The 57671-nt window shown below is 67.1% G+C and carries 44 protein-coding genes and 1 pseudogene (1 of these 45 running past the window's edge); 34 read left to right on the top strand and 11 right to left on the bottom strand.

The genetic code is table 11. The features are described from left to right. From AC07WC_RS16505 to AC07WC_RS16495, 3 genes and pseudogenes are all read left to right on the top strand, one after another. Positions 1–599, top strand: partial view of an MBL fold metallo-hydrolase gene (locus tag AC07WC_RS16505; protein ID WP_495210959.1) — the 3' portion only. 448 nt of this gene lie to the left of the window's left edge; 599 of the gene's 1047 nt are visible here — the last part of the coding sequence; its start codon lies off the left edge, out of view; it ends in the stop codon at positions 597–599. A gap of 93 nt (positions 600–692) precedes the next feature. Next, a complete protein-coding gene (locus AC07WC_RS16500; RefSeq protein WP_495210958.1) occupies positions 693–1424 on the top strand; it encodes a hypothetical protein in 732 nt (243 codons plus the stop codon). A gap of 35 nt (positions 1425–1459) precedes the next feature. Then, positions 1460–2042, top strand: a pseudogene (locus AC07WC_RS16495) (HAD family hydrolase). A 218-nt stretch (positions 2043–2260) separates the two neighbouring features. On the opposite strand, the gene AC07WC_RS16490 reads toward AC07WC_RS16495, so the two are convergent. Then, positions 2261–3199 carry a carbohydrate kinase family protein gene (locus AC07WC_RS16490; protein WP_495210957.1) on the bottom strand — a complete coding sequence of 313 codons (939 nt, stop codon included), beginning with the start codon at positions 3197–3199 and terminating at the stop codon, positions 2261–2263. Between the two features lie 275 nt (positions 3200–3474). Here AC07WC_RS16490 and AC07WC_RS16485 point away from each other — a divergent pair, with 275 nt between their 5' ends. The 9 genes from AC07WC_RS16485 (at position 3475) to AC07WC_RS16445 (ending at position 14990) form a co-directional block, all read left to right on the top strand. Further along, the gene (locus AC07WC_RS16485) at positions 3475–4521 is read left to right on the top strand and encodes a rod shape-determining protein (protein WP_495210956.1); all 1047 of its coding nucleotides are present in this window, start codon (positions 3475–3477) and stop codon (positions 4519–4521) included. Between the two features lie 153 nt (positions 4522–4674). Then, on the top strand, positions 4675–5766 hold the full coding sequence (mreC, locus tag AC07WC_RS16480; RefSeq protein WP_495210955.1) for a rod shape-determining protein MreC: 1092 nt from the start codon (positions 4675–4677) through the stop codon (positions 5764–5766). Then, complete coding sequence (gene mreD, locus AC07WC_RS16475) at positions 5763–6248, top strand: rod shape-determining protein MreD (RefSeq protein WP_019186042.1); 486 nt, start codon at positions 5763–5765, stop codon at positions 6246–6248. The genes mreC and mreD overlap by 4 nt, the downstream gene beginning before the upstream one ends. Before the next feature lies 1 nt (position 6249). Next, positions 6250–8310, top strand: coding sequence for a penicillin-binding protein 2 (gene mrdA / locus AC07WC_RS16470; RefSeq protein ID WP_495210954.1), 2061 nt, complete (start codon positions 6250–6252; stop codon positions 8308–8310). Next, complete coding sequence (rodA, locus tag AC07WC_RS16465; protein WP_495210953.1) at positions 8307–9419, top strand: rod shape-determining protein RodA; 1113 nt, start codon at positions 8307–8309, stop codon at positions 9417–9419. Before mrdA ends, rodA (AC07WC_RS16465) begins: the two co-directional genes overlap by 4 nt. Positions 9420–9588: 169 nt before the next feature. Next, positions 9589–10689, top strand: a complete 1101-nt coding sequence (rodA, locus tag AC07WC_RS16460) for a rod shape-determining protein RodA (RefSeq protein WP_495210952.1) — start codon at positions 9589–9591, stop codon at positions 10687–10689. A 521-nt stretch (positions 10690–11210) separates the two neighbouring features. Continuing rightward, on the top strand, positions 11211–12359 hold the full coding sequence (gene mltB / locus AC07WC_RS16455; protein WP_495210951.1) for a lytic murein transglycosylase B: 1149 nt from the start codon (positions 11211–11213) through the stop codon (positions 12357–12359). Further along, complete coding sequence (locus AC07WC_RS16450) at positions 12356–13663, top strand: septal ring lytic transglycosylase RlpA family protein (protein ID WP_495210950.1); 1308 nt, start codon at positions 12356–12358, stop codon at positions 13661–13663. Before mltB ends, AC07WC_RS16450 begins: the two co-directional genes overlap by 4 nt. Positions 13664–13769: 106 nt before the next feature. Next, a complete protein-coding gene (locus AC07WC_RS16445; protein WP_495210949.1) occupies positions 13770–14990 on the top strand; it encodes a D-alanyl-D-alanine carboxypeptidase family protein in 1221 nt (406 codons plus the stop codon). 71 nt (positions 14991–15061) lie between these two features. Here AC07WC_RS16445 and AC07WC_RS16440 read toward each other — a convergent pair whose 3' ends face one another. Further along, positions 15062–16126, bottom strand: coding sequence for a lipid A deacylase LpxR family protein (locus AC07WC_RS16440; RefSeq protein WP_495210948.1), 1065 nt, complete (start codon positions 16124–16126; stop codon positions 15062–15064). Between the two features lie 193 nt (positions 16127–16319). On the opposite strand from AC07WC_RS16440, the gene AC07WC_RS16435 reads away from it, so the two are divergent. The 7 genes from AC07WC_RS16435 to gnd all read left to right on the top strand — a co-directional run bounded on the left by AC07WC_RS16435 (position 16320) and on the right by gnd (position 23716). After that, positions 16320–16598 carry a DUF493 family protein gene (locus tag AC07WC_RS16435; RefSeq protein ID WP_495210947.1) on the top strand — a complete coding sequence of 93 codons (279 nt, stop codon included), beginning with the start codon at positions 16320–16322 and terminating at the stop codon, positions 16596–16598. Then, on the top strand, positions 16586–17293 hold the full coding sequence (gene lipB / locus AC07WC_RS16430; protein WP_495210946.1) for a lipoyl(octanoyl) transferase LipB: 708 nt from the start codon (positions 16586–16588) through the stop codon (positions 17291–17293). Before AC07WC_RS16435 ends, lipB begins: the two co-directional genes overlap by 13 nt. Positions 17294–17311: 18 nt before the next feature. Further along, positions 17312–18325 carry a lipoyl synthase gene (lipA, locus tag AC07WC_RS16425; RefSeq protein WP_495210945.1) on the top strand — a complete coding sequence of 338 codons (1014 nt, stop codon included), beginning with the start codon at positions 17312–17314 and terminating at the stop codon, positions 18323–18325. A 238-nt stretch (positions 18326–18563) separates the two neighbouring features. Next, the gene (locus AC07WC_RS16420; RefSeq protein ID WP_495210944.1) at positions 18564–20741 is read left to right on the top strand and encodes a carboxy terminal-processing peptidase; all 2178 of its coding nucleotides are present in this window, start codon (positions 18564–18566) and stop codon (positions 20739–20741) included. Between the two features lie 130 nt (positions 20742–20871). After that, positions 20872–21498, top strand: coding sequence for a DUF2242 domain-containing protein (locus tag AC07WC_RS16415; RefSeq protein WP_495210943.1), 627 nt, complete (start codon positions 20872–20874; stop codon positions 21496–21498). A 22-nt stretch (positions 21499–21520) separates the two neighbouring features. Then, positions 21521–22810, top strand: a complete 1290-nt coding sequence (locus AC07WC_RS16410; protein ID WP_495210942.1) for a hypothetical protein — start codon at positions 21521–21523, stop codon at positions 22808–22810. 3 nt (positions 22811–22813) lie between these two features. Beyond that, on the top strand, positions 22814–23716 hold the full coding sequence (gene gnd, locus AC07WC_RS16405; protein ID WP_495210941.1) for a phosphogluconate dehydrogenase (NAD(+)-dependent, decarboxylating): 903 nt from the start codon (positions 22814–22816) through the stop codon (positions 23714–23716). Positions 23717–23812: 96 nt separating this feature from the next. Here the strand turns inward: gnd and AC07WC_RS16400 are convergent, their stop codons facing one another. Beyond that, on the bottom strand, positions 23813–24853 hold the full coding sequence (locus AC07WC_RS16400; RefSeq protein WP_495210940.1) for an oxidoreductase: 1041 nt from the start codon (positions 24851–24853) through the stop codon (positions 23813–23815). Between the two features lie 170 nt (positions 24854–25023). Here AC07WC_RS16400 and AC07WC_RS16395 point away from each other — a divergent pair, with 170 nt between their 5' ends. From AC07WC_RS16395 to AC07WC_RS16380, 4 genes are all read left to right on the top strand, one after another. Next, on the top strand, positions 25024–25401 hold the full coding sequence (locus AC07WC_RS16395) for a BON domain-containing protein (protein ID WP_495210939.1): 378 nt from the start codon (positions 25024–25026) through the stop codon (positions 25399–25401). Between the two features lie 207 nt (positions 25402–25608). Further along, complete coding sequence (locus AC07WC_RS16390; RefSeq protein ID WP_495210938.1) at positions 25609–27429, top strand: sensor histidine kinase; 1821 nt, start codon at positions 25609–25611, stop codon at positions 27427–27429. Further along, positions 27426–27866, top strand: coding sequence for a response regulator (locus AC07WC_RS16385; protein WP_019186024.1), 441 nt, complete (start codon positions 27426–27428; stop codon positions 27864–27866). Before AC07WC_RS16390 ends, AC07WC_RS16385 begins: the two co-directional genes overlap by 4 nt. Positions 27867–27870: 4 nt before the next feature. After that, the gene (locus tag AC07WC_RS16380; protein ID WP_495210937.1) at positions 27871–29385 is read left to right on the top strand and encodes an ATP-binding response regulator; all 1515 of its coding nucleotides are present in this window, start codon (positions 27871–27873) and stop codon (positions 29383–29385) included. Here the strand turns inward: AC07WC_RS16380 and AC07WC_RS16375 are convergent, their stop codons facing one another. Next, entirely contained in the window at positions 29386–30120 is a 735-nt protein-coding gene (locus AC07WC_RS16375; protein ID WP_046274261.1) for a proteasome-type protease, read from the bottom strand. A gap of 84 nt (positions 30121–30204) precedes the next feature. Here AC07WC_RS16375 and folK point away from each other — a divergent pair, with 84 nt between their 5' ends. Beyond that, on the top strand, positions 30205–30696 hold the full coding sequence (gene folK, locus AC07WC_RS16370) for a 2-amino-4-hydroxy-6-hydroxymethyldihydropteridine diphosphokinase (RefSeq protein WP_495210936.1): 492 nt from the start codon (positions 30205–30207) through the stop codon (positions 30694–30696). 27 nt (positions 30697–30723) lie between these two features. Here the strand turns inward: folK and AC07WC_RS16365 are convergent, their stop codons facing one another. Continuing rightward, on the bottom strand, positions 30724–31461 hold the full coding sequence (locus AC07WC_RS16365) for a pteridine reductase (protein ID WP_495210935.1): 738 nt from the start codon (positions 31459–31461) through the stop codon (positions 30724–30726). A gap of 56 nt (positions 31462–31517) precedes the next feature. Here AC07WC_RS16365 and AC07WC_RS16360 point away from each other — a divergent pair, with 56 nt between their 5' ends. Together AC07WC_RS16360 and AC07WC_RS16355 are read left to right on the top strand one after the other, a co-directional pair. Next, complete coding sequence (locus AC07WC_RS16360) at positions 31518–32702, top strand: class I SAM-dependent methyltransferase (RefSeq protein ID WP_495210934.1); 1185 nt, start codon at positions 31518–31520, stop codon at positions 32700–32702. A gap of 1 nt (position 32703) precedes the next feature. Beyond that, positions 32704–33093 carry a VanZ family protein gene (locus AC07WC_RS16355; protein WP_495210933.1) on the top strand — a complete coding sequence of 130 codons (390 nt, stop codon included), beginning with the start codon at positions 32704–32706 and terminating at the stop codon, positions 33091–33093. Positions 33094–33156: 63 nt separating this feature from the next. Here AC07WC_RS16355 and AC07WC_RS16350 read toward each other — a convergent pair whose 3' ends face one another. The 3 genes from AC07WC_RS16350 to AC07WC_RS16340 all read right to left on the bottom strand — a co-directional run bounded on the left by AC07WC_RS16350 (position 33157) and on the right by AC07WC_RS16340 (position 39413). Beyond that, positions 33157–35493 carry a family 20 glycosylhydrolase gene (locus tag AC07WC_RS16350; protein WP_495210932.1) on the bottom strand — a complete coding sequence of 779 codons (2337 nt, stop codon included), beginning with the start codon at positions 35491–35493 and terminating at the stop codon, positions 33157–33159. Positions 35494–35586: 93 nt separating this feature from the next. Next, positions 35587–38286: a TonB-dependent receptor gene (locus AC07WC_RS16345; RefSeq protein WP_495210931.1), complete on the bottom strand. Its 2700-nt coding sequence runs from the start codon at positions 38284–38286 to the stop codon at positions 35587–35589. Positions 38287–38441: 155 nt separating this feature from the next. Beyond that, positions 38442–39413: a glucokinase family protein gene (locus AC07WC_RS16340; RefSeq protein WP_495210970.1), complete on the bottom strand. Its 972-nt coding sequence runs from the start codon at positions 39411–39413 to the stop codon at positions 38442–38444. Positions 39414–39827: 414 nt separating this feature from the next. Between AC07WC_RS16340 and AC07WC_RS16335 the strand changes: the two genes are divergently transcribed. From AC07WC_RS16335 to AC07WC_RS16310, 6 genes are all read left to right on the top strand, one after another. Then, on the top strand, positions 39828–41120 hold the full coding sequence (locus tag AC07WC_RS16335) for a sugar MFS transporter (RefSeq protein ID WP_495210930.1): 1293 nt from the start codon (positions 39828–39830) through the stop codon (positions 41118–41120). A 42-nt stretch (positions 41121–41162) separates the two neighbouring features. Then, positions 41163–42230 carry a LacI family DNA-binding transcriptional regulator gene (locus AC07WC_RS16330; RefSeq protein ID WP_088432334.1) on the top strand — a complete coding sequence of 356 codons (1068 nt, stop codon included), beginning with the start codon at positions 41163–41165 and terminating at the stop codon, positions 42228–42230. A gap of 6 nt (positions 42231–42236) precedes the next feature. Continuing rightward, a complete protein-coding gene (locus AC07WC_RS16325) occupies positions 42237–43271 on the top strand; it encodes an SIS domain-containing protein (protein WP_495210929.1) in 1035 nt (344 codons plus the stop codon). Continuing rightward, the gene (gene nagA, locus AC07WC_RS16320) at positions 43271–44419 is read left to right on the top strand and encodes an N-acetylglucosamine-6-phosphate deacetylase (protein ID WP_495210928.1); all 1149 of its coding nucleotides are present in this window, start codon (positions 43271–43273) and stop codon (positions 44417–44419) included. The genes AC07WC_RS16325 and nagA overlap by 1 nt, the downstream gene beginning before the upstream one ends. Next, positions 44416–45483: an acyltransferase family protein gene (locus tag AC07WC_RS16315; RefSeq protein ID WP_495210927.1), complete on the top strand. Its 1068-nt coding sequence runs from the start codon at positions 44416–44418 to the stop codon at positions 45481–45483. Before nagA ends, AC07WC_RS16315 begins: the two co-directional genes overlap by 4 nt. 310 nt (positions 45484–45793) lie before the next feature. Then, on the top strand, positions 45794–49786 hold the full coding sequence (locus AC07WC_RS16310) for an autotransporter family protein (RefSeq protein WP_495210926.1): 3993 nt from the start codon (positions 45794–45796) through the stop codon (positions 49784–49786). Positions 49787–49862: 76 nt separating this feature from the next. On the opposite strand, the gene AC07WC_RS16305 is transcribed toward AC07WC_RS16310, so the two are convergent. Then, entirely contained in the window at positions 49863–51089 is a 1227-nt protein-coding gene (locus tag AC07WC_RS16305; RefSeq protein WP_495210925.1) for a multifunctional CCA addition/repair protein, read from the bottom strand. A gap of 55 nt (positions 51090–51144) precedes the next feature. Then, positions 51145–53121 carry a transglycosylase SLT domain-containing protein gene (locus tag AC07WC_RS16300; protein ID WP_495210924.1) on the bottom strand — a complete coding sequence of 659 codons (1977 nt, stop codon included), beginning with the start codon at positions 53119–53121 and terminating at the stop codon, positions 51145–51147. 421 nt (positions 53122–53542) lie between these two features. Here AC07WC_RS16300 and AC07WC_RS16295 point away from each other — a divergent pair, with 421 nt between their 5' ends. Beyond that, positions 53543–56416: a TonB-dependent receptor gene (locus tag AC07WC_RS16295; protein ID WP_495210923.1), complete on the top strand. Its 2874-nt coding sequence runs from the start codon at positions 53543–53545 to the stop codon at positions 56414–56416. Positions 56417–56599: 183 nt separating this feature from the next. Beyond that, positions 56600–57226: a LysE family translocator gene (locus AC07WC_RS16290; protein ID WP_495210922.1), complete on the top strand. Its 627-nt coding sequence runs from the start codon at positions 56600–56602 to the stop codon at positions 57224–57226. Positions 57227–57279: 53 nt separating this feature from the next. Here the strand turns inward: AC07WC_RS16290 and AC07WC_RS16285 are convergent, their stop codons facing one another. Further along, positions 57280–57507, bottom strand: a complete 228-nt coding sequence (locus AC07WC_RS16285) for a hypothetical protein (RefSeq protein WP_088432373.1) — start codon at positions 57505–57507, stop codon at positions 57280–57282. Positions 57508–57671: the final 164 nt, after the last annotated feature.

Here is a 57671-nt window from a genome sequence, read left to right as displayed (position 1 = left end):
AGGCGCTGGCGCCCAAGGTGCAGCACTTCGTCACTGCGCTGGGCGTGGGCGACCGCCTGATCGCCTGGGGCGTGCCGGCGGCGAAGGTCGTGCAGCTGGATTGGTGGCAGGACACCCGCGTGGAGGGCCTGAAGATCGTCGCGACGCCGGCCCAGCACTTCTCCGGCCGTACCCTGGCCGACGGCAACCGCACGCTGTGGGCGTCGTGGGTGATCGATACCGGCCATACCCGGATCTTCTTCAGCGGCGACACCGGCTACTTCGATGGCTTCGCCCGCATTGGCGAGCGCTACGGCCCGTTCGACCTGGCCATGATTGAAACCGGGGCCTACGGTGAGGACTGGCCGGACGTGCACATGCAGCCCGAGCAGAGCCTGCAGGCGCATCTGGACGTGCGTGGGAAGGTGTTGATGCCGATCCACAACGGCACCTTCGATCTGGCCCTGCACCCGTGGACCGAACCGTTCGAGCGCATCACCACCCTGGCGCAGGAACAGGGCGTGCCGCTGACTGCCCCCCACATGGGCGAACGTCTGGACATCCGCGCGCCGGCACCGTCCACCCACTGGTGGCGGGAAGGACAGCCCGCCGCGAAGTGAAGCAGGCCACCATCGCGGCCGCACCGGCATGCGCCGCTTGGCGATAAAGTAGGCGCTGGCGCCCCGGCGCCATCGTCCAACACGGAGCACGCGATGAAACGACTGATCCTGGTAGCGGCCTGCGCCTTCGCGCTGGCAGCCTGCAGCAACCCCGAAGCGGAACGCCAGGCGCAGCAGGCTGCTGCGGCCGCCGCCAAGGCGCAGCAGGAAGAAAAGGCCGAAGGCGTGGCCAAGCAGTACGACATGGCCGTCGCCGCGCAGGACTGGGAGAGTGCCCGCATCCACGGTGGCTCGCTGCTGGACCAGTACAAGGACACCGACGTCGCCGCCCGGATCGAACCGGGCTACGCCGAGGTCAAGGCCAAGGCCGAAGCCGCGCGCGAAACGCGCCGTCTGCAGGCCCTGTGGCAGTACAACCAGATTCCGGTCGGCACCAAGGGCATCCAGTCCTCGGCGCAGATCTACAGCAAGGACCGCGTGGACGTGGACGGCAGCGGCCCCAAGCCGGTACAGCTGGTCTTCCGCGATCATCCCGAATGGAAACGGCACGCCTACCTGGTGCTGCAGGCCGGCGATTTCCGCTGCCCGAAGTGCCAGGTCAAGGTGACCGTCGATGATGGCAAGCCAGTCGCGATGGCCGCCTGGCGTCCGGATACCGATGAAGCGATCGCGATGTTCATCACCGACCAGAAAGCGCTGTGGAACCTGGCGCGCAAGGCCAGGGTGATCAGCATCGAGTTCCCGGTCAAGGCCGGTGGCACGCGCACGGCCGTGTTCGAAACCGGCGGCGTGGATGCCAGCCGGATGCCGCAGCGGTGGAAGTGAGCGGGCTTGCGGCGATCCGTCACTGGGTGTTCGACATGGACGGCACGCTGACCGTCGCGGTGCACGATTTCCAGCGCATCACCAGCGCATCAAACGCGAGCTCGCGATTCCACCGGATGACGACATCCTGACCCACCTCGCCGCGCTGCCGACCGAGGAGGCTATGGCCAAGCATGCCTGGCTGCTCGCACACGAACGCGCGCTGGCCGGGGAGGCGCAGGCCGCCCCCGGCGCTGTCCCCTGATCCGCGCGCTGCATGCCGACGGCTGCCGGCTGGGCATCCTGACCCGCAATGCGCGCGAACTCGCCGACGTGACCTTGCAGGCGATCGGTGTCGGCGACGTCTTCGCCCGCGAGGACATCATCGGCCGCGACGAAGCCGCGCCCAAGCCGTCGCCGGCGGGCCTTCGATACTTTGTTGAGCGTTGGCAGGTGGATCCCGCCCAGGTGGTGATGGTCGGCGACTACCGCTTCGACCTGGAATGCGGCCGTGCCGCCGGCACCCGCACGTTGCTGGTCAACACCCCGGACAACCCCTGGCCGGGCATGGCCTGCTGGCACCTGGCCGATCGCGGGCAGGTGCTGGCGACATGGGAAGGAAAGCAGGTTCCGGCCTGATCGCCCCGGACAAGTACCTGCCGCACAACCCGCACGCGGCGGAGCCGGAAAGCAGCCAGGCATGGCCCGGCTCTACCCAATCCCCCCCGATTCCCCTCTGGTGGAGAGCCCCCTTGATGTTCAAGGGGGCGCGCCGAAGGCGGGGGGATGAGGTGGAATGCAATTGGGACCCGCGATTCGCTTTGGCGAATCGTGGGCCGCGTTTGATCGCAATGCGATCAAACGCTCAGCGCGTACCCGAATTGCTGCTTGAACTGCTCATTGAACTCATCAAACGTGAAGCGCTGGTTCTGGGTGCCCGGGTGCTCGACCTTCAGCGCGCCCATCAGGTTGCCCATGCGGCCGATGGTCAGCCAGTCGTAGCCCTTCTCGATGCCGTAGATCAGGCCGGCGCGGAACGCATCGCCACAGCCAGTCGGGTCCACCACGCGGCGCTCGTGCGCCGGCGGGATGTCATAGGTCTTTTCCGGGGTATGGATGACCGCGCCCTTCGGGCCGCGGGTGGTGATGTAGGCCTTGACCCGGCTCACGATCTCCTTTTCATCCCAGCCGGTGCGCTCCTGCAGCAGGTTGGACTCGTAATCGTTGACCACGACGTAGTCGGCCTGCTCGATGAAGGTGCGCAGCTCCGGGCCGTTGAACAGCGGCATGGCCTGGCCCGGGTCGAAGATGAACGGCACGCCGCCCTCGAAGAATTCCTGGGAATTCTGGATCATGCCCTCGCGCCCGTCCGGGCCGACCAGGCCCAGGGTCACGCCCGGTACGTCCTTCACGTGGTTCTCGTAGGAACGCATCATCGCGCCCGGGTGGAAGGCGGTGATCTGGTTGCTGTCGTGGTCGGTGGTGATGAACGCCTGCGGGGTGAACAGCTCATCGATCACCTTGACCCGGCTCAGGTCGATGCCCAGGCCCTGGAAATATTCGCGGTACGGGCCGAAGTCCGAGCCCACGGTGCCCATCGGGATCGGCTCGCCACCCAGCAGGTACAGGTTGTAGGCGATGTTGCCGGCGCACCCGCCGAATTCACGACGCATGCGCGGCACCAGGAACGACACATTCAGGATGTGCACCTTGTCCGGCAGGATGTGATTCTTGAACTGGTCCGGGAACACCATGATGGTGTCGAAGGCAAGAGAACCACAGATCAAAGCGGACATCGAGTAAGGCCTATGCGGAAGGGGGGCTGAGGCCCGTCGGGCGGGCAACGAAACGGCGCCCTGCGGCGCCCTGCGGCGCAAAGGTTAACGGGTGAGGCGGCTTTGGGCCAGAACCCGGGCTGTCCGGATTGGCCTGAATGGCCGTGAAGGCTGGCTTTCGGCCAGATTTGTTCTTGCTCGCGCACAGGGGGATTGCTAGGCTTGTCGGCCTCGAATTCTGCCCATTTTTTCGCCATCCCGCGTTGGGCGCGACACCCCTCAGGATCAACTCCCAGATGTTCAAGAAACTGCGTGGCATGTTCTCCAATGACCTGTCCATCGACCTGGGCACGGCCAACACCCTCATCTACGTCCGTGGGCAGGGGATCGTGCTGAACGAGCCGTCGGTCGTGGCCGTGCGCCAGGACCGTGCCATCGGTGGCACCCGTTTCGTGGCTGCCGTGGGCGCCGAGGCCAAGCAGATGCTCGGCCGTACCCCGGGTCATATCACCACTATCCGCCCGATGAAGGATGGCGTCATCGCCGACTTCACCTACACCGAGGCGATGCTCAAGCACTTCATCAAGAAGGTCCACAAGTCGCGCTTCCTGCGCCCGAGCCCGCGCGTGCTGGTCTGCGTGCCGGCCGGCTCGACCCAGGTCGAGCGTCGCGCGATCAAGGAATCGGCCGAGGAGGCCGGTGCGCGTGATGTGTTCCTGATCGAAGAGCCCATGGCCGCCGCGATCGGCGCCGGCATGCCGGTCACCGAGGCGCGCGGCTCGATGGTCATCGACATCGGCGGCGGCACCACCGAAGTGGCGGTGATCTCGCTCAACGGCATCGTCTACTCGGCCTCCGTGCGCATCGGCGGCGACCGCTTCGACGAGTCGATCACCAACTACGTGCGCCGCAACCACGGCATGCTGATCGGTGAAGCCACCGCCGAGCGCATCAAGGTGGAGCTGGGCTGCGCCTATCCGCAGGCGGAAGTGATCGAAATGGAAATCTCCGGCCGCAACCTCGCCGAGGGCGTGCCGAAGATGATCAAGATCAACTCCAACGAAGTGCTCGAAGCCCTGCACGAGCCGCTGTCGGGCATCGTCAGCGCGGTCAAGCTGGCACTGGAGCAGACCCCGCCGGAACTGTGCGCCGACGTCGCCGAACGCGGCATCGTGCTGACCGGTGGTGGCGCCCTGCTGCGCGACATGGATCGCCTGATCTCCGAAGAGACCGGCCTGCACGTGCAGGTGGCCGATGATCCGCTGACCTGCGTGGCCCGCGGTGGCGGTCGCGCGCTGGAGCTGGTGGACATGCACGGCAACGAGTTCTTTGCGCCGGAGTAAGCCGTACCGGCCGTGTATCGTGGACGCGCCTCTGCGGCGTGATGCCGGTGAGCGCTGCTCACCGGGCATCGCCCCGCCGGGGCGTTGTCGCATGCTGTTCCCGCTGCGCTGTGCTGCAACGCGCTTCACTCACACTTTTCCCAGTCGACGCCTGTGCCGCCTTACGCCGGTCCTCCCGTAGCCTCCCGCCAGGGCGATGCCGCCAGTCCGCTGCGCCTGCTCGCTTACCTGGCCCTGGCCATCACCCTGATCGTGCTCGATGACCAGGCCGGCTGGCTGTCGCGCCTGCGCGCGCAGGCCAACGTGCTGGTGCAGCCGGTGTGGGCGCTGGCCGGCCTGCCGGGCCGGCTCGGCACCCAGGTCAAGGACAACGCGGCCAGCCATGGCCAGCTGGTCAGCGAGAACCGCGAGCTGCGCAACCAGTTGCTGATCGCCAATGCGCGGCTGACCCGGCTGCAGACCGCCGCGCTGGACAACGCCCAGCTGCGCGAGCTGCTCAACGTGGCCGAACGCAGTGGCCTGGACGTGCAGCTCGCCCCGATCCTGGATATCGACCTGGACCCGGTGCGCCAGCGCCTGGTGCTGGCAGCCGGCACCCGTGATGGCGTGCATGTGGGCCAGGCGGTGATCGACGCCGGTGGTCTGATGGGCCAGGTGATCGCCACCACCGGCAACAGCGCGACCGTGCTGCTGCTCACCGATCCCGACCATGCGGTGCCGGTCACCGTGGCCCGCAACGGCGTGCGCCTGATCGTCTACGGTCGCGGCGACAAGCTGGAACTGCGCGACATCCCGCTCAGCGCCGGGGTGGAAGTCGGCGATGAGATCGTCACCTCCGGGTTGGGCGGGCGTTTCCCGGCCGGCTTCCCGGTCGGCAGCATCACCGCGCTGCGCCCGGATGACACGCATGCGTTCCTGGTCGGCGAACTGAAGCCGGCCGCCCAGCTCGACCGTGGCCGCGACGTGCTGCTGCTGCGCCCGGGCGAAGCGATCCACCTTCCGCCAAACCTGCGCCGCGACGCCGGTGAAGCCGGTGGCCCGGCCGCCGCGCCGCTGCAGGACGGTAGTCCGGCAGGCGGCGCGCTCCCGCCGGGCACCGCACCGGCGAGCGCGCCGGCCAACGTGCCGCAGGCCAATCGGCCCGGCCCGGCCGCGCCGGTCCCGGTGACGGTCCCGCGTCGTGCCGCGGCGTCGCCTGCGCCTGCGCCTGAAACCGGCGCCACGCCGCCGGAGGAACAACGATGAGCCGCCTGCGCGACAAACCCTGGGTGCTGCCGGTCAGTCTGGTGGTGGCGCTGCTGCTCGGCCTGCTGCCGTTGCCGGCGCTGCTGCAGCCACTGCGTCCGTATTGGCTGGCGCTGGTGCTGGCCTACTGGGTGATCGAAACGCCGGACCGGGTCGGGCTGGGCATCGCGTTTGCCAGCGGCGTGATCGCCGATCTGCTGTATGGCGGCGTGCTCGGCGAGCAGGCGCTGCGGTTGGTGATCCTGACCTTCATCCTGCAGCGCTTCCGCGCGCGGATCCGCTTCTTCCCGATGTCCCAGCAGATCCTGGCGATCGGCGGCCTGCTGTTCAACGACCGCATCGTCAGTGCGGTGGTGCACATCGTGGTGGGCGAGCCGACCCTGCCATGGTCGTACTGGTGGGCGCCGCTGCTGGGCATGGCACTGTGGCCGCTGGTGTTCGTGCTGCTGGACGCGCTGCGCTTCGGGCGACGCGGGCGCTGACATGTACATGCGCCGCCAGGCCAAGAATCCGCATGCCGAGGCCGAACAGTTCCGGCGCCGCGCCGCGCTGGGCTTCCTCGGCGTGCTGGTGTGCCTGCTCGGCCTTGGCGGCTGGTACTTCAAGCTGCAGGTGATGGACCACGACATCTATGCCACGCGCTCGGAGGCCAATCGGATCAAGCCGCGGCCGGTGGTGCCGGGGCGCGGGATGATCTACGACCGCAACGGCCGCCTGCTGGCCGAGAACGTGCCCGCGTTCCGCCTGGACATCACCCCGGACAAGGTCAAGGACATGGACGCCACCCTGGCCGGCCTGTCCAGCATCCTCGCGCTCAGCCCGGAAGACATCGAGACGTTCAACAAGTCGCGCAAGGCGCGCCGCAGCTTCCTGCCGGTGACGCTCAAGCTGCGGGTCACCGATGAGGAAATGGCGCGCTTCGCCGTGGACCGCTGGCGCTTCCCCGGCGTTGAGCTGGAGCCGTACCTGACCCGTCGCTATCCGTACGGCGACCTGTTCGCGCACATCATCGGCTACGTCGGCCGGGTCGATGACAAGGACCTGGAGATGCTGGGCGAGGGCAATGCCGCGTTGACCCACATCGGCAAGTCCGGGTTGGAGCGGTATTACGAGCAGCAGCTGCGCGGCAAGGTCGGCTACGAGCAGGTCGAGACCAACGTGCAGGGCCGGGCGATCCGCACCATCGGCCGGGTCGCCGCGCAATCGGGCAGCGATCTGCGCCTGTCGATCGATGCCGATCTGCAGCGTGCGATGGTCGCCGCCTTCGGCGAGTTCGAGGGTGCGGCGGTGGCGATGGACCCGCGCACCGGCGAGGTGCTGGCGATGGTGAGCCTGCCGTCGTACGACCCCAATCTGTTCGTGAACGGCATCTCGCATGCCGATTTCAAAGCGCTCAACGACAATCCCTCGCGGCCGCAGTTCAACCGCCTGGTGCTCGGCGGCGTCGCGCCCGGCTCCACGATCAAGCCATTGATTGGCCTGGCCGGGCTGGACAGCGGCGTGCGCAGGCCGGAAGACAAGATCCTCTCCACCGGCATGTTCTATCTGCCGGGCACCTCGCGTGGTTGGGGCGATGCCAATCGTGGCGGGCATGGCTGGACCGATCTGCGCAAGTCGATCACCCAGTCAGTCAACACGTATTACTACAAGCTCGCGCTGGATCTGGGCATCGAGCGCTTCGACCACTACATGGGCTATTACGGGTTCGGTGCGCCGACCGGCATCGACCTGACCGGCGAGATCGGCGGCATCCTGCCCTCGCCGGCGGCGAAGTACAAATCGCGCAAGGAACGTTGGTACCCCGGCGATACCGTCAACGTCAGCATCGGCCAGGGTGACTGGAAGGTCACGCCGCTGCAGCTGGTGCATGGCGTGGCCGGCATCGCCGATGGCCAGCTGCGCCAGCCGCATCTGGTGATGCAGCAGCGCGCCGGCTTCGATGCGGACTGGACGGCCACGCCGCCGGGCGAGAGCAAGCCGATCAGCCCCACGCCGGGCAATCTGCAGGCCGTGCGCGAAGGGATGATGGGCACCATGCAGCCGGGCGGCAGCGGCGCGCGTGCGGCGGCCGGCGCGCCCTACGTGATGGCCGGCAAGACCGGTACCGCGCAGGTGATCAGTCGCCGCGGCACGGCCGCGGTGAATCCGCGCAGCCTGCCGCTGCACCTGCGCCACCGCGCGCTGTTCGTCGGCTTCGCACCGGCCGACCATCCGGTGATCGCGGTGGCGATCGCGGTCGAGGGCGGTGGTTATGGCGGTTCGGCGGCGGCACCGATCGCGCGCAAGATTTTCGATGCCTGGCTGCTGGGCAAGATGCCCGACGGCCTGGAGCCGCTGGACAGCGAACGCGGCACCACCGCGATCGGCATCACCGCTTTCGATGGCGGCGACGGCGCGGCGCGCGAAGCCGGCGATGCCGCCGTCGCTGCGCTGGAGCTGCTGCCGGTGGTGGTGGGCGTGCCCGCGCCTGCGCCTGCGCCTGAACCCGGTGCACCGGTGCCCGGTGCCACGCCGCCCCCGACCGCACCGGAGCGGACACGATGAAGGTCTTCCTGCGCTGGGCGGTCGATATGGCCGTCCGCTTCAGCAGCTCGCTGGACTGGGTGCTGTGCCTGGCCTTGGGCGCACTGATGCTGATCGGCCTGGCGGTGCTCAAGAGCGCCGGCGGTGATGGTCTGGTGTTCGCGCAGGGCGCGCGCTTCGCGGTCGGCCTGGCTGCGATGTGGGCGATCTCGCGGGTGTCGATCCTGCGCATCCGGTCGGCGACGCCGCTGATCTATGCCATCTCGATGCTTCCGCTGCTCGCGGTGTTCGTGCTCGGCACCGGCAAATACGGTCGGCAGTGGCTGGATCTGAAACTGTTCTACCTGCAGCCGGCCGAACTGCTCAAGGTCAGCCTGCCGATGATGGTGGCCTGGTACCTGCACCGGTTGCCGTTGCCGCCACGCTTTTCCACGGTGCTGACCAGCGCGGTGATCATCGGCGTGCCGACCGGGCTGGTGATGCTGCAGCCGGACTTCGGCACCGGCGTGCTGATCGCGGCCAGTGGTGCGTTCGTGCTGCTGCTGGCCGGCCTGCCGTGGTGGTGGGTGGGCGTGGCGGTGGGCGGTGTCGCCGCGGCCGCGCCGGTGGCGTGGTTCTGGCTGCTGCGGCCCTACCAGAAGGACCGCATCATGATGTTCATGGACCCGGAGAGCGATGCGCTGGGCGCCGGCTGGAACATCATCCAGTCCAAGATCGCGATCGGCTCGGGCGGCTTCGACGGCAAGGGCTGGGGCCAGGGCTCGCAGTCGCACCTGAACTTCATTCCCGAACAGACCACCGACTTCGCCTTCTCGGTGCTCAGCGAAGAGTTCGGCTGGATCGGGGTGGCGATCGTGCTCGCGTTGTACCTGGTGGTGATCGGGCGCTGCCTGTGGATCGCTTCGCAGTCGCGCGATACCTATTCGCGGCTGTTGGCCGGCGCGACCGGGCTGGCGTTCTTCGTCTATGTGCTGGTCAACGGCGGCATGATTTCCGGTCTGTTGCCGGTGGTCGGCGTGCCGATGCCCCTGATCAGTTACGGCGGTACGTCGGCGGTGTCGCTGCTGGCCGGCTTTGGTCTGGTGATGGCGGTGCGTCGCCACAATCCGGTGCACGGCGGCTACGGCTGAGTGCGTGCGATGCGTGCGCCGTGGCCCGGCGGTACGTATCGGCTAAGGATTGGGGTGCCCGCGCGTGTTACGGTCCTGCGCTCGCGCCGGCCCGCCTCCTAGCGGGTCCGCTTTCTGTTCGCCGTGTCGCCTCCTGCTGTGCGTCGCGTCATCCACAGGAGTCGCCCGCATGGTCGAACTACTGCAGCGCGCACGCGCCGTGTTCCATTTCTTCCTCCGTACGCTGGACCTGCCCCTGCTGGGCGCATTGTGCCTGCTGATGGTGGCCGGCCTGGCCGTGCTGCACAGCGTGGACGGACCCGTGCATGCGCAGGCAATGCGTTACGGGGCCGGTCTTGCCGCCCTGTGGGGGCTGTCGCGGCTGCCGGTGGTGGAGCTGCGCGCGTGGTCGCCGTGGATCTACACGTTGTCCCTGCTGCCGCTGCTGGCGGTGTACGTGGTCGGCACCGGCAAGTACGGCCAGCGCTGGTTGAACCTGGGCGTGTTCTACCTGCAGCCTTCCGAGCTGCTCAAGCTCAGCCTGCCGATGATGATGGCCTGGTACCTGCACAAGCAGCCGTTGCCGCCGCGGCCGCGTGCGGTGCTGACCGCCGCCGTGCTGATCGGAGGGCCAGCGGTGCTGATCCTGCTGCAGCCCAACCTGGGCACGGCAACCCTGGTGACCGCCAGCGGCGTGTTCGCGCTGCTGCTGGCGGGACTGCGCTGGTGGTGGATGGCCGTGGCGCTGGGCGGGCTGTCGGTGGCCGCGCCGCTGGCGTGGTTCGGTCTGCTGCGGCAGTACCAGAAAGACCGCGTGCTGACCTTCCTGTATCCCGAGAACGATCCGCTGGGCACCGGATGGAACATCATCCAGTCCAAGATCGCGATCGGCTCGGGGGGCATGCACGGCAAAGGCTGGGGGCAAGGGACCCAGGCCACGCTGGATTTCCTGCCCGAGTACACGACCGACTTCGCCTTCTCGGTGCTGGCCGAAGAGTTCGGCTGGATCGGCGTGGCGGTGGTGCTCAGCCTGTTCCTGTTCGTGACCGCGCGCTGCCTGTGGATCGCCAGCCAATCGCGCTGTGGTTACTCGCGCCTGTTGGTGGGCACCACCGGCCTGGTGTTCTTCGTCTACGTGCTGGTCAACGGCGGCATGATCTCCGGCCTGTTGCCGGTGGTGGGCGTGCCGATGCCGCTGATCAGCTATGGCGGCACCTCGGCGGTATCGCTGCTGGCCAGTTTCGGCCTGGTCATGGCGGCGCGACAGCACCAGCCGGTGCATTCGACCTGAGTCATTCGTGCGCAAGCCCGTGCGCATGCATCCAGGCGGAAACGGTTTCAGGTGCAAACGTTGTCAACGCGCGGCGACAAAAGTGAGAAGTGGCGCACAGATATGGAGCTACTTGATCTCGATCAATGGACTTGTCGCATACGGCCTGCACAATGGCGGCCCGCCAACAACGACGCGCTGAGCCAAGCATCGCGGAGGGGGAGTCTGGCGGGGAGTAGTTGACCTCACAGGGAGAGGACGAGGCGCGCGCTGGGGAGATGCGCGCCGCGCCGCTGCCGATCAGGTCTGGTTTCGCCGGTTGCGTCTGCGGGGATGGGGACGCAACCGGCAGACCTCTTGTGCGTCAGGCGTGCTCTTCCAAGTGAGACGTGCGTTGCGTTGCACTTCGACGGGAGATGAATGGGCGACGGCACTGCGCCGCTCTACACGCGGCCTTAACGGTAACGATCAAACTCAGGCAATCCGTTGAGATTCATGGTCTTAGGGGTTTTAATTCATCCATGACCTGCTAACCTGCCGCGATGATTCGACGCTCCCTGGCCTGCATGCTCACGCTCGGTTTGGTCGCTTGTGCGACCCAGCCGCAGACTCCTTCACCGACGCCGCAGGCCTCGGGTGTCCCTGTCAGGCCGCCGGTTGCCGGCAACAGAGGCCCGGCCGAAGCCGCCCCCGAGGCCGCCGGCGCCAATGCCGCCCCGGTCGACCTGACCCCGGTACCGTTCGAGGTGGCCCGCGCCAACTTTGTGCGTGACACCGCGGCCCGTTATGGCATTCCCGCCGCGCAGATCGAGGCGACCCTGGCCCAGGCGCAGATCCGTGATCCGATCATCGCCGCGATGTCGCGTCCGGCCGAACGGGTCAAGCCGTGGAACGAGTACCGGCCGATGTTCATCAGCCAGGCGCGGATCGAGGGGGGAAAGAAATTCCTCGCCCAGCACCGCGATGAGCTGATGCGCGTGCAGCAGCGCACCGGCGTGCCGGCCGAAGTGATCGTGGCGATCATCGGCGTGGAAACCAGCTATGGCGGCAACACCGGCAGCTACCGCGTGCTCGATGCCCTGTACACGCTGGCCTTCAAGTATCCGCGCAGCGGCGACCCGGCCAAGCTCGAACGCGAAGTGCGCCGCGAGTTGTTCTTCCGCGACGAGTTGTCACGCCTGTTCGCGCTGACCCGCGACGAGAAGCTGGACATCACCGCGATCAAGGGCAGCTACGCCGGCGCGATGGGCATGGGTCAGTTCATGCCCTCCAGCTACCTCGACTATGCGGTGGACGGCAACGGCGACGGTCGTCGCGACCTGTTCAACAGCTACGACGATGTGTTCTCGTCGATCGCCAACTACTTCGTCAAGAAGGGCGGTTGGGTCCGTGGTGGCCCGGTCGCCGTGCCGGCCACGCTGCAGGCCGGTCGTGAAGAATTCAATCCGACCGAATGGGCACCCACCTGGACCCTGTCCGAGCTGGCCCAGCGTGGTTACCAGCCGAGCGTGCCGGTCGCGGCGGGCCTGACCGCCACCCCGATCACGCTGGAAGGCAGCACCGGCAAGCAGTACTGGCTGGGCTTCCAGAATTACTACGCGATTACCCGCTACAACCTCTCGAAAATGTATGCGATGGCCGTGTACCAGTTGTCCCAGGCCATCGCCGGACAGGAGTTGCCGCCGGCATGAACACGATCGCACGCTCCAGATGGCTGATCCCGGGTCTGTTGATACTGGCACTGGCCGCCTGCAGCAGTGCGCCGAAGAAACCCGGTGCCAGCAGCGCCGGCAGCAGCAAGCCGTCCGGCGCGGTGGTGCAGGGCAAAGGCGGGCGTCCGGCGCATTGCCCCGAAGGTTCCCCCTACAAGGCCGCTGCGGAAGATCCGAGCACGCGCGGCGATTACCGCGCCGGCGGGTTGTACAAGCCAGGCGTGAATGACAGCACCCCGACCTACATCCCCAACGTGGCCTGCATCCCCGAGCCGGAAGTGGTCGACCTGCCGCGCTCGCCGATCGGCAACAAATCGCCGTATGTGGTGCTGGGCAAGCAGTACCAGGTGATGGACAAGACCCGCGGCTATGCCGAGAAGGGGACCGCCTCGTATTACGGCGCCAAGTTCCACGGCCGGCTGACCTCCAACCGCGAGGTGTACGACATGTACGCCTTCACTGCCGCCCACAAGACGCTGCCGCTGCCGAGCTTCGCCCGGGTGACCAACCTGGACAACGGCGAATCGGTGATCGTGCGCGTCAATGATCGCGGCCCGTTCCACGAGGGTCGCGTGGTCGATCTCAGTTACGCCGCCGCCGTGCGATTGGGCATCACCCAGCGCGGCACCGGCAATGTGGAAGTGCGTGCGCTCGCCCCGGGCGACGACAACCTGATGGCCGACAAGCCCAGCCGCCGCGAGCGTCGCGAGATTGCGGCCGCCGCCGCCGCGCCCCCCAGCGCCGCCGTGCGCAGCGCCAGCGAGATGGATGCGCTGGTCGGCAAGCTGCCGGCCGCCACGGCGACCGCCGCCGCCAAACCGGCCGGCGAGCAGTATCGCTATCGCGTGGCCGATGCGGCCAAGCCGGGCAACGCCGACAACTTCGATCACTGGATGCGCGACAACGGCGTGCGCGTGGCCACCGGCAAGCCCGCCACCACCCAGGCTGCCAGCGTGGACAGTGCGCCGGTGCAGGTGGCCGCATTGCCCGCCGCCGCACCCGCGGCGCGCCCGGCACCGACGCCCGGCGCGACACTCTCCCAGCAGGTGCTCGGCAGCGTGCTGCTGCAGGTCGCCAGCTTCGCCAGCCGCGACAATGCCACGCGCGCGCTCGGCCAGTTGTCCTCGGCCGGCATCGCCGGGGCCAGCATCAGCGATATCGTCAGTGGCGGGCGCACCCTGTGGCGCCTGCGCGTCCCGGCCCCGGACCATGCCAGCGCCTCGGAACTTGCCGGCCGGATTGCCGGTCTGGGCTTCGGGGCGCCGCAGATCGTGAAGGACTGAGCCTTCCACTGCCTGCGGCACGCCAGCGCGTGCCGCCGCTCCTTGGGCCTACAATGCCCGTTATCCCTCATCCACCCCTTGGCGCCCTCCAGGAGCTTGCTGTCCGATGAAATTCCGCTTTGCCGCCGCTGCCATGGCCACGACCCTGTTCGTGGGCATGGTCTCCGCCCAGACCCCCCTACCGACCCCGGCACCGGCGCCTGCTCCCGCCGCCGCCGCCGCTCCGGCCACCGTAGCGACCCCGCCGGCGCCCAAGCCCAGCATTTCCAAAGCCTGGATCCTGATGGATTACGCCACCGGCCAGGTCCTGGCCGGTGAGAACGTGCACGAGCAACTGGCCCCGGCCAGCATCACCAAGGTGATGACCTCGTATGTCGTGGCCGCCGAGGTCAAGAACGGCAAGGTCCGCACCGACGACCAGGTGATGATGAGCGAGCGCGCCTGGCGCGAGGGTGGCGCCGGTACCGATGGCAGCTACAGTGGCTTCCCGGTCAATCAGACCGCCCGCCTGGAAGACATGGAAAAGGGCATGGCGATCCAGTCCGGCAACGATGCCGCGATCGCCCTGGCCGAACACGTGGCCGGCAGCGAAGAGGCCTTCGCCTCACTGATGAACAGCTACGCCGCCAAGATCGGCATGAAGGACTCGCACTTCGTCAATGCCCACGGCCTGAGTGCTCCGGGCCACCACACCACCGCTTACGACCTGGCCCTGCTCGGCCGCGCGATGGTGCGTGATTACCCGGAAACCTACGCCTACAACAAGGTGAAGGAATTCACCGTCGGCAACATCACCCAGCCCAACCGCAACCTGCTGCTGTGGCGGGACCAGAGCGTGGACGGCATCAAGACCGGCCACACGTCCGAAGCCGGTTACTGCCTGATGAGCTCGGCCCAGCGCGGTGATCAGCGCCTTGTCGCCGTGGTGCTCGGTGGCGGCTCCGAGAAGCAGCGCGCCGATGACAGCCTGGCGCTGCTCAACTGGGGCTTCCGCTTCTTCGAAACCCACCGCATGTACGAGCCGGGCAAGGTCGTGGCCGAGCACAAGGTGTGGAAGGGCAAGACCGACAAGCTGCAGTTGGGCGTGGCCCAGCCGATGCTGGTCAGCGTCCCGCGCGGCCGCTACAACGATCTCAAGCCGAGCATCGATGTTCCCAAGACGCTCGAAGCTCCGTTCACTGCCGGCCAGCAGGTCGGTACCCTGAAGGTGATGCTGGACAACCAGGTGGTCGCCCAGGCGCCGCTGGTCGCCGTGGCCGCCGTGGAAGAGGCCGGTTTCTTCAAGCGGCTGTGGGACAGCTTCTGGATGTGGTGGGAATCGGAGTAATCCGGTTCGATCGCACCAAAGAAAAAGACCGGCGAACGCCGGTCTTTTTTTGTCTCACGCCCGTCGCGGGCTTACATCGAGCGGCTGATCGTGAAGCTGCCGAACACCGGTGCCTCACGCTGCCCATCGAATTCGCGCGTGCTGTGGTAACGCGCCAGCGCGAACTTCCAGCGACCACGCATCACCGCCAGGCCATAACCGGCGGTCCCCACCACCGAGCGCTTGTCGACACTGTGGCTGTTGCGGAAGGTATTACCGTCCAGCGTGATATCGCGGATCACCCAGGCTGCATCCGTCGTCGCGAACAGATGCCACGACCATCCACCCGGCTTGCCGCCACGTGTCGGTGCCGTGTTCTCACCTGCCGGGCGCAGCGGCGTGCTGCCGAAATCGTCCGGCAGCTTCCAGCCGAAACGGACTTCGCCACCGGCATTGAGGTGGGTGGCCAGGTTGCCTACCGCGCCACCGTAGTGACTGATCGCATCCCAGCCCCAGCCGCCCAGGTTCTCACTGGCATCGGCCGGCCACCGGCGCATCCGCTCGTGCGTGAGCATGAACACCGGCTCGTTGTGCAGCTGGTTGTCCCAGCCCTGGAACTTCTCATCGCCGAGCAGCTCGTGCACCGCGTTCTGCACTTCCTCGCCCTGCGCCCACGGACCCACCACGCCCAACGCCAGCTGGGTGGTCTGCAGGCGGTCGCCCCGGCGTGCGTTGTAGCCGAAGCTGGCGATCAGCACCCCGGCATATGGGCGGTCGTCCTCGATCAGATCCTTCCGGGTGAAATCGGTGGGGGTGAAAATGCCCTGGCCCACGCTGAAGATCATGTTCTGCTGCTCGAACTCGCCCGGGTGCAGCCGTTCCAGATGGCTGTTGACCCAGCGCGCCAACCGCGGCAGGCACGGATCGTCGGTGTAATCGACCAGATTAGGCGACACGAAGGTGATCTGGGCGCCATTGGTATAGCCCTGATCCTGGTCCTTGCCGCCGAACAGGTCGTTATCGACGCGGAAGTTGATCTGGGGTGGGTGCTCGCGCATTGCATCGGGCCCACATTGAGCGGCGGCGTGGGCGGCGGGCGCGGCCAAGGCCAGGACGCCGGCGAGAGCGGCCGGCAGCGCAAAGGGCTTCAAGGACATGGGATACCAGACAGGGATTTATTCTTTCTTAAGCCGATACAGGGTAGTGGGAGCGTGATGCCGTGAACAGTTCCGCGCACGCACTGCTGTGTATCAGCGGCGATAGCGGGGTTTTCACGTGCCGTTCGGTGCCGCTGTGGGCACGATCATGCAGCGCTTGGGTTCGGGGGCGGGCATCCCCATAATCCCGGACATGGAGATCAAGTCTGACAACCCCGACCACGGCTTCCAGTTTCCCGGCCAGTTCGAACTCAGCGCCATGGGCGCGGCCGGCAAGGATCTGGAACGCGAACTGCCGCGCCTGCTTGAGCTGGCCGGCGTGGATGTGCTGAGCGAGCGCATCAGCTGGAAACACTCGTCCAACGGCAAGTATGTGTCGGTGCGGCTGGTGTTCAAGGCCGATAATCGCGAGCAGTACGACGCCGCCCACAACGCCCTGCGCGACCACCCGGAAGTGAAGTGGACGCTGTAACCAGCTGCGCCACCGCCGCGGCCCCGGGCGACCGGGCGCCGCAGCCGGCGATCGCGCGTGACCTTGGCCGCCAGCCCTATGCCCCGGTCTGGCACGCCATGCAGCGCTTCACCGATGCCCGCACCGAAGCCACCCGCGACGAACTGTGGGTGGTCGAGCATGACCCGGTGTTCACCCTGGGCCAGGCCGGCAAGGACGAGCACGTGCTCGCCCCCGGCGAGATTCCCGTCCTGCATGTCGACCGTGGCGGCCAGGTGACCTACCACGGCCCCGGCCAGCTGGTGATCTACCCGCTGCTGCAGCTGCGGCGGCTGGGGATCGGCGTGCGCGACTACGTGTGCCGCATCGAGCAGGCGATCATCGACACCCTGGATGAATGGAACATCAGCGCAGGGCGCCTGGATGGCGCGCCCGGGGTCTACGTGGGCGGGGCGAAGGTGGCCGCGCTCGGCATCCGCGTCCGCCGCGGCTGCACTTTCCATGGCCTGTCCTTCAATGTGGCGATGGACCTGGAACCGTTCCGCCGGATCAACCCCTGTGGCTATCAAGGGCTGCAGGTGACCTCGGTGGTAGACTTGGGGGGACCGTCCGGCATGGCGGCCGTCACGCCGGTGCTGCTGGGCCATCTGGCCCGCCAGTTCGGCCTGGCCCTCGAGCCGGCCGCTGAATTACCCGATTTGACTGACGCGGCGTGAACGCCGCCGACCAAGGCCATGACTGAAACCACCGCTCGCATCATTCCCCTGCAGGTCGTGCAGGGCGACTCGCCGTCCGCCGCCCCGTTGCAGACGGGCGTCAAACAGATCGGCGGTGACAAGATCGGCCGCTCGCCGGTGCAGTTCGCCGACGTGCCGGTGCTGCGCAAGCCGTCGTGGATCCGCGTGCGGATTCCCTCCGGCAACGCCGTGCAGAACCTCAAGGCCAAGCTGCGCGAGAACCGCCTGGTCACGGTCTGCGAGGAAGCCAGCTGCCCCAACATCCACGAGTGCTTCAGCCACGGCACCGCGACCTTCATGATCCTCGGCGAGGTCTGCACCCGCCGCTGTTCGTTCTGCGACGTCGCCCACGGCCGGCCCAAGCCGCCGGACGCCAATGAACCGGCCAGCCTGTCCCAGACCGTGGCCGACATGGGCCTGAAGTACGTGGTGGTGACCAGCGTCGACCGCGATGACCTGCGCGACGGCGGTGCCCAGCACTTCGCCGACTGCATCGGTGCCATCCGCGCCAAGTCGCCCAACACCAAGATCGAAGTGCTGACCCCGGACTTCCGCGGCAAGGGCCGCATGGAGCGCGCGCTGGAGATCCTGGCGACCAATCCGCCGGATGTGTTCAACCACAACATCGAAACCGTCCCGGACCTGTATCGCAACGTGCGTCCGGGTGCGGACTACCAGTGGTCGCTGACCCTGCTCAAGAAGTTCAAGGCCCAGCATCCGGAGATCGCCACCAAGTCCGGCATCATGCTCGGCCTGGGCGAGACCCTGGAGCAGGTGCAGGCCACCCTGCGCGACCTGCGCGAGCACGATGTGGACATGATCACGATCGGCCAGTACCTGCAGCCGACCGCGCACCACCACCCGGTGCTGCGTTACTGGACGCCCGAGGAATACAAGGCGCTGGAGGAGTACGGCAACGCGCTGGGCTTCAGCCACGTCGCTTCCGGTCCGATGGTGCGCTCGTCCTACCACGCCGACCGCCAGGCCGCCGACGCTGGCGTCGCCGGTTGATGCAGCGGGCCCTTCGGGGCCCGTTCTGCCAATCCCACCCGCCTCTCCCCGGCCGCGGCCCTGAACCGCGGATGGCCGCTGGCCCGCGCCTGCGCGCCGTCCCCCCCGGTATTCACAAATTTCTCCGACGGCCTCGGTAGGCTGAAGGCCCCGGTGACAAACGCGGCAACTTTCGGCACTGTCGTGGTGTCTGTAATGCACGCAGTCTCTCCCTTGGCAAGGTGCCACGAGCTAGTCCATGAAATTCAAAGCCCCCGCATTCCTGATGGCCCTGGCGCTCACCGCGCCGATGGCACTGGCCGCCTACGCCGATTCGCCCGCGCTGCCCTCGGCCGCCACGGCCGACCAGGTGACCACCTCCAAGCTGGTCTACGGACTGCTGTCGGACAGCCGTTACGCCTACCGGCCGCGCGCACTCGATGCAGCGACCTCCAAGGACGTCTTCAAGCGCTATCTGGAATCGCTCGATAGCAGCAAGCAGTTCTTCACCCAGGCCGACATCACCCGCTTCGCGCCGTTCGAGGCCAACATCGCCTCCGCCATCCGCGGCGGCGAGCTGGAACCGGCGTTCCAGGTGTTCGCGGTCTACAAGCAGCGCGTCGGCGAGCGCGTCGGCTATGCGCGCAAGCTGCTCAAGCAGGACTTCGATTTCAGCACCGACGAACGCTTCGAGTACGACCGCAAGGACGTGCCGTGGGCGGCGAGCAGCGCCGAGCTGGACGACCTGTGGCGCAAGTCGGTCAAGAACGACTGGCTGCGCCTGAAGCTGGCGGGCAAGCAGCCGGCCGAAATCCGCAAGACGCTGGACAAGCGTTACGCCACCCTGGAAAAGTCGGTCAATGAGTTGAAGGGCGAGGACGTGTTCCAGTTCTTCCTCAACGCCTACACCAGCGCCGTGGATCCGCACACGGACTACTTCACCCCGCGCACCGCCGAGAACTTCAACCAGGCGATGTCGCTGTCGCTGGAAGGCATCGGCGCGCAGCTGCAGCGGCAGGACGACATGGTCGTGATCCGCGAGGTCATCGCCGGTGGCCCGGCTGCCGTCAACGGCACGCTGAAGCCGGGCGACCGCATCGTCGGCGTCGGGCAGGGCAAGTCCGGTCCGCTGGAAGACGTGATCGGCTGGCGCATCGATGATGTGGTGGCCAAGATCCGTGGCAAGAGCGACACCCAGGTCCGTCTGGAATTCATCCCGGCCGAGGAAGGCGTGGACGGCAAGCACCATACCCTGGTGCTGACCCGCCAGAAGGTGCGCCTGGCCGAACAGGCCGCCAAGGGCGAGACCCTGACCATCCCGGCCAAGGACGGGGAACCCGAGCGCAAGGTGGGTGTGATCAAGCTGCCGACCTTCTATCAGGACTTCGAGGGCCGCCGCCGCAATGCGGCCGATTACGCCTCGGCGACCCGCGACGTGGCCAAGTTGCTGGCCGGCTTCAAGGCCGACAAGCTCGACGGCGTCGTGCTCGACCTGCGCAACAACGGCGGCGGCTCGCTGGATGAAGCGATCGAGCTGACCGGCCTGTTCATCGAGCAGGGCCCGGTGGTGCAGGTGCGCGAATCCGGTGGCCGCGTCACCGTCAACAGCGACCGCAGCGACGTGGTGGCGTGGGACGGCCCGTTGGCGGTGCTGATCAATCGTGGCTCGGCCTCGGCCTCGGAGATCTTCGCCGGTGCCATCCAGGATTACGGCCGTGGCCTGGTGATCGGTGAGACCACCTTCGGCAAGGGCACCGTGCAGAACATCGTCGACCTCGACCGTTGGCCGAGTGGCGAGTCTCAGCGCTTCGGCCAGGTCAAGCTGACCATCGCCCAGTTCTTCCGCGTCAGCGGCAGCAGCACCCAGCACAAGGGCGTGGTGCCCGACCTGGCCTTCCCGGCCAGCGTGGACGCCAGCGAATACGGGGAAAGCACCTACGACAACGCGCTGCCGTGGACCCGCATCGCCGCCGTGCCGCATACCCAGTACGGCAACTTCGGCCCGCTGCTGCCCAAGCTGGAAAGCCGCCACGGCACCCGTATCGCTGCCGACAAGGAGTTCCAGTGGTGGAACGAGGATGTCGAGCAGTTCCGCGCCGAGAAGGCCAAGAAGTACATCTCGCTTAACGAGGCCGAGCGCCGCGCCGAGCGTGAAAAGCAGGACAAGCAGCGCACCGATCGCCAGGCGATCCGCAAGCAGCTGGGCCTGGATCTGGACCCGCTGGCCGACGACAGCAATGACGATGGCCTGACCGGCAACGAACGCGACATCGTCAAGGATGCCGCCCGCGAGAAGGCCGCTGAAAAGCGTCCGGATCCACTCCTGCGCGAGTCGGCCGCGATCCTGGCCGATGCGGTGAACCTGCTCGAGGCCGATCGCCCGCTGTCGGCCCAGGTGCTGCCGCAGTCGACCGCCGTCGGCCGCTGGGCGGACTGACCGCACCGGCCGCCGCCAGCTGAACAGGTGACAACTCCACAGGCCGCCCTTCGGGGCGGCCTGTGCGTATCCACCTCCTGCCAACGCGCACAGGTCTATCCTTGGAGGCTGGATTTCCGCAGGAGCGGCCATGCGCTTTCGTCGTGTACGTTCGATCCCGATGCTGGCGGTGTTCGCCGCCCTGACCGCCTGTGGCGGCCGCGCGGCCGATTCCACCCTGATCCGCGAGTCGTTCGATTCCGGGGACACCTATTCGCGCACCGTGCCCGGACCGCCGGCCCAGGCCTGCGAAGCCGCGCGCCGGACCCTGCTCAGCCAGGGCTATGCGATCGCCCGTGCGGGCGATGATGCAGTGGAAGGCAACAAGAACTTCCAGCCCAAGGATGAAGAACACGAGCAGTTGGTGCTGCGTATTTCGTGTGCGCCACGCGGCGACCAGGCGCTGGTGTTCGTCAGCGCGGTGCAGGACCGTTACGCATTGAAGAAGAGCCCGACCTCGGCCAGTGTCGGCGTGGGCGCGCTGGGCTCGGTGTCGCTGCCGTTCGGCAGCAATGACGACTCCTTGGTGAAAGTCGCCAGCAGCACCGTGCAGGACGCCACCTTCTATCGCCGCTTTTTCGAGCGCCTGCAGCAGTACCTGCCAGCGGCGGCTGTTCCCGCTCCCACCCCGGCAGCCATGCCGGCCGCAGCCCCCGCCGCGGCGGTGGAGCCGACGCCTGCCACGGTGGTAAGCGATACCCCGGCGTCCCTGCGCTGAGCGGGCAGCGGTGCGGCGCGCCATGGCAACAGGATCGCGGCGCTGGCGCTGGCACTGCGGTGCGCTCGCGGCGCTGCTGGGGCTGATCCCGGCAGGCAGTGCGTGGAGCGCGGCATCCTGCGCGCAGAGCGTGTTGGAGGACCTCGGCTGGCAGATCGACGCGGCCGACATCGACGCTCCGCAGGTGCATGGCGGCCCGGTCTGCGAGCGCGCCGATCTGCGCCAGGCGCAGGCGGCCGGCGACCTGCGCGTGCAGTTGCCGCGGCAGTGGTCGGCGGACCAGCGGCGGTCGTGGCTGCCGACCTTGTTCGATGACCCGGCCACGGTCTGCGCGTATGCATTCAAGCTCGGCGCAGCCACGCGCCGGGCCGCCACCGCCCTGCAGGACAACGACGGCTTCCGCTTCTCGGCGTTGCAGCTGGGCTGGATCGGCTTCGGCGCCGGCGGCGCACAGGCCAAGGGCTGGGAGCGCTTCCGCAGCTTCGGCCGTGGCTATCAGCCAGCCGAGGCCAACAGCGCGGCGCTGCAGACGTTTTACGATGGCCGCGTGCGCGCGGAGTGCGGAGTCGGCCGCCAGGTCGCGCAGCTGGCGACCCAGCGCGAGCTGTACGGCGATGCCGCCTTCGATCGCGAGTTCTCCGCCGATGAACTCTCCATCGGCACCTTCCTCACCCTGCACGAGACCGACAGCATCCTGCTGGGCCGGCATGCCGGTGAATTCCTGGCCGACGGCAAGGCCAGAAAGACCGCCCAGCGTGGGCGGCAGGCCTTCGTGGGAACGCCCGGCTTCATCGAGCACGTGTTCGAGCGCAGGTACCTGGACGACATCAACAACCAGGCCGAGAACTTCGTGGTGGTCGATGTCAGCGATGCGGCGGCACGCGCGCTGCGCGAGCACGACGGTTTCGCGTACTACGACCAGATCAACCGACGCATCTGGTCACTGGCCCAGCGCATGCCGGGCCCGGGGCCGCGCCGCTTCGAGCGCCTGTTGATCGAGCGCGATCCGATCTGGCGGCGCGAGGTGCCGGCCGAGCAGCAACCACTGCTGGAGGAACTGGACGCGCTGCTGGACGATCCGTTCTACCAGGGGTTCCTGATTTACGTGCACCCTCGCGGTATACGTCCCATCGGATATCACATCGCGCGCCTGCTCGATCGCAATCCGCGGACGCCATTCGCGATCGAGCTGGGGCTGCACAATCTGCACACGACGTTGTACCGGCGCTGGATCGACGCACAGCTGCGACAGTGCGCGGCAGCGCCGGTACCTCCCGCAACACAATCGCATTCGCAAGCTGAGCAAAGGTGAGTCATGGATATTGCAATGATCGGGCTGGGTCGCATGGGCGCCAACATGGCCGAGCGCCTGCATCGCGGCGGGCACCACGTGATCGGTGTCGACCCGGGTGAGGCCGCGCGTGTTGCGGCGGCCGAGCGCGGCTTCGAGGTCAGCGCCTCGATCGCCGAGACGCTCGCAGCGTTGCCAGTGCCGCGCGTGGTATGGCTGATGGTGCCAGCCGGCGTGGTCGACCAGACCCTGGCGTCACTGGCGCCGCATCTGTCCGAAGGTGACGTGGTGATCGACGGCGGGAACTCCTATTACAAGGACTCCATGCGCCGCAGCGAGCAGTTGCAGGGCGAGGACGTGACCTACATCGACTGCGGCACCAGCGGCGGGGTGTGGGGCCTGCAGGAGGGCTACAGCCTGATGATCGGCGGCGACACGGCCGCGGTCGAGCGGATCGGGGCGATCTTCCGCACCCTGGCACCGGGTGAGGACCGCGGCTGGGCGCATGTCGGTCCGAGCGGGGCAGGGCACTTCTGCAAGATGGTCCACAACGGCATCGAGTACGGGATGATGCAGGCCTACGCGGAAGGATTCGCGCTGATGCAGCACAAGACCGATTTCAATCTCGATCTGGCGCAGGTGGCCAAGGCCTGGCAGCACGGCAGCGTGGTGCGCTCGTGGCTGCTCGATCTCAGTGCCGATGCGCTGGGCCGCAACCCGCAGCTGGAGGGCATCGCGCCGTATGTCGAAGATTCGGGTGAAGGCCGCTGGACCGTCGCCGAAGCGATCGATCTGGACGTGCCGGCACCGGTGATCACATTGTCCCTGCTCGAACGCCTGCGCTCGCGCGAGAAGAACTCCTTCAGCGACCGCCTGCTGGCGGCGATGCGCAATGAGTTCGGTGGCCACGCGATCAAGACAACGTAAGCCCGATCGATGCGGGCCGGCGAACGTGAGCGTCCGGCCCGCAGCCCTTGCCGCGTGGATCCACCCCGGCCACCGTGGTGGGTCCAGGGCGTTGCCTCAGAGCGTTACCCGCCGCCCGCTGCGCGCACTCTCCGCACCGGCTTCCAAAAGGCGCATCAGCTGCAGCGCCTGCGCGCTGCTGACCGGCGCATCACCCACGCCCAGCATCGCATCGCGGAACTGCGCATAGAAGGTACGGTAATCACCGGGCACGTTGTCCACGGTGCTGCGCTGGGTGTGGCCGTCGGCATCGATCCGCACCAGGTGCCCGTGCTGCGGGTCCAGGCCCCAGCCCGGCGCCCCCGGTGCGATGCCGCGGCGCAGCTGGTCTTCCTGTACGTCCAGCCCGTCTTTCAGATAGCTGCCGGCATCGCCGTGCACGATGAAGCGCGGGCCGGAAGCGGCCACCAGCGAGCCGGCGTGCAGGATCGCGCGGTGACGCGGGTACTGCAGCACCGCGTGGAAATAGTCGTTGCCCACGGCATGCTCACGCTGCGCCATCAGGTCGACGCTGATCGCGCCCGGCCAGCCGAACAACTGCAGCATCTGATCCAGCAGGTGTGGACCGAAATCCATCCACAGGCCGCTGCCGGGCGCATCGCTTTCACGCCAACGATCGCGCACCTGTGGGCGGAAACGGTCGAAGTGGGAATGGCATTCGGCGACACGACCGATCCGCCCATCTTCGATCACCTGCTTCAGCGTGAGGAAGTCGGCGTCATGCCGCCGGTTCTGGAATACGGTGACGACACGCTCGGCCACCCGCGCGGCCTGCACCACCGATTCGGCTTCCGCCACGGACAGCGCGAACGGCTTGTCCACCAGCACATGCTTGCCTGCGGCGAGTGCGGCGCGGGCCAGCGGCGCATGCGCATCATTGGGCGTGGCGATCACCACCGCATCCACTGCCGGATCGTCGAACAGCTGCTGCGGGTCATCGCAGATGTGCACATCGGTGAAGCTGCGCAGCAACCGATCGCGCTGCGAGCTGACGATGCTGTGCAGGGCCAGGCCCGGTGTGTGCAGGATCAACGGCGCATGGAAGACGCTGCCGGCCAAGCCGTAGCCGATCAATCCCACCTGCAGTACGGCAGTCATGGTGCGCTCCAACATAACGGGGCAGGACAGCGTACCGGCTGCGCGCGCGGGGCGGAAACATGAACGGTTCGGCGCCAAGCTGAGCGGTTCACGGCGACGTTATGCGGCGCGCACGTCCCGTCCACGGCCCGCCACGGACACTGGCCCCACATCCGCAAAGGAATTCGAACATGACCAACACGACCCGTAATCTGCTTGCTGCTTCGCTGGCCCTGGGCATGGTGCTGGGCACCTCGTCCGCAATGGCCAAGGACCCGCCGAAGACCACCGATCATGCCGCGATGACCCACGCCGATACCCATGATTCGGCTGAGCCGGTCACCGACAGCTGGATCACCACCAAGGTCAAGACCGACCTGCTGACCAGCAAGAACGTGCCGGGCACCGAAGTGAAGGTGGAGACCGTCAACGGCGTGGTCACCCTCACCGGTACCGTGGCCAGCCAGGCCGAGCATGACAAGGCCGTGCGCGTGACCCAGCAGATCAAGGGCGTCAAGCGTGTCGACGCCGCTGGACTGAAGGTCGCCGCCGCCGCTGCCAAGCGCTGAGGCCTGCTGCACCGTTGCACAGAGCGCGCCTTCGGGCGCGCTTTTTTGTGGGCGCTGGCCGGTCCCACGCGCTGTTCAGTCAGGTGAGGGACCGCGTATTCACAAAGGGGTGGAGTATATTCAGCGCTTCGCCATCGCCATGCGGTGCGCATGCCGGCTGTACGCGCATGGGCCGGAGCAGGGGTGGCACCGAGCTGACGAGGGACTATGGCGCTGGTGTTCAGTGATCAAATCTGGGACCGCTGGCGATTGCCGGCACTGGCCCTGGCAGCGGTAGCCATCATCGTGGTGCCGTGGCTTACCCTGCGCAAGCTGGCCGATGACAACGTCGATGCGATGAACTGGGTTACCCATACCCAGGACGTCGGCGTGGCGGTGTATCAATTGCAGGCTGACGTGCGTGATGTCGAATCGGCCGCGTTGACCATGTCCAAGGGCATCGATGCGCCCGGCCTGCGCGAGCGCCTGGCCCAGGCCGACGATATCCCCGGGCGGCTGGCGCGGCTGGCCGAGCTGACCCGGGACAATCCGGATCAGCTGGTCCGGATCGGTCGCATCCAGTCCATGCTGGAACGCCGCATGGAGCTGGCCAAGCAACTTGCCCGCTCGGCGCCGGATGCCGACCAGCGTCAGCTGGTGGCCGACCTGACCACCCGCTATCCCATCCGCCGACTGGTTGAAGACCTGCAGGCCACCGAAGAGCAGCTGCTTGTCAAGCGTTCCGAAGTGTTCGCGGCCCAGCAGCGCCAGGGCGAATTCATCTCCTGGTCGGCGCTGGTGGTGCAGCTGCTGTTGCTCGGCCTGGTGCTGTGGCTGCTGCAGCGGCAGATCCGCCACCGCCTGAGCGCCGAACGTGCCTCGCTGCGCGCGGCCGGTCGTGCGGCCTCGGTGCTGCACACGGTGCGCGAGCCGATCGTGCTGCTGGACCGCAGCCTGCGCGTGCAGATGCACAATCCCGCGTTCGCCGAACTGTACGGGCTGGACGAAGAGAGCTCGGCCGAAGGGCTGCCGCTGGACAGCATCGGCGACGGTGCCTGGTCCGACGCGGTGGTCCGCCAGCGCCTGACCGACGTGCTGCTGCGCGGCCGCGAGCTGTGGGATTACGAACACGAGCAGCGCACCGCCGATGACGTGGCGCGGATCATGCTGATCAACGCGCGGCGCATGCCGTTGCCTGACAAGGATGACGAAGTGGTGCTGATGACCGTCAGCGACGTCACCGTGCAGCGCGCCGTGCAGCTGCGCGTGGAGGAACTGAACCGCCAGCTGGAAGGCAAGGTCGAGCAGGTCTCCGAAGTGAACCGCGAGCTGGAAGCCTTCAGTTATTCGGTCTCGCACGATCTGCGCGCACCGCTGCGCCACGTGGCCGGTTTCTCGGACAAGCTCACCCGCCACCTGGGCGAGGAGGCGGACGAAAAGTCCCTGCATTACCTGGGCGTGATCTCCAACTCCGCCCGGCGCATGGCCGCGCTGATCGACGATCTGCTGGTCTATTCGCGACTGGGCCGGGCGGCGATGCGACTGCAGGCGGTGGACATGCAGTCGCTGGTCGCCGATACCCGCGCCATGCTCGATGCCAATCAGCAGAGCGAGGCCGAGAACACCGGCGTACCGCACCATGTCGACTGGAAGATCGCGCCGCTGCCGATCATCGTTTCCGATGAAAACATGATGCGGCAGGTCTGGTTGAATCTGCTCGGCAACGCGATCAAGTATTCTTCCAACCGCGAGCCGGCCCGGATCGAGGTCGACTACAAACAGCAGCCTGACGGCAGCCATCTGTTCACCGTCCGCGACAACGGCGCCGGCTTCGACATGGCCTATGCCGGCAAGCTGTTCGGTGTGTTCCAACGGCTGCACAAGGCCAGCGACTACCCGGGGACGGGCATCGGCCTGGCCAGTGTGCGCCGGGTGTTGACCCGTCACGGCGGCCGCATCTGGGCCGAGTCGGCGGTCGATCAGGGCGCCACCTTCTACTTCGTTCTTCCACCCGCGCTCGACGCAATCAACAAGGGCTCCGCCGCATGACCGCTCTCCGCACCATCCTCCTTGCCGAGGACAGCCCCGCCGACGCCGAGATGGCCATCGACGCATTGAAGGAGGCCCGCCTGGCCAATCCGATCGTGCACGTCGAAGACGGCGTGGAAGCCATGGATTACCTGCTGCGCCGTGGCGCCTTCGCCAACCGTGACGAGGGCCTGCCGGCGGTGCTGCTGCTGGACATCAAGATGCCGCGCATGGACGGCCTGGAAGTGCTCAAGGAAATCCGCAACACCGAGGAGCTCAAGCGGCTGCCGGTGGTGATCCTGTCCTCCTCGCGCGAGGAAAGCGATCTGGCGCGCAGCTGGGACATGGGCGTGAACGCCTACGTGGTCAAGCCGGTGGACGTGGACCAGTTCTTCGGCGCGGTGCAGACCCTGGGCAAGTTCTGGGGCCTGATCAACCAGGCACCGGAGATCGAGTAAGCCCATGCCGCTGACCGGCCCTGCGTTGGGTGCCCTGCGGATCCTGCTCATCGAGGATTCGCCGGAAGATGCCGAACTGATGTGCGAGCAGATGCTCGACGCTGGCCTGGAGGCCAGCTTCGAGCGGGTCGAGAGCGCGCAGGAACTGCGTGGGGCGCTGGAGCGCGCCGCACCGGACATCGTGCTCTCGGACCTGAGCATGCCCGGTTTCTCCGGCAACGAGGCGCTGCAGATCGTGCGCGCCGCGTTGCCCGACGTTCCGTTCATCTTCGTGTCCGGCACGATGGGTGAGGAAAACGCGGTGGCGGCCCTGCACCAGGGCGCCAACGATTACATCATCAAGCACCAGCCGGCGCGCCTGCCTTCGGCGGTGGCCCGTGCAGTGCGCGAAGCGCGCAGCGCGATCGACCGCCAGCGCGTGGAAGCCGAGCTGATGCGTGCACAGCGGCTGGAAAGCCTGTCATTGCTGGCCGCCGGGCTCAGCCACGACCTGCGCAACATCCTGCAGCCGCTGCTGATCATGCCCGACCTGATGAAGGCGCGGACCGAAGACCCGCAGCTGCACCACCTGGCCGACATCATCGCCGAGTGCGGCCGGCGCGGTCATGAGATGGCCGAATCGATGCTGTCCTTCGTGCGCGGGTCGCGCAAGCCGAGCGAACACATCTGCCTGGTCCACCTGTTCGAGGGTGTGGAACTGCTGCTGCGCAGCAACCTGCCGGCCAAGGTAACCCTGCACCTGGAGGTAGCCGACGGCCTGGCGGTGGATGCCAATTACACCGAGCTGCAGCAGGTGCTGCTCAACCTGTCCCTGAATGCCATCCAGGCCATGCCCCATGGCGGCCGTTTGACCCTGCGTGCCGCACCGGCCGCCGATACCCATGGCGACGACTGGCTGCGCATCTCGGTGACCGATGAGGGCATCGGCATGGATGCGGACACGTTGTCGCATCTGTTCAATCCCTTCTTCACCACCAAGGCCGCCGGCACCGGCCTGGGCCTGATCTCGTGCAAGCGCATCATCGAAGGCGCGCACGGCAGCATCCACGTCGACAGCCAGCCGGGTGTGGGCACCCGCTTCGATCTGCTGCTGCCGATGCGCGAGATCACCGACACCGCCGACGCCGTGGATGGGCCGATCGCCGCCGGTACCGGGCAGTCGATCCTGGTCGTGGACGGTGAGGCGACCCGTCTGTCGCTGCTGGGCAATGCACTATCCAGCCAGGGCTACCACCTGCAGCTCGCCTCCGATGGCGCGGCCGCGCTGCGCTGGATGCAGCAGGAAAGCATGCCCGCGCTGGTGATCGCCGACGCCGGCTCCAAGCTGCTCTCGGCCAGCCATCTGCTGGGCGAGATGGCCACGCTCGGCTATCGCGGTCCGGCGCTGGTGCTGGAAGATGCAGAGGTCACCGTGCCACTGGCGGTGTTCCCGCCCGGCATCAACGTGCACGTGCTGCGCAAGCCACTGGAAATGCAGCAGGTGTTCCGTTCGGTGGCCGAGGCGCTGGAAACCGCCTGATCATCCCTCCCACGGAAACCGTGGGAGGCTGGCCACGGCCTGCTCGAGTTTGTAGGACCAGTTGCCGTGGATCTCCGCGTACAGCGGGCTGTCGCCAGCCAGGCGCATGCGCTGGGTGATGCGCAGGTCATCTTTGCGGATCAGCACCAGATCCACCGGCAACCCCACCGAGAGGTTGGAACGGATCGTCGAATCCAGCGACACGATGGCAGTGCGCGCGGCGTCTTCCAGGCGGGTCTGCGGGCGCAGGATCCTATCGAGGATCGGCTTGCCGTACTTGGACTCGCCGATCTGCAGGAACGGAGTTTCCGGCGAGGCGGCGATGGCATTGCCGAGCGGATAGATCATGTACAGCCCGGGATGCTCGCCGCCGATCTGGCCGCCGAGGATCAGCGTCGCCTGGGTCACGATGCCGTCCTGGCCAGCCTCATGCGTGCTGGATTTGACCTGGCTGTCGAGCAGGACCCGGCCCACGTATTCGGCCACCTCGAACAGATGCCGGTAGGCGCGCAGGTTTTCCGGCCGCTGTTCTTCCACGTCGCGGCGCAGCCGCGAGATCAGCAGCTGGGTGGTCGCCAGGTTGCCGGCGGCCATGATCACGAAGGCCGCTTCCCCGGGAAACTCGAACTCGTGCAGCTTGCGGTGCACGCGCACGTCGTCCAGCGACGCGTTGGTACGGGTATCGGCGGCGAAGACCAGGCCCTCGTCCACCTCGATGCCGACGCAATAGGTCATGTCGGTGTCCTATGATGTGCACCCCGATTCTATGCGCTGGCCCTGTTGGCCCGGTGTGGAATCGCCCCACGTATGCTGAATACCATGACCACTGCGCTCCTGAGCCTGGGCAGCAACCTGCAGCCGCAACAGCACCTTCACGCCGCGGTGGAGGCCCTGCGCGCGCGCTTCGGCACGATCGCGGTCTCGCCGGCCTACCGCACCGCGGCGGTGGGCTTCGACGGCCCGGATTTCCTCAACAATGCGGTGGCGATCGAGACCGATCTGCCGCTGCAGACGCTGGATGACTGGCTGCATGCACTGGAGGACGCCCATGGTCGCGACCGCAGCGGTCCGCGCTTCAGCGACCGCACCCTGGACATCGATGTGGTGTTCTACGGCGATCTGATCGTGGAAGGCCCAGGCCATCTGCGCATCCCGCGCCCGGAGCTCAAGCATGCCTTCGTGCTCAAGCCGCTGGCAGACATCGCCCCGCACTTCCGCGACCCGGTCAGCGGGTTGACCCTGGACGCGCTGTGGCAGGCCCATCGGCAGTTCGGCGAGCCGTTCGAGACGATGGACCTGTTGCCCGGCTAGGTACCGGCCGTTGGCCGGTGCGGGGGGCTACGACAATGTCCGCCCGCCATCCACGCGCAGCGTGTGGCCGGTGACGAACGCCGCCTCCGTGGCCAGCCAGTACACCGCCTCGGCGATCTCCTCGACCGTGCCGGTGCGTGCCAGCGGGGTCCGCGCCAGCAGCGCCTGCCGGGCGAAATCGTCCTTGCCCTGCTCGGGCCACAGGATCGCCCCGGGCGCGACCGCGTTGACGCGTACCTTGGGCGCCAGTTCCAGCGCCAGCGAGCGCGTCACCATTTCCAGGGCCGCCTTGGCCGCTGCGTACACCGGGTGGTCGCGCATCGGCTGGGTGCCGTGCAGATCGGTCAGGTTGACGATGCTGCCCTGCTGGCGGCGCAGGTGCGGTGCGGCGGCCTGGGCCAGCAGCAATGGCGCGCGAGCGTTGACCGCGAACAGGTCGTCCCACTGGGCGGCGCTGATTTGGCCAAGCAGGGTCGGGTAGAAGTTGGAGGCGTTGTTGACCAGCGCGTCCAACCGGCCGAACTGGGCCACGCTCTGGTCGATCAGGTCGGGCAGGGCATCGGCATCGCGCAGGTCGGCCTGCAGGGCCAGCACGCTGCCCGGGCGCAGCATGTCCATGTCGAAGGCCATCTGCTGCAGCTCGGCGGTAGAGGTGTGGGCGTGCAGCACCACCGACCAGCCACAGGCGTGGAACTGGCGGGCGATGGCCGCGCCGATCCGGCGCGCGCTGCCGGTGATCAGCGCGACGGGCGCGGTATCGGTCATCGGGGGTACTCCCTGCTCAGGCTATGCTGTGCATTGTCACCGCAATCGCCCGCGCCATGCATTCCCCACTGCCCTTCCCCGAATCCGACGCCCTGGCCCACAGCGACGAGCTGGCTGCGGCGCTGCGCGCTGAAATCCTCGCCAACGGCGGCGCGATGCCGTTCTCCCGCTTCATGGAGCTGAGCCTGTACGCGCCCGGTTGGGGCTATTACAGCGCCGGTGCCAGCAAGTTCGGTGCCGCTGGCGATTTCACCACCTCGCCGGAAATCGGCGCGCTGTTCGCTGCGACCCTGGCCAATGCGGTCGCCCCGGTGATGCAGCAGCTCGGCCCGGAAGCGCGTTTCATGGAAGTCGGTGGCGGCAGCGGCGCCTTTGCCGAAGTGATGCTCAAGCGCATGCTGGAACTGGACGCGCTGCCCGAGCGTTACGCGATCCTGGAGCCCAGCGCGGACCTTCGCGAGCGGCAGCGCGAGCGTCTGGAGCGGGCGTTGATCCCGCCGGTGTTCGCGCTGGTGGAATGGCTGGACGGTCCGTTCGATGACGACTGGGACGGCATGGTCTTCGCCAATGAGGTCATCGATGCCCTGCCGACACCACGCTTCCTCGCGCGCGATGGCATGGTCTATGAAGAGACCGTCGAGCTGGACGCCGGGGGCGCCTTCGTGCGCGGCGCGCAGCCGGCCGATGCGATGCTCAGCGCCGCCGTCCGCCACGTCGAGCATTACCGCGAAAAGCCCTTCGCCGACGGCTACCGTTCCGAACTGCTGCCGCAGCTGCCGTACTGGATCCAGGCGATCGCCGGCGGCATGAAGCGCGGCGCGATGCTGTTCGTCGATTATGGCTACCCGCGCAACGAGTATTACCAGGACGACCGCGACGACGGCACCGTGCGCGCGTTCTACCGCCACCACGTGCACAACGATCTGTACCGCTGGCCGGGCCTGCAGGATCTCACCGCCTCGGTGGATTTCACCGCGCTGGCCGAGGCCGGTACGGGCGCCGGTTTCGAGCTGGCCGGTTACTGCACCCAGGCCAGTTTCCTGCTTGGCAACGGGCTGGATACGCTGCTGGAAAAAGCCGATGCGCGCACCGACGAGATCGGCCGTGTGCGGCTGCGCGACCAGGTGAAAAAGCTGACGTTGCCGACCGAGATGGGCGAGCGCTTCCAGGTGATGGGCTTCCAGCGCGACGTGGATTTCGAACCGGCGTTCGTGCTCGGCGATCTGACCTGGCGCCTGTAAGGTGGCCGCCACGAACCTGTTGAAGCCGTTGCGTTGGCCGCGGTTCTGGCTGGCGCTGTGGTGGCTGGCGGTGCTGGGCACGATTGTGGTCTGCCTGATCCCGCCGCCGCCGATTCCGTTGCCGGACAACAGCGACAAGGTCGAGCACTTCCTCGCCTATTTCCTGCTGGCCTCGTCCGCCGTGCAGATCTACCAGCGACGCGCTGCCCTGGTCTGGGCAGCGGTCGGACTGGTTGGGCTGGGCATCGGCATCGAATTCGCCCAAGGCGCCTTGACCGTCAACCGCATGGCCGACCCGATGGACGCCCTGGCCAACAGCGTTGGCGTGCTGGCCGGCATGGCGATCGTGTTCACCCCGCTGCGCGATCTGCTGGTACGCCTGCGCGGTTGATGTTGGCAGTGCATGGCGGGAGGTGCCGGCCAGCGGCCGGCACTACCGACAGTGGCCGCGGCGTTACCGCGGCAACAGGGTCAGCTCATCCAGCACCCACATCGTCGGCCGGGTATCGCCGGTGAAGCGCACGCACAGGTTCTGCGTGCCCTTGAGCGACCGCGGCAACGCCGCCTCCAGCGTGATGAAGCCATCGGCGCCCGGCGCGGCCGGCAGCTTCACGCTGGCCAGCGGCTTGCCATCGCACTGGCCACCGAGGATGTCCATTTCCCCATGCGCGCTGCGCTTGGGCGCGAAACGGCGGTTGGGCTCGTCGTGGGCCAGCTGGAAGTAGTACGGGATCTGCCCGGCACGCACACGCAGTCTGGCGATGCCATCGACGTCTGCGTCCTTCCACAGCCAGCACGGGTTGAAGATGTCCACGTTGAAGATCGCGCGCTCGCCATCGGCCGGGCCGTCATCTTCCAGGCGCAGCAGCAGCTGGCCTTCGCCGGGGCACTGCGCGAGATGTTCGTCGGTGCGCGACAGCAGCGAGGTAGCGGTGATGTCGAAGCGGCTGGCCGCCTTGGCCAGCGCCTGGCCATTGAAGAACGTGGCCGCCTGCAGCGCCACCGGCAGCGGTTGCTGCAGAGGAGTGGTGTAGCGCGGTGACTGCGCGGTGACCGCGCTGCCGTCCACGCTGTAGTGGATGTCGTAGCCGAGCGGGCTGCGCAGGGCCAGCGTCGCGGTGCCGGCGGCGCGGTCGTCCCGGCTGTCCAGTTCCACCTGGAACGGTGTCTGCGCGTATGCGATCCCCATCGCCTGGTAACGCTGCAGCTGCGCCGGCAGGCGCGCCAGGAAATCAGCGTAGTCACGCCGTTCGCGCGGCGACCAGCCGGTCTCGGCCACGGCGGCCAGGCGCGGGAACAGGTTGTGCTGCAGGCGTGCGTAGCTGCGCGTGTGCTCGGTGAACATGTTGGCCTGCAGGCCGAGGATGTGGTGCTGCTTGTCCTTGGCCAGCGCGTCCGGCACCGGCTCGAAGCCGTACACGCGGGCCAGCGGAATGGTCGCGGGGCGGCCGGGTGGCTCGTTCGGCGAGTTGGTCTGCAGGTAATCCATGTACATGTCGGTGACCGGCGACATGACCACGTCGTGGCCCTCGCTGGCGGCTTTGAGACCGCCTTCGGTGCCGCGCCAGGACATCACCGTGGCTTCCGGCGGCAGCCCGCCCTCGAGGATCTCATCCCAGCCGATCAGGCGCCGGTCGTGCTGCTCCAGGAAGGTTTCCAGGCGCTTGATGATGTGGCTCTGCATCTCCATCTCATCGCCGGCACCCAGCTCGCGCATGCGCGCCTGCACCCGTGCCGAGGCTTCCCACTGGTCCTTGACCGCCTCGTCGCCACCGACGTGCACGTACTTGGCCGGGAACAACTGGATGACTTCTTCCAGCACGTTCTCGAGGAACTCGAAGGTGCTGTCTTCGGTGTTGAACAGGTTCGGGAACACGCCCCATTCGCTCAGCGGCTTGAGCGGGGTATCGAGGGTGCCGAGTTCCGGATAGGCCGCGATCGCCGCGGTGGCGTGGCCGGGCACGTCGATTTCAGGAATGACCTGGATATGGCGCGCGGCCGCATACGCGATCACCTCGCGGATCTGCGCCTGCGTATAGAACCCGCAGTAGGGGCGCTCGGCGCCGGTGACCGGATCGCGGCCGCCATCGCCGGCCGGAATGCGGCAGCTGCCGACCCCGGTCAGTTTCGGGTAGCGCTTGATCTCCATGCGCCAACCCTGGTCATCGGTGAGATGCCAATGGAAGGTGTTGAGCTTCTGCTCGGCCATTGCATCGAGGACCTGCTTGATCTCATCGAGGCTCTGGAAGTGGCGGGCCGAATCGAGCATCAGGCCGCGCCAGCTGAAACGGGGCGCATCGTCGATGCGCAGCGCCGGGAGCTTGCCCTCGCTGCCGCCGGTGAGCAGCTGCGAGAGGGTGGCCGCACCATAGAACAGACCGGCTTCGGTCGCGGCCTGCACGGTCGCGCCGCGCGCGTCCGAACGCAGCTGGTAGCCTTCGGCGCCGGTCTTGAGCGTGGCGTCGAGCACGAAGCGGATACCGTCCTTGCCGCGTCCTTCGCTGACCGTCACGACCGGACCGCCGCTGTCACGCAGCAGGGTGGCGAACTGCGCGGCAACGCGGCCAGCGGCCTGGCCTTGTGCATGCACCGGGGTGGTGGCGGTCACCGTGTAGCCGGCGCCGTCGAGGCGGTCGACCCTGGCCGGTGCGGGAATCAGCATCAGCGAGCCGGGCAGGGCCTGCGGGCCGTTCGGTGCCTGTGCGTCGGTGGCCTGGGCCAGCGGTGCGAGGGAAAGTGCCAGTGCGAAGGACAGCAGCGACAGCGAGGTACGACGGGTGCGGGTGTGCATCGGGTCATTCCTTTGTAGCGAATCGGGTTCCACCTGTGAAACGGGCCCGGAAATCCGGGCCCGTTTCAGGTGTGCAGCGTGTTACCGCGGCGATCAGTACTTGAAGCGGAAGTTCAGATAGTACTGGCGGCCGTTGCTGTAGAACGAGGTCGGGACCGACGCGCTCTGGTAGTACTTGTAGGTCGGGTTGTTGAGGTTGAGCGCATCGAAGCTGACGCTCAGCCAGTCGGTGGCCTTGTAGCTCAACGACGCCGACAGCGTGCCGAAGTCATCCTGGTAGTACGGGTTGGCGCCGGACAGGCCGATCAGGAACGAGGAGCGGTAGGTGTAGCCCACGCGCGCACCGAAGGTGTCGTTCTCGAAGTAGGCACCGACGTTGTAGGTGTTCTTCGAGGTACCCAGCAGGTTCTGCGTGCCGTCTTCCCAGGTGTGCGAGGTGCTGCCATCGGCATAGGTGTAGTTGGCGTTGACACCGAAGAACTCGCCGATCGGCTGCTCGTAGGCCAGTTCGACGCCGCGGACCTTGCCGTTGGCGTTGATCGGCTTGGAGATCTCATACGCTTCCAGCTGGTGGGTCAGCTCGCTGAAGAGCATCTGCGTCTCGGTGCCGAAGGCCACGTAGTCCTTCAGGTTCATCGAGTACACGCCGGCCGACAGCAGGCCGCGCGGCATGAAGTACCACTCCAGGTTGGCGTCGAAGTTGGTCGACAGCACCGGCTTGAGGTTCGGGTTGCCACCGCCGCCGAGCTTGTTCAGATCCGAACCCCACGAGGAGGTACCCAGGGCCGAGAAGTCCGGCAGGGTCTGGGTCTGGGAGGCGGCGAAGCGCAGCACCAGGTCGTCGGCCAGGTCGAACTTCAGGTTGGCGCTGGGCAGCACGCGGTTGTGCTTGTTTTCGAATTTCAGCGCATCCCAGGCACCGAACAGGCTGCTCACGTCCGGGTTGCTGGTGACGGCCACGTAGGTGTCGATGTCCTGCTTGATGTTGACGTAGCGCAGGCCGACGTTACCGGCCCAGCTGTCACCGACGAAGTTGGCCTGGACGTAGGCGCCGAAGTTCTTCTCGGCCACTTTCCATTCGGCGCCGTAGTTGTGGCGTCCGTCCGGGCCGTCATTGTTGGCCAGCCAGGTGGAGTTGTTGGTCACCGCATCCTTCAGCGCACCCGGGGTGTAGTACCAGATGTTGCGCGGGAAGGTGCCGCCGATGTCACCGGCGAAGCCGTTTGGGTAGTTGCCGGTCGGGGCGCCCTGCAGCGCGGCCCAGATATTGCCCGGGGTCGCGCCTTCCGGCGACAGCGACTCACGCTTGTGGTCGGCGAAGCGTGCACCGAAGTCGATCGAGCTCAGCACGCTGCCGCTGCTGAAGTACTGGCTGAAGTCCAGGCTGGCCCACTTTTCCTTGTCTTCGGCGGTGACCTGCTGGTTGCCCCAGGTGCCGAAGCTGGTCACGCCGTCCGGGCTGATGTCGCCGCCGATGTTCCAGTCGACCGGGGAGCCGTTGCCGTGCGTGGCCCAGCTGGCGCCGCCGCCGCGACCAACGGTGACTTCGGCGATGTACTGGCGCGGGGTTTCGCCGGTGCCCTTGGTGTTGCCGGCCTGGAACTTGGCGGTCAGGTTGTCGTTGATCTGCCAGTCGGCATCGAAGGTGATGTAGTTCGTCTCTGCCGTGGCTTCACGGTAGATCATGTCGTACACACCGTAGTCGGTGCCCGGCTTGCCGCTGTAGGTGGCGTTGGTGATCACGCCATCCTTGACCACATAGCCCGGATCCGGTGCCTGCGATTTGGCGAAGCTGGCGCCGAACATCATGAAGTTGCGGTTGTAGTTGTTGGCTTCCAGCTTGGAACTGAAACCTTCCAGGCCCAGGGTCAGGGTGTCGGTGGGCTTGAACTGCACCGAGATCAGGCCGCCCTTGCGCTCACGGGTCTGTTCGAACAGCGTCGAACCGAGCAGGCCGGGGATCTTGAGCCCCTCCAGGTCCGGACGCGGGCCCTGCAGGAACTGGCCGGGGTTGGCCGGATCCGGGATGCCGGCGACGACCGGGTCGTTCGGGCCGAGGGTGAAGAAGCCGCCTGGGATTTCCTGTGCTTCGCGGCGCAGCTCACGCTTCTGGTAGAAGCCCTGCACCATCACGCCGAACGTGCCGTCGTCGTTCTTGTAGTTGAACAGCGCCGACAGCTGCGGGTCGGTCGACTTGGCCTGGTCCGAATTCACGGCACCGACCGAGGCTTCGGCGGTGATCTGCTTGGCGAACTCCAGCGGGCGGCGGGTGATGATGTTGACGGTGCCGGTGGTGCCACCGTCCTGCAGCTTGGCCTGCGAGGACTTGTTCACTTCCACCGAGCTGACCAGCTCGGAGGGCAGCAGCGAGTAGCTGACGCTGCGGCCGACGTTGTTGCCCTGGCTGAGCACGAACCAGTCCGCCGAGGCGACGGTGTGGCCGTTGATCAGGGTCTGGGTCAGGCTCGGGCTGGTGCCGCGCAGGCTGACGCGGTCGGCTTCGTCGAAGCCGCCTTCATCGGCGCTGGACGAGCTGATGTTCACGCCCGGCAGGCGCTGCAGGGTGTCGGCGACGTTGTGCGCGGGCAGCTTGCCCACGTCTTCGGCGGTGACCACTTCCAGGCGCGCATTGGCGTCGCGCTTGGTGTCCAGCGACTTTTCCATCGAGCCACGGATGCCGGTGACCTGCACGGTGTCCAGATCGGTGGCGGTGGGGGCGGCTTGCTGCGCGTGGGCGCTGAAGGCCAGGCAGCTGACGATGGCTGCGGAAAGCAGGGACTTGCGGGTGTTCATGATGTCTCTCCTCATCACTCGATGGTCGCCGGCGACGGCGTCTGTTTTCTTGCGTCTGGTACGACTGTGCCGCGCGCCTGTTGTGCGGGTGCGCCTTGGGTACTACGTACTGCGTGGTGCGTTGTCCGCAGCGCCGATCCCGGCGCCGTGGCAGATCAGGTCTCCGATCGGCCCAGGTACCAGCTGGCGGCGCCGATGACGCCCAGCTGCCCGTGCTCGACCACCTTCACGGGAATACGTTCCAGCGCCTCACGCATCGGCCCCTTGTTGAGGTACCGCTCGACGAAGGTGCTGTTCAACAGGAAGTCGCGGATCTGCGGCAGGATGCCGCCGGCCAGGTAGACACCGCCGGTGACGCCATACTGCAGCGCCATGTCGCCGATCGTGCTGCCCAGCAGCCCGCAGAACACATCCAGGCTCTGCCGCGCGAGCGGATCCTGGTCGGCCATCGCCGCCGCGGTGATCGCATCCGGGGTGGTCAGCGCGGGCGACTGGCCGTTCAACGCGCACAGCGCGCGGTACAGATTCATCAGGCCGGGGCCGGACAGCGCCTGCTCGACCGACACGTGCGAGCGCTCGCGCAGCATCTGCCGCACGATCGCCATCTCCAGTTCGGTGGTGGTGGCCAGGGTCGGCTGGCCGGCTTCGGTGGCCAGGACCACGGCGCCATGGGCCGTCGGGATCCACACGGCCGCGCCGAGGCCGGTGCCGGGGCCGACCACCAGGGTCGGGCCACGCGGGGCGGTGGCCGGGCCGGTCAGCTGCAGCACGCCGCTGGCGTCGACCTGCGCCGCGGCGTAGGCCACGGCTTCGAAGTCATTGACGATATAGACCTGGTCCAGGCCGACATCGCGCTCGATCTGCCGTGCCGACAGCGGCCAGGGCAGGTTGGCGGTGATGACCGTGCCGTCTTCGCGGGCATAGCCGGCGGTGGCGACCACGCAATGGGACGGGCGCGGACCATCGGCCAGGAAGTCGGCGAGGATCGCGCTGAGGCCGGAATAATCCGCATTACGGAATTTACGGTAGTCCAGCAGCTCGACCGGATGGGCCGGATCGGCACTGGCCTGGACCCGGCCAACCCGGACATGCGTGCCACCCACGTCGGCGGCCAGGAACGGCGGCATCGCGGCGGGCGGGGCATGGGCCGGAACAGCGTGGGCGGCTATGGTCACACGGACTCCATCGGTTGGGCGTGGCCAGGGCTGACCCGGCGATTGAGGCGGAGTCTGTAATCGTTCTGACAACGATGTCAACGATAATCTCACACTTTCGATGCTGCGCCGCAACGCGGGTTTGCGCGGGAAAGCGTTTTCATCACGCTGCCGTCATGTTTTCGCAAACTGCCGTGAATAGGGCCTCTGGTCCGGCCACGGCCAACGCTGCCGCCAGATTGCGCAGGTGCAGCAAAAGAAAATGCGCGGTCACGGCGTGAACCAGTTGTTGACAAACCCGGCGGCGGCAACGAATAAATGTGACAACGTTGTTCCCAGCCACTCTTCCGACGCCGCTCCGGCGCCGTCGATGCAGGAGCCTCCTTGATGTCTGCCGTGCCTGCTGCCTCCGCGCGTTCGAGCGTGCTTACCTCGATCCTGATCATCGGCGTGCTGTTTTTCCTGATCGGCTTCTTCACTTGGCTCAACGGCCCGTTGATCACCTTCGTCAAGCTTGCGTTCGAGCTGGACGAGGTCGGCGCCTTCCTGGTGCTGATGGTCTTCTACCTGTCGTATTTCTTCCTGGCGCTGCCGGCGTCGTGGATCCTCAAGCGCACCGGCATGAAGAAGGGCCTGAGCCTGAGCCTGCTGGTGATGGCGGCCGGTGCGGTGGTGTTCGCCCACTTCGCCCAGCAGCGCTGGTACCCGGGCGCACTCAGCGGCCTGTTCATCATCGGCAGTGGCCTGGCCCTGCTGCAGACGGCGGTCAATCCGTACATCAGCATCCTCGGCCCGATCGAAACCGCCGCCCGGCGCATCGCGCTGATGGGCATCTGCAACAAGATCGCCGGCATGCTGGCACCGGTCCTGATCGGCACGCTGGTGCTGCACGGGATCGGCGATCTGGATGCCCAGGTGAAGGTGGCCGATGCCGCGGCCAAGACGGTGCTGCTCAACGACTTCGCCGCCAAGATCCAGCTGCCGTACATGGCCATGGCCGGGCTGCTGGTGGTGCTGGCGGTGGGCGTGCTGTTCTCGCCGCTGCCCGAGCTGAAAACCTCTGAAGCCAACGCCACCCCGGCGCGCGCCCCGGGCGTCGCCGAGCGCACCAGCATCTTCCAGTTCCCGCACCTGTGGCTGGGCGTGTTGTGCCTGTTCGTGTATGTCGGCGTGGAAGTGATGGCCGGCGATGCGATCGGTACCTATGGGCACGGCTTCGACCTGCCGCTGGACCAGACCAAGATGTTCACCTCCATCACCCTGGGGGCGATGCTGCTGGGCTACCTGGCCGGCCTGGCACTGATTCCGCACCTGGTGTCGCAGTCGCGCTACCTGAGCATCTCGGCGGTACTGGGCGTGGTGTTCTGCATCGGCGCGCTGTTCACCCATGGCTATGTGTCGGTGGGCTTCGTGGCCGCCCTGGGTTTCGCCAACGCGATGATGTGGCCGGCGATCTTCCCGCTGGCGATCCGCGGCCTGGGCCGCTTCACCGAGACCGGCTCGGCCCTGCTGGTGATGGCCATCGCCGGTGGCGCGATCATTCCCCAGCTGTTTGCCGTGCTCAAGCAGCACTTCGACTTCCAGTGGGTGTTCGCCGGCCTGATGGTGCCCTGCTATGTCTACATCCTGTTCTATTCGATGCGCGGCCACCGCGTCGGGCTGTCCCGCGACGGGCAGTGATCGGCGATCATGGACGCTCAACCGGTCAGCCAGGAAAAGACGATGCGTAGAGCGACCATCAAGGATGTCGCCGAACGGGCCAAGGTGTCGCTGAAGACAGTCTCGCGGGTGATCAACAACGAGCCCTCGGTGATGCAGGCCACCCGTGCGCGCGTCCTGCGCGCGATCGCCGAGCTGGATTACGAGCCCGATCCGGCCGCGCGCAACCTGCGCACCGGGACCACGCTGGTGGTCGGGCTGGTCTACGACAACCCCAATCCGTACCACATCATCGGCGTGCAGAACGGCGTGCTCGCCGCCTGCCGCGAGACCGGGTTCGGGCTGCAGATCCACCCCTGCGATTCCAGCTCGCCGATGCTGGCCGAGGAACTGGCCGACTGGGTGCAGCGTTCGCGCCTGGCCGGCCTGGTGCTGACCGCGCCGATGTCCGAGCGCAAGGACCTGGTGGCCGCGCTCACCGCCCGCGGCATCAAGCTGGTGCGCATCATCGCCGCCACCGCCGATCCGCAGGACGGTGCCTGTGTGTTCGTCGACGACCGCGAGGCCGCCTATGAGATCACCGAGCACCTGATCCAGCTGGGTCACCAGCGCATCGGCTTCCTCTGGGGCGGCACCTCGCACCGCTCCAGTGGCGAGCGCTATGCCGGTTACGAGGCCGCACTGCGCGACTACGGCATGACCATCGACAAGCATTTGGTGGTGCAGGGCGATTACACCTTCGATGACGGCTTCCGGGGCGCGCGGCGCCTGCTGGCACTACGTGAACCGCCCACCGCCATCTTCGGCTCCAACGATGAAATCGCCGCCGGCGTGCTGGCGGCCGCCAAGTCCACCGGCATGAACGTGCCCTACGACCTCTCCATCGCCGGCTTCGAGGACAGCCCGTTCTCGCGCCAGTCCTGGCCGCCGCTGACCACCGCCAAGCAGGCCACCGAGGACATCGCCCGGCATGCCGCGCGCCTGCTGATCGCGCAGCTGCGCAGCGATGCCTACGACGACGCGCCGCTGCAGCTGCAGAACCAGGGCTTCGTGCCGCAGCTGGTGGTACGTGGCTCCACCGCGCCGATGCGCCCGCAGGGTGCACGGCTTCCCTCTCCTGAAACGACCTGAGTTCCCATGTCCCTGCCTGCTCCCCACGACACCCTGATGTACCGCGAAGCCGCCGAGGCTGCCGATGTGATCGCCGCGCAGTTCGCGCGCAACCAGGTGGCCGTGGAGACGCTGGCCGCCAGCCTGCGTGCGGCCCCGCCGCCGTTCGTGGTGACCTGCGCGCGGGGCAGTTCCGATCATGCCGCCACCTACGCCAAGTACCTGCTGGAAACCCGGCTTGGGCTGGTGACGGCCTCGGCCTCGCCGTCGGTCGGCTCGGTCTATGAAGCACCGTTGAAGCTGCGCGGCGCGCTGTACATCGTGATCTCGCAGTCGGGCAAGAGCCCGGACCTGCTGCGCAACGCCGAAGCGGCCCGCGCCGCCGGCGCGCGCGTGGTGGCGCTGGTCAATGTCGAGGATTCGCCGCTGGCGCAGCTGGCCGAGACGGTGATCCCGCTCGGTGCCGGTGCCGAGCGCAGCGTGGCGGCGACCAAGAGTTACCTGGCCTCGCTGTCGGCGATCCTGCAGCTGGTGGCCTACTGGACTCAGGACGTGGCGCTGATCGCCTCGCTGCGCGCGCTGCCCGATGCGCTGCGCGAGGCCTGGAACAACGACTGGTCGTCGCTGACCGATGGCCTGGTGCCGGCCCACAACCTGTTCGTGCTGGGCCGCGGCCTCGGCCTGGCGGCCGCGCAGGAAGCGGCGCTGAAGTTCAAGGAGACCTGCGGCCTGCATGCCGAGGCCTACAGTTCGGCCGAGGTCAAGCACGGGCCGATGGCGCTGGTCGGTCCCGGCTTCCCGGTGCTGGCCTTCGCCCAGCCGGATGAAACCGGCGCCGGCACCCGTGCGGTACTGGGCGAGTTCGCCGCGCGCGGTGCGCAGGTGTGGCTGGCCGATGTCGATGTCGACGGCGATCTGCCGCTGCCGGTCGCGCCGCACCCGGCGTGTGCCCCGCTGCTGACCATCCAGAGCTTCTACCGCGCGATCAACGCACTGGCGCTGCGTCGCGGCCATAACCCCGACCTGCCGCCGCATCTGAACAAGGTGACGGAAACCGTCTGATGAAAACTGTCCTGCGCAACGCCCGCATCCTCGCGGGCGACGACTTCCGCGACGACCTCGCGGTGGTGATCGAGAGTGGCCGGATCACCGCGCTGGTCTCCGATGCCGCACCGATGCTCGGCCAGGCCGATGAGCAGGTGGACCTGGGCGGGGGCTGGCTGCTGCCCGGCTTCATCGATGCACAGGTCAACGGCGGCGGCGGCGTGCTGTTCAACAACAGCCCCGATGTCGCCACGTTGCGCACGCTGGCCCGGGCGCACCGTCGCTTCGGCACCACCGGCCTGCTGCCCACGCTGATCAGCGACGATGTGCAGGTGATGCGCGCGGCGATCGCCGCGACCCGCCAGGCGATCAGCGAGGGCGTATCGGGCGTGCTCGGCATCCATCTGGAAGGTCCGTACATCGCGCCGGCGCGCAAGGGCACGCACGATGCGAACAAGTTCCGCGTGCCGGACGCGGCCGAGATCGCCCTGGCCGCCTCGCTGGACAATGGCGTCACCCTGCTGACGCTGGCCCCCGAGCGGGTGCCGCTGGAGAGCATCCGCGCGTTGGTGGAGCGTGGCGTGGTGGTCGCCGCCGGCCACACTGCGGCCAGTTACGAAGAAGCGCGTGCGGGCCTTGAAGCGGGCATCCGTGGGTTCACCCATCTGTACAACGCGATGTCGCCGCTGACCGGGCGCGAGCCCGGGGCCGTCGGGGCGGCCCTGGAAGATCGGGGCAGCTGGGTCGGCATCATCGCCGATGGCGTGCACGTGCATCCGGCCAGCCTGCGCGTCGCCCTGGCGACCAAGCCGCGCGGCAAGGTCATGCTGGTCACCGATGCGATGCCGCCGGTGGGCGCGGAGGAGCCTAGCTACGAACTGTATGGCGAGGTCATCACCGCGGTCGACGGCGTGGTGCGCAATGCCGCCGGCTCGCTGGCCGGCTCGGCGCTGGACATGGCCACCGCGGTCCGCAACAGCGTGCAGTTGCTCGGCGTATCGCTGGCCGAGGCGGCGCGGATGGCCTCCACTTATCCCGCGCAGTTCCTGAACCTGGATGACCGTTACGGACACATCGCCGAAGGCCATCACGCCGATCTGGTCCTGCTCGATGATGCCCTGCAGGTGCGCAGCACCTGGATCGCCGGGCAGCGCGAAGACGTATGAGCGCCGCGCCGTCGGGACGGATGGGTTCGATCGATGCGCTGCGCGGCCTGACCGTGGCGGCGATGCTGCTGGTCAACAACCCCGGCGACTGGAGTCATGTCTACGCACCGCTGCTGCATGCGGACTGGCATGGCTTCACGCCGACCGATCTGATCTTCCCGTTGTTCCTGTTCATCGCCGGCGTCTCGATGGCCTTCAGCCTGGCGCCACGCGCGGCCGATCCGGCCGCGCGCCCGGCGTTGGTGCGTGGTGTGCTGCAACGCGCACTGCGCATCCTGGTCGCCGGCGCGCTGCTGCACCTGCTGGCATGGTGGTTGTTCGAGCTGCCGGCCTATCGGCTGTGGGGCGTGATGCAGCGCATCGCCCTGTGCGTGGCCGCGGTCGGCGTGCTGGCGGTTTACACGCGGGCGCGCACGCAATGGGCGGTGATCGTCGCGCTGCTGGTCGCTTATGCAGCGATCCTGCTCTCGGCCACCTCGATGGAGCCGTGGGTCAATCCGGCCAGCCGCCTGGACACGGCACTGTTCGCCCCGTTCCTCTACAAGTATTCCGCGCTCACCGGCCTGGGGCATGACCCGGAAGGTCTGCTGAGCAGCCTCGGCGCGATCGCCACCACGCTGCTCGGTCTGCGCGCCGGTGCGTGGCTGCGTGCCGGCAGGGCGCCGCAGCTGGCGGCGCTGGCAGCGGGCTGCCTGGCGGTCGGCGCCCTGGCCACGCTGTGGCTGCCTCTCAACAAGCAGTTGTGGACGCCCAGTTTCGTGCTGTGGACCGGGGGGCTGTCCGCGACCGCGCTGCTGCTGGCCCATCTGTTGATCGATCACTGGGGCGCGCCTGCGCTGGGCCGACGCTTCGGCGTGAATGCGATCGCCGCCTATCTCGGCTCCTCGGCGATGGCGCTGGTGCTCGCGGCGAGCGGTGCCTGGGCTTGGGCCTTCCATGCCCTGCAAAGCGCGTTGCCGCAGGTGCCAAAGCTGGCCTCGCTCGCGTGCGCGGTGGGCTTCGTGGCGCTCTGGTGGGGCGTGGTGTGGGCGCTGGATCGCCGGCGTATCTATCTGAAGATCTGAGCGACCACCTGCAGGATCGCTCTGCGCGCAGCGAATGCGTGCGATCCACGGTCTGAATTTTACGTTCACATCACAGTTGACCAGTAAAAGTACCGCACTACATCTGCGTAATTGACGAAACCGCCTGTTCCTGGCCGTGGCCCGTGTGCCGCCCGCCGCCTGCCCCCTCCTTGATGTTGTACCGCCGGAAATGCAGTCCCAGGCAGCGTCCGCTGCCGTCGTGAACTTCATGGTGATGCGTGCAGTCAGGAGCAGGAGGCTTCGATGACCTGTCACGCCGCCGCCCTCCGTGATGTCCAGAGGAAGCCGCATGCCCAGGTCCACCCGCCACCCCCTCGCGCTCAGCATCGCCACGCTGCTCCGTTCACGCTGCCTGCTGGGGAGTGCCGTCGTGCTGGCGTCGTTCGGCGCGCAGGCAGACTGCGTCACCATCGGCACCACCACCACCTGCACCACGGCCGCACCCAATCCCTATGCGACCCGCGTCGGTAACGGCAACATCGCCATCGAGGATGGACGCACGGTGGATGTCCAGGCCGGCGCCGAGCTGATGGTGGGGGACTCCAACGCCATCTCGCTGCGCGACAACGCCAACATCCACGTCGGCACCGGTGCCACCGTTAGCGCGGCCTCGGTCAACGTGCCGGGGCTGTTCGGCGCGGGCGGCAACACACTGGAATTCCGCATCGGCGGAACATTGACCGTCGATGCCGGGGGCGAGGTGCTCGCGCTGGGTAGCCAGGGCAGTGCCGAAGTGATCGACTTCCAGGGCGCGGGCAACACCATCCTCAACAGCGGCACCATCCGCGCAAACAACGCCGTGGCGATCTGGTCGCAGAACACCACCGGCCTGAACACCGTGATCAACACCGAGACCGGCATCATTCAGGCACCGGGCACGGTCATCGGTGGCTCCGGCAACAGCGCGCTGGATTTCACCAACCGCGGCCAGGTCATCGGCAACATCTCGCTGGCCGGCGGCAACGACATCCTGCGCCTGTATACGGGATCGTCGATCACCGGCAATTTCAGCGGGGGCGCCGGCAACGACGCGATCTTCCTGAGCGGCACCGGTGATTCCACGCTGCCGGGCAATTTCGTCGGTTTCGAGTCGCTGACCAAGAACGATGCGGGCAAATGGATACTGACCGGTACCATCACCGGGGTGACCGTGGCCACGGTGGTGCAGGGCACCCTGGCACTCACCGGCAACAATGCCAATTACACCGGGCCGGTGATCGTCGATTCGGCCGGCATTCTGGAGGCGCGGGCGCAGAGCCTGCCGCCCGGCGTGACCAACAATGGCCTGGTCCGCTTCACCCAGCCCGATGACGGCAGCTATGCCGGCAGCATCAACGGCACAGGCGCGCTGGACAAGGCCGGTGCCGGCACGCTCACCCTGACCGGCCTCAACAGCGTGGGTGGCGCCAGCACACTCAACGGCGGCACCCTGGTGCTGGACGATACGCTGGAGACCGTCAGCCTGACCATGGCCAACGCCACCACGCTGCAGATCAACGGAACGCTGCAGCAGCAGGGCGGGGGCGCGGCGAACGTTAACGGCGCGGGTGGCGCGCAGTCATTGATCGTCAACGGCCGGCTGACCGGCTCAGCGCTGCTCGGCGACGGCGATGATCTGCTCGATGTTTCCGGCGTCATCGTCGGCAACGTCGATCAAGGGGCGGGCAACGACACCACCATCATGCGCCCGGGTGGCAGCATCGGTGGCACGTTGGCGCAGGGGCTGGGCAACGACCGGCTGAAGATGCTCGGTGGCAGCATCGCCGGCGCGGTCACCCAGGGGGCGGGCGCCGATGTCCTGCTGATGAGCGGCGGCACGCTGGCTTCGGTGGACCAGGGCGACGATGTCGATCAGCTCGAGATCAGCGGCGGCACCATCACCGGCACCGTGCAACAGGGCGGTGGACAGGACGTTTTCATCATGACTGGCGGCACCATCGGGGCGCTGCTGCAGGGCGATGGCACCGACCGTTTTCGCATGACCGGCGGCCAGATCATCGGCGGCTTCGACGATGGTGACTACGCCGAGATGAGCGGCGGGCGCATCGGCCGGGTCAACATGAAGCTGGAGAACAACACCTTCGACATGTCCGGCGGCACCATCGACGGCAACCTCGTCACAGGCTTCAGCAACGACACCATCCTCCTCTCCGAAGGCTACATCGGCGGCAACATCAGCGTCAGCGGTGGCGATGATTCCATCACCATCACCGGCGGCACCGTGCGCGGCGAGATCCGCGCCAGTACCGGCAATGATCGTCTGGACTGGTCCGGTGGCGGAGTGGTCTACGGCACGGTGGACATGGGCGAGGGCAACGACGTCACCACCCTGAGCAACCTCAACAACAGCCATCTGGGGGCGATCCCGCTGTTTACCGGGGGGCTGGGCACCGATCTGCTGACCATGAACAACGTTAACACCACGGGGGTCGCGCGGTTCACTGGTTGGGAGCAGATCAACCTGCGCCAGAGCAGCCAGCTGACCTTCGATGGCGATCTGGTGCTGTCCGATTTCACCACCACCGGCGGCACGCTGGACATCGACAGCACCAGTACCGTCTTCGCGGGCGGCCTCAATGCCAACGTGCGCCCGTTCACCGCTGGTCAGCAGGTCAACGTGATCAATGCCGGTCGCATCGATCTGAGCAATAGCAGCAGCGGTCCGGGCGATGCGTTCACCGTCAACGGAAATTACGTGGGCAACAACGGCGGGGTGTATCTGCAGTCGGTGCTGGCCGGTGACGGTGCGCCATCGGATCGGCTGGTGATCTCCAATGGGGTGGCCAGCGGCAGCACCGGGCTGGGCATCCTCAATACCGGGGGCAGCGGCGCGGCGACGAGGGCCGACGGCATCCTGGTCGTGCAGTCGATCAACGGTGCGAGCACTGCGCCCAACGCGTTCGCGCTGTACAATCCGATCGCGGCCGGGGCGTTCGAGTATTTCCTGTTCAAGGGCGGCGTCAGCGCCGGCAGCAGCGAGAACTGGTACCTGCGCTCGACCCTGGTGGCCGGTGTCACGCCGGCGCCGGCGCCGGCCCCGCCGGGCGTGCCGACGGTGACGCCGCCGCCCCCGCCGCCGCAGGATGCCGGCACCCCGCCGCCGCCACTGGCCCCGCCGCCTTCGCCGGACGTACCGGAGAACCCGGACCCCCTCGCGCCCGAGCCCGCGCCGCCGCCGCCGCCGCCCGAACCGTCACCGGTAGCGCCGCCGCAGGCCGACGCCCCGCCGCCGGTGCCGACCACGCCGGCGGCCGTTCCCGGCCCCTTGGCCGTGCCGCCGACCCCGGGCGCCGTGCCGGCGGCAGGCGACATCATTCCGCTGTATCGCGTGGAAGCGGCCACGTATGCAGTGGTGCCGCCGCTGCTGCGCGAGATCAGCCTGCTCAGCCTGGGGACCTTCCACGAACGCCAGGGCGAACAGCGCATGCCCGCCGGCCAGGGCGGTTTCCGCGCCGCGTGGGCACGAATGATCGGCCAGAGCCATGAGCAGTACTGGGAAGGCGATGCCAAGCCCAGCTTCGATGGTGACATCCAGGGCATCCAGGCCGGTGTGGATCTGTTCGCAACGGCCGATGATCACGCGCGCAATCAGGTCGGCGTGTTTGTCGGGCGCACCCGCGCGCAGGGCAACGTCAACGGCTTCGCGATCGGCTGGGACAACGTCGCCGTCGGCCGCACTCGCCTGGACGACAAGCATGTCGGCCTGTACTGGACCCGCGTGGGCAGTGCAGGTGGCTATCTGGACGCGGTGGTGATGCAGAGCCGTTACGACGGCAACGCCTGGTCCGCGCGCGGGTTGGGCATCGACCTGCGCGGCGATGGCATCACGGCGTCACTGGAAGTCGGCAAGCCGTTGCTGCAGCTCGGGCAATCGGCCTGGTGGCTGGAGCCGCAGGCGCAGGTGATCTGGCAGCGCAGCGCACTGGATGACAGTGCCGACCGCATTTCCACGGTGAGCTACGACAATGACAACGCCTGGACTAGCCGGGTCGGCCTGCGCCTGGCGGCCGACTACAACCTGGCCGGCAACAGCTGGCAGCCGTATCTCAAGGTGAACTACTGGCAGACCTTCGATGGCGAGGACCGCATCAACTTCGGCACCAATCAGCTGACCAACCAGCAGGGCGCGCGCGCGCTGGAAGTGGGCGTCGGCGTGGTGGCGCGCTTCAACGCCAATGTGAGCGCCTTCGCCGTGGCCGATTACACGCGGGATCTGGAAAGCAGCCAGCAGAAGGAGCGCAAGGTCATCGAAGGCAACATCGGTCTGCGCTTCGATTGGTGACCCCTGGTGACCTCTGGTGTCGCCTGGGGGCGGTCCGGCTTGCCAGCGTCATGCGCTGGCAAGCTGTGGCCCGCGGTCAGCGCATCCTTACTGCGCTGATCGCCTTCACCCGCGTCTTGGCCAGTGCTTCACCCACGGCCGGCCCTTTCAATCCACTCAAGTCCAGGTCGCGGGCCTGCACCGCCAGCGCTGCCTCGTGCAGGCGCTTGAGCGTTCGACCCTGCGGATAGTCGCTGTCCTCGAAGCCGAGCCGGCCGCGCTTGTCGGCTTCGCAGCACAGCGCGATCTGCGCGATGCGCTCGGGACGGCGGAACCCATCGCAGCGGCCGAGCAGCTCCAGCACGGTGGCGTCGCGCAGTTCGTCGATGCGGTGCACGTTGAGGTGATCGCGGCAGACCGCTTCGGCCAGCTGGCGGTGATCGACCGGCACCTTCAGGCGCTCGGCCAGTGCCCGCAGCGGGGCGACCCCGCGCTGCTCATGCATGATGTGGCGCGGCCATTCGGCCGGTGGGGTCAGGCCCTTGCCGAGGTCATGGGTCAGCGCGGCGAAACCGACCAGGTCATCGCCCGGTGCCAACCGGGCGGCCATGTCGCTGACCATTTCCTGGTGCACGCCGGTATCCACCTCCGGGTGGAACTCGGCCCGCTGGGGCACGCCATACAGGGCCTCCAGCTCGGGCAGGATCGCGCCCAGCGCATGAGCGTCATGCAGCGTGCGCAGGAACGCAGACGGTCGCGCGGAGGCGAGCGCGCGCCGCAGTTCCTGCCAGACGCGTTCGGGGACGAGGGCATCTAGCTCGCCGCTGGCGGCGATGTCCTGCATCAGTGCCATCGTCTCCGCGGCGACGGTGAAGCCGAGCGGGGCGAAGCGCGCCATGAAGCGGGCCGCACGCAGGACACGCAGTGGATCCTCGCCGAACGCCGGGCCGACGTGGCGGAGCACGCGCTGCTCGATGTCGCGCACGCCGCCATACGGATTCACCAGCGCGCCGGTGGCCTCATCGCAGGCGATCGCATTGATGGTGAAATCGCGGCGCTGCAGGTCGTCTTCCAGCGTCACCGACGGGTCGGCATCGACCACGAAGCCGCGGTAGCCGCGACCGGACTTCCGCTCGGTGCGGGCCAGGGCATATTCCTCACCGGTGTCGGGATGGAGGAACACCGGGAAATCGCGGCCCACGGCCTTGTAGCCCTGCGCTTCCATCTGCGCCTGGGTGGCCCCGACGACGACCCAGTCGCGGTCGCCGGGGGAACGCTGCAAGAGGCGGTCGCGCACGGCGCCGCCAACCAGATAGATCTTCATGCCGCCATGATGCCGCAGTCGGGCAGGGCCGTGCGCATCACGGCAGCCGGCCGGCTCAGTCGCCGCCCTTGTCGGCGTCTGCAGCGCAGGTAAAGGTCTTGCGCTTGGCCTGCAGCCGCCCGTTCATGCGGTCGGTCACCGGCAGCGCGTCGCCATTCAAGCGCCAATCGTAGATCACGCTGAAGGCCAGGATGCGCGCGACGTATTCGCGGGTTTCCTTGTAGCTGATGGTCTCGATCCAGATGTCCGGATCGAAGCCCGGTCGCTGCGACTGCCAGCGCGCGGTCGGCGTGGGGCCGGCATTGTAGGCCGCGATGGTGACGTAAGGCAGGCCCTCGTACTTGTTCATCAACTGGCGCAGGTAGGCCGTGCCGATCGCGATGTTGGTGTCGGCATCGTAGAGGCTGGCCGCGCCGCCATAGTTGGTCAGGCCGATCGATTTGGCCACCGCTGCGCCGGTGGCGGGCAGGACCTGCATCAGGCCCATCGCGTTGGCCGGCGAGCGCGCCTTCGGGTTGAAGATGCTCTCGGCGCGGATCTCCGCGGCCACCCACGCCGGGTCGATGGCATTGCGCGCGGATTCGCGGCGGATGCTGTCGTCGTGGTGCAGTGGGAAGCGCAGCGAATACAGGCGCTGCTCGTCCGGGGTCTTGCCGAGCGAGAACACTGCACGGTCGAACCAGCCGTTGTCGCGGGCGACTTCCACCGCTAGGCGGCGCTGCGTGGTGTCATAGCGGCTCAGCGCGTCGTTCCACTCGGCCACGGCCCAGCCGGCACGCTCGATCTTGAACAGTTCCATCGCGCGCACGATCGCCGGGTCGCGGGCCACCGCAGCCTGCGCCTGCGCGCTGTCATTGGGTTCCCACGGGCACAGCGTGTAGCTCTGGCCGAGCTGGTCGGCGGCCAGGAAGCCATGGAAGGTGGCGGCGCGGGCGGCATCGCGGTACACCGCCTGGGCCTCGCTGCGCTTGCCGGTCTTGTCCAGCATGCGCGCTTCGAAATAGCGCCAGCGCGAATCGGCGCGCTGGGTGGCGCCCATCTTGCGGATCGCGGTCAGCGCGGCCGGCCAGTCGCCACGCGCCAGCGCTTCGCGCGCGCGCCATTCGTGCAGGCGCTCGTCGTAGGCCGATTCGGGTACCGCATTGAGGCGACGGGCGGACTCGGGACCATACGAGGCCACCGTCCACAACGCGATCTGGTAGAGCACCTGCGCGCGCTGCGCGGCGCTCAGCTGCAGGGCATCGGCGTACTGCGGCAGCTGCTGCTCGGTCGCGCCCGGATCGGCCTTGGCCAGCTTGGCCAGGCCATCGGTGGCGATGCGTCGGCTGCGCTCATTGCGTGGCCAGTTCAGTGCGCTGGCATTGGGCTTGTCGACGAAGGCGGCATAGGTGTTGGCCAGCGCGAGATCGGCAGCAGGGAGCCCGCGCGCGGCGCTGCGCATCACCGCCGGCTGCTGCTCGTCGGCCGCGGCATCGATGCGCGCCCAGCGCAGCTCGGCGTTCATGCCCCCCTTGGCATCCAGGACTGCAAACACCGGATCGCAGGCATCGGGCAACGACTTGCCGGTGCTGCGCCAGATCGCCTGCGCCTCGGTGACCCACTGCGCATCGGCCTTGCCGGTGGCCTGGCGCGCATTGAGCTGGGCGCAGCGCAGGCCGACATTGGAGGTGTCCGTCCAGTTGGCCAGCAGCGTCGGCCAATCCTGGCGCCTGGCCACCGCCGGCAGCCAGACGTTGCGGAAGCTGGTGGCGACAGCCTGACCGTTGTAGCGCTTGAGGAAATCCTGCGCCTGCACGTTGCTGACCGTATCGATGTTGCGTCGCAGGTTGGCGAATTCCACCCAGCCATACAGGGGGTGCTTGCTCAGTGCCGCGGCCTGGGCCGGGTCGAACTGACCGCGCTCGGCGTTGTCGATCACGGCCTTGAGCTGCGCGCGCTGCGCATCCAGGTTCTGGGCATCGGCCACCGGGCTGACCCCGGAGCAGGCCAGCAGGACGGTCGCACTGAAAAAACAGAGGGGAAGTCGAGTCATGCCGAAAGCATAACGGGGCCCGGTGAAAGGCGGTGAGGGCAAGCCGACTCGAGCATGAACGGATCCCTGCCATGGCATGCGCTGCGCTTCGCAGCCGATCCCGACACGCACGATGACGTAATGGCCAGGGTTCTGGCGGCCGCGAACAAGCCAGGCATGGAGCGGAACGCCTTCGTCCAGTAGTCGCCTGATGATGCCTGGCAGAGGCCAAACGCCCTTGGAAACAACGGCATTTTTTATCGCCAGGCCCAGGCTCACGTGACTTCCGAATGCCGCCATTGCGTAGTCGGCTTTGTCGATTCCACGTGAAAGTGAGGCGCGCGTCACTCCTTCACATTTACAAGTTGTTTACAAAGGAGACACTGCCGCCATGCAGGGGGGAGCGGCAGTCAAGCCCAACATTCCTTTGGAGAGAGAGCGAATGAACAACCTGCATCACCGCCCATTGGCGGTTGCCGTATCGCTGTGCCTGCTGCTGGCTGCGCCGGCCCTGGCCAGCGCGCAGGACGCACCACGCAGTACGACCGATCTGGACCGCGTGGAAGTGACCGGCAGCCGCATCAAGCGGGCCGAAGTGGAGGGGCAGGTGCCGGTCCAGACCTTGACCCGCACCGAGATCGAACGCACCGGCCTGACCTCGATCGGCGATGTGCTGCAGCAGCTGACCGGCTCCGGCTCGGCGCTCAATGCGAAATTCAATTCGTCGGGCAACTTCGGTTTCCCGCCGGACGGCAGCGGTGTCGGCGCGGGTTCGGCCCAGGTCGATCTTCGCCATCTGGGCGCAAAGCGTGTGCTGGTGCTGGTCGACGGCATCCGCTGGGTCAATGAATCCTCCGCGTCCGGCGTGGGCGCGGCGACCGATCTGAATACCATTCCGCTGGCGATCGTCGAGCGCATCGAGGTGCTTGAAGACGGCGCGTCGTCGCTGTACGGCTCCGATGCCATCGCCGGCGTGGTCAACATCATCACCCGCCGTGAATTCGATGGCGCGCAGGTGACGATGAACTACGGTGAGTACAGCAAGGGCGACGGTACCCAGAAGGGCGTGGACCTGGCCTGGGGCACCAGCGGCGATCGCTACAGCCTGTTCCTGGGGGCGAGCTGGACCAAGCAGGATCCGGTGTATGCGCGTGACCGCGAGCAGTCGCGGTTCCCGATCCCGGGCACAGGCCTGGCGTTCGGCAGCGGTGGCATTCCGCAGGGCCGCTTCTCCTTCGTCGACCCCAACACCGGTGCCGCGCAGGACATCGTGCCGAACACCGGCGTCAGCAACCCGCGCTACGACGGCAGCGCGGGCTGCGACCGCAGCGACGATTACCACTGCTTCAGCTCGGCGGACCGCTTCAACTTCGCCGAGTACAACATGGTGCTGACCCCGTCCGAGCGGAAGGGCATCTTCGGCCAGTTCCGGTTCGACCTCACCGACGACATCCAGTGGTACATCAAGGCGCTGGGCAATCGTCGCGAGTCCACCAACCAGGCCGGCCCGGAGCCCCTGTTCTTCGGCCCGGATGGCGCCACCGGCAATCCATTGGCCGACAACATCGTGGTGTCCGCGCTCAATCCGTACAACCCGTTCGGCTTCGACCTGGCGGCATCGGACAACATGAGCCTGATCGGTCGTCGTCCGGTCGAGGGCGGCCCGCGCGTGTTCGAGCAGGAGGTCAACACCCAGTACTTCGCCACCGGGTTGGTCGGCCAGTTCCAGGCGGCCGACCGCAGCTGGTTCTGGGACCTCAATGGCATGTACAGCAAGAACAAGGCCGAGCAGACCAACTACGGCAGCTACGACATCTACAAGGTCAACATGGCATTGGGTGATCCAGCGGTCTGCGCGGCCACGCCCGGCTGCGTGCCGCTGAACATCTTCGGTGGCGTCGGCTCGATCACGCCGGAGATGCTGCGCTGGATCCAGCCGGTGGTGCGCGACCGCAGCCAGAACGAGTTGAGCCTGTTCACCGCCAACCTCAGCAGCGAGCTGTTCACGCTGCCGGCCGGCCCGGTCTCGTTCGCCACCGGGTATGAGTACCGCAAGTACGAGGGCCGCTACGATCCGGATCCGCTGACCGTGATCGGACATTACAACGGCGTCCCGTCACTGCCGACCTCGGGTTCCTACGATGTCAACGAGGCCTACCTGGAGTTGAGCGTGCCGATCTTCGCCAAGAGTGCGCTCGGCGAAAAGCTCGACCTGAGCCTGGCCGGCCGTTACTCGGACTACTCCACGTTCGGTGGCGAGTTCACCCCGAAGTACGGCCTGCGCTGGCAGGTGACCAATGACTTCGTGCTGCGTACCAGTTACGCCGAAGGCTTCCGTGCGCCCTCGATCGGCGAGCTGTACGGGTCTGCCGCGCGCGCGGATCTGCAGCTGTTCGATCCCTGCTCGATCGGGCTGGGGGGCACACCGCCACGCGGCAGCGCGGCCAATTGTGCCGCACTTGGCGTGCCCGATGGTTTCCAGCAGGCCAACTCGCAGATCTCGGTCACCACCGGCGGCAACGCGGAACTCGATCCGGAGCGTTCGCGCAGCTTCAGTGCCGGCTTCGTCTGGAGCCCGTGGTTTGGCAGCAATGCGGCCTGGTCGGAGCGGTTCGACGTGGAGGTGACGTTCTACCGCCACCACATCGAAGGCGCGATCCAGGCGATCAACGCGCAGACCCAGCTCGACCTGTGCGTGGATACGCTGGACCCGCTGTACTGCGATGGCATCACCCGTGCCTCCACCGGTGCGGTCAGCAGCTTCAACAACCGGTTGACCAACCTTGGCTCGATCAAGACCGACGGCTGGGACGTGGACCTGTTCTGGACCCTGCCGCAGACGGAGATCGGCCAGTTCAAACTGGGCTGGCAGAACACCTTCGTCGGGCGCTATGAGGCGCTGGGCGCGGCCGGCCAGCGGCAGCCGCAGAAGCCCGGTGTCGAGGTGGCCGACAGTTCCATTCCCGAATGGACCAGCAATGCCACGGTGAGCTGGAATCTGTCCAACTGGAACGCCTCGTGGACAGTGCGCCACATCTCCAAGCTCACCGAGGACTGCGGTGACGTGGCGGCCTTCCCGATCTGCAGCAACCAGGCCGAGGGTACCAACGAACTGGCGGCGACCACCTTCCATGACATGCAGGTGGGCTACAAGTTCGACTGGATGAAGGGGTTGCAGCTCAGCGCCGGCCTGAACAACGTGTTCGACAAGGATCCGCCGATCTGCCTGTCGTGCTCGCTCAACGGCTATGACGCCTCGACCTACGACATCCCGCGCGGCCGCTACTGGTACGTGCGCGCGGACCTGCGGTTCTGATCGTGGATTGATGTACGAGCGGCACGCCGGGGCGCCGCAGGGGCGCCCCGGCCCGGTCCGGACGGACAACCCTGTTGCGCGGACCGGCCATTTCGCGCGCCCGGCATGCCGGGGCAGCATCCGTCAGGCATCATTGAGGTGCCGGCCACCGCGGCGGCCCTCCCCTTCCTGACGTCTGTTGCCATGAACCTGCATACCTGGTGGATCTTCGCCGTCACCGTGTTCGTCCTGTGCGGCACGCCGGGCCCGAACATGCTGCATGTGATGACCCGCAGCGTGCGCGTGGGCTTCCGCCGCAGCACTGCCGCCATGGCCGGGTGCCTGACCGCGCTGGTGCTGGCCCTGGCGCTCTCCGCCGCCGGGCTGGGGGCCGTGCTCAAGGCCTCGCCGATGGTGTTCGATGTGCTGCGCTACGCGGGCGTGGCGTATCTGGTGTACTTGGGGATCAAGGCGTGGCGCGGCGGTGATGCGCCGATCGACGTCGGCAGTACCACGACGCTGGTGCCGAGCTCACGCACCGTCCTGTTCCGCGACGGCTTCATCATCGGCATCAGCAACCCGAAGCTGCTGCTGTTCGCCTCGGCATTCCTGCCGCAGTTCGTCGATCTCACCCAGCCGCAGTTGCCACAGTTCGTGATCCTGGTGGGCACCTTCGCGCTGATGGAGATGTTCTGGTACACGGTGTATGCAGCTGGCGGGCGCGGGCTGGCCGGTCATCTGGCCAAGCCCGGATTGCGCAAGGTGTTCGACCGCGTGGTCGGCACCATCTTCATCGGGTTCGGGTTGGCGCTGCTGCGTGCGCGGCCCTGAGCACGCCTCAACCGCGCTGCGACAACGGCTGGCATAGCTGAAGGAACGGGCCGTCAGGCGCCTGAGGCTGTTCTGAAAGTGATACGAGATTCCTTGTCCTTGAAGATTTCGAGGGCGAACGGCATAGCCATGGTCCAAAGATCCTTATAGGTGTAGTCCTTTCCGGCGATAGCTCCCGCTTCCAACAACGACTCTTCTATGTTCATCGCCATAACGAGGATCAGGTCTTCCAGGGTAGATCGATCCGTAACGGAGATATTTCTGATCAATCGAGTTTTCATTGAGGCCAGGATTATGAGAAGGAAGTCGCTGAAAGTCAGCGACGAGTTCCAAAAGTAACGTCAGTGGCGAGGCAGAGCTAGATTTGCGCAAGGAATGTGTGACCGAGTACGTTGTTCATGCTTGTAAGGAAGCCCGCGTAGGGATGGACATCTGCAGTGGTAAT

It is taken from the genome of Stenotrophomonas sp. GW821-FHT01H02A, assembly GCF_059422145.1.
The sequence above is the reverse complement of the archived record's forward strand: the minus strand, read 5'-3'. Positions and strand labels throughout refer to the sequence as shown.

What these genes read in the sequence shown, in the direction of transcription:
- AC07WC_RS16500 (WP_495210958.1), top strand. Translation starts at nt 693, where the DNA reads ATGAAACGACTGATCCTGGTAGCGGCCTGCGCCTTCGCGCTGGCAGCC.
- AC07WC_RS16490 (WP_495210957.1), bottom strand. Translation starts at nt 3,199, where the DNA reads ATGTCCGCTTTGATCTGTGGTTCTCTTGCCTTCGACACCATCATGGTG.
- AC07WC_RS16485 (WP_495210956.1), top strand. Translation starts at nt 3,475, where the DNA reads ATGTTCAAGAAACTGCGTGGCATGTTCTCCAATGACCTGTCCATCGAC.
- mreD (WP_019186042.1), top strand. Translation starts at nt 5,763, where the DNA reads ATGAGCCGCCTGCGCGACAAACCCTGGGTGCTGCCGGTCAGTCTGGTG.
- mrdA (WP_495210954.1), top strand. Translation starts at nt 6,250, where the DNA reads ATGTACATGCGCCGCCAGGCCAAGAATCCGCATGCCGAGGCCGAACAG.
- rodA (WP_495210953.1), top strand. Translation starts at nt 8,307, where the DNA reads ATGAAGGTCTTCCTGCGCTGGGCGGTCGATATGGCCGTCCGCTTCAGC.
- rodA (WP_495210952.1), top strand. Translation starts at nt 9,589, where the DNA reads ATGGTCGAACTACTGCAGCGCGCACGCGCCGTGTTCCATTTCTTCCTC.
- mltB (WP_495210951.1), top strand. Translation starts at nt 11,211, where the DNA reads ATGATTCGACGCTCCCTGGCCTGCATGCTCACGCTCGGTTTGGTCGCT.
- AC07WC_RS16450 (WP_495210950.1), top strand. Translation starts at nt 12,356, where the DNA reads ATGAACACGATCGCACGCTCCAGATGGCTGATCCCGGGTCTGTTGATA.
- AC07WC_RS16445 (WP_495210949.1), top strand. Translation starts at nt 13,770, where the DNA reads ATGAAATTCCGCTTTGCCGCCGCTGCCATGGCCACGACCCTGTTCGTG.
- AC07WC_RS16440 (WP_495210948.1), bottom strand. Translation starts at nt 16,126, where the DNA reads ATGTCCTTGAAGCCCTTTGCGCTGCCGGCCGCTCTCGCCGGCGTCCTG.
- AC07WC_RS16435 (WP_495210947.1), top strand. Translation starts at nt 16,320, where the DNA reads ATGGAGATCAAGTCTGACAACCCCGACCACGGCTTCCAGTTTCCCGGC.
- lipA (WP_495210945.1), top strand. Translation starts at nt 17,312, where the DNA reads ATGACTGAAACCACCGCTCGCATCATTCCCCTGCAGGTCGTGCAGGGC.
- AC07WC_RS16420 (WP_495210944.1), top strand. Translation starts at nt 18,564, where the DNA reads ATGAAATTCAAAGCCCCCGCATTCCTGATGGCCCTGGCGCTCACCGCG.
- AC07WC_RS16415 (WP_495210943.1), top strand. Translation starts at nt 20,872, where the DNA reads ATGCGCTTTCGTCGTGTACGTTCGATCCCGATGCTGGCGGTGTTCGCC.
- AC07WC_RS16410 (WP_495210942.1), top strand. Translation starts at nt 21,521, where the DNA reads ATGGCAACAGGATCGCGGCGCTGGCGCTGGCACTGCGGTGCGCTCGCG.
- gnd (WP_495210941.1), top strand. Translation starts at nt 22,814, where the DNA reads ATGGATATTGCAATGATCGGGCTGGGTCGCATGGGCGCCAACATGGCC.
- AC07WC_RS16400 (WP_495210940.1), bottom strand. Translation starts at nt 24,853, where the DNA reads ATGACTGCCGTACTGCAGGTGGGATTGATCGGCTACGGCTTGGCCGGC.
- AC07WC_RS16395 (WP_495210939.1), top strand. Translation starts at nt 25,024, where the DNA reads ATGACCAACACGACCCGTAATCTGCTTGCTGCTTCGCTGGCCCTGGGC.
- AC07WC_RS16390 (WP_495210938.1), top strand. Translation starts at nt 25,609, where the DNA reads ATGGCGCTGGTGTTCAGTGATCAAATCTGGGACCGCTGGCGATTGCCG.
- AC07WC_RS16385 (WP_019186024.1), top strand. Translation starts at nt 27,426, where the DNA reads ATGACCGCTCTCCGCACCATCCTCCTTGCCGAGGACAGCCCCGCCGAC.
- AC07WC_RS16380 (WP_495210937.1), top strand. Translation starts at nt 27,871, where the DNA reads ATGCCGCTGACCGGCCCTGCGTTGGGTGCCCTGCGGATCCTGCTCATC.
- AC07WC_RS16375 (WP_046274261.1), bottom strand. Translation starts at nt 30,120, where the DNA reads ATGACCTATTGCGTCGGCATCGAGGTGGACGAGGGCCTGGTCTTCGCC.
- folK (WP_495210936.1), top strand. Translation starts at nt 30,205, where the DNA reads ATGACCACTGCGCTCCTGAGCCTGGGCAGCAACCTGCAGCCGCAACAG.
- AC07WC_RS16365 (WP_495210935.1), bottom strand. Translation starts at nt 31,461, where the DNA reads ATGACCGATACCGCGCCCGTCGCGCTGATCACCGGCAGCGCGCGCCGG.
- AC07WC_RS16360 (WP_495210934.1), top strand. Translation starts at nt 31,518, where the DNA reads ATGCATTCCCCACTGCCCTTCCCCGAATCCGACGCCCTGGCCCACAGC.
- AC07WC_RS16350 (WP_495210932.1), bottom strand. Translation starts at nt 35,493, where the DNA reads ATGCACACCCGCACCCGTCGTACCTCGCTGTCGCTGCTGTCCTTCGCA.
- AC07WC_RS16345 (WP_495210931.1), bottom strand. Translation starts at nt 38,286, where the DNA reads ATGAACACCCGCAAGTCCCTGCTTTCCGCAGCCATCGTCAGCTGCCTG.
- AC07WC_RS16340 (WP_495210970.1), bottom strand. Translation starts at nt 39,413, where the DNA reads ATGCCGCCGTTCCTGGCCGCCGACGTGGGTGGCACGCATGTCCGGGTT.
- AC07WC_RS16335 (WP_495210930.1), top strand. Translation starts at nt 39,828, where the DNA reads ATGTCTGCCGTGCCTGCTGCCTCCGCGCGTTCGAGCGTGCTTACCTCG.
- AC07WC_RS16330 (WP_088432334.1), top strand. Translation starts at nt 41,163, where the DNA reads ATGCGTAGAGCGACCATCAAGGATGTCGCCGAACGGGCCAAGGTGTCG.
- AC07WC_RS16325 (WP_495210929.1), top strand. Translation starts at nt 42,237, where the DNA reads ATGTCCCTGCCTGCTCCCCACGACACCCTGATGTACCGCGAAGCCGCC.
- nagA (WP_495210928.1), top strand. Translation starts at nt 43,271, where the DNA reads ATGAAAACTGTCCTGCGCAACGCCCGCATCCTCGCGGGCGACGACTTC.
- AC07WC_RS16315 (WP_495210927.1), top strand. Translation starts at nt 44,416, where the DNA reads ATGAGCGCCGCGCCGTCGGGACGGATGGGTTCGATCGATGCGCTGCGC.
- AC07WC_RS16310 (WP_495210926.1), top strand. Translation starts at nt 45,794, where the DNA reads ATGCCCAGGTCCACCCGCCACCCCCTCGCGCTCAGCATCGCCACGCTG.
- AC07WC_RS16305 (WP_495210925.1), bottom strand. Translation starts at nt 51,089, where the DNA reads ATGAAGATCTATCTGGTTGGCGGCGCCGTGCGCGACCGCCTCTTGCAG.
- AC07WC_RS16300 (WP_495210924.1), bottom strand. Translation starts at nt 53,121, where the DNA reads ATGACTCGACTTCCCCTCTGTTTTTTCAGTGCGACCGTCCTGCTGGCC.
- AC07WC_RS16295 (WP_495210923.1), top strand. Translation starts at nt 53,543, where the DNA reads ATGAACAACCTGCATCACCGCCCATTGGCGGTTGCCGTATCGCTGTGC.
- AC07WC_RS16290 (WP_495210922.1), top strand. Translation starts at nt 56,600, where the DNA reads ATGAACCTGCATACCTGGTGGATCTTCGCCGTCACCGTGTTCGTCCTG.
- AC07WC_RS16285 (WP_088432373.1), bottom strand. Translation starts at nt 57,507, where the DNA reads ATGAAAACTCGATTGATCAGAAATATCTCCGTTACGGATCGATCTACC.